This window comes from Fictibacillus sp. b24 (genome assembly GCF_030348825.1).
Classification (GTDB): Bacteria; Bacillota; Bacilli; order Bacillales; family Fictibacillaceae; genus Fictibacillus.
In genome coordinates this window covers 2823542-2879571 of record NZ_JAUCES010000005.1, presented here as the reverse complement: position 1 = coordinate 2879571, position 56030 = coordinate 2823542, and the positions used below count along the sequence as shown (strand labels likewise).

Here is a 56030-nt window from a genome sequence, read left to right as displayed (position 1 = left end):
CTTTAACGAGGGAACAAATTTTAGATACAACCGAACAAGTTCTTCGTCGCTTCGGACTGGATAAAACGTCAGTCGTTGATGTAGCTCGTGCGCTCGGTGTGAGTCATGGGACATTGTATCGTCATTTTGCAAGCAAGGCTGCGCTAAAAGAAGCGGTTGCTGAACGCTGGCTACATGAAGTGTCCACACCACTCGGGAAAATGGTTGATGAAGAAGGCTCGGCGTTCGATAAAGTGAGAAGCTGGATCGAAAGACTCATTCATATCAAGCAGTCGAAGGCGAAGGAAGATCCGGAATTGTTTGCGATGTATAACGCGCTTGCTGAGGAATCCGTTGAGGCCATCACCGCACATATTCACGAACTGATCGCTCAATTAACAAAGATTGTTGAAGAGGGTATTCAGGGTGGCGAGTTTCAAAAGCGTAATGCTCATGAACAGGCTGCAGCTCTTTTTTTTGCTACGGCTCGGTTTCATCACCCAGCGCTTGCAAAAGAATGGACATCACCGCATATTAAGCAAGAATTTGAACATGTGTGGAGTTTGATTATGTCAGGTCTAGTAAAGGAATCATAAAAAGAGGCTGCTTCAAAGGAGGATTTACCTTTTGAGCGGCCTTTTTTCATAGAAATGAGCTTTCTTTACTTTTTATTTAAACGTCGAATCCATTCACCAATAAATGAGATTTTCGCATTCTTTGACTTTAACGGCCTCAGTGAACGACCTGAAAGATACATCTTGATGTTTTTCCATAAAACTAAACCTTGCTCCGAGCGACTTTCAGCAACATTCGAATTCCCTGCAATCGTGATACATTTCCCCACGCCAAACAGAAAAGGAAATTCAGTATTCTGCAGCGTATCCTCAACGACCATTAAGCCTTGGTTATCAACAGGTACTAATGCTTGCTTAAAAAGAGAAACCTTCATTTCAATATCAAAAGAAATCACATCGAAACGGTAAATTTCACCAGAAAAGCTCAACAGCATTTTCTGTAAAGGATCAAATGAGATAATCGTATCTTCTATAAAAGTTACGTTAGCTTTTTGACATAATGCGGTGACATCCGTTCGATTATTTTCGTCAGCTATCATTGTGATCTCGATATCTGTAAATTTCTCTTTTTGTAAATGCTGAAGAACCGACAAATGCACTTCTCCAGCTCCAATTAATAATAATTTAGTCAAAACAAAACACTCCTGAATGAATGATGGTGTGTCTATCATATCGATTTTTCATAACAATGGCTAATCAAAATTGTAGGGGGTCTGTCCCCGGGACAGACCCCCTACAATTTAATTCACACTTACAAACGCTTCTGTGGTTTCTTCAATTCCTTGTTTTAAGATAGAAATCATTTCACTAAGCTCTTCTTTGGAGCTTGCAAGCGGGGGCATAAAGACAACAACATCACCAAGTGGCCTTGTTAACATGCCAAGTTGCCGCATCCGTAAAGTTGACTTATAGCCGATGCGTTCTTGCCATGGAAAAGGTTCTTTCGTCTGTTTATCCATCACGAGCTCAATGCCGCACATTAACCCCAGCTGGCGGACATCACCAACATGTTTTAATTCCTCAATATTTTGCAGTTCATACGCTATATATGCCATTTTTTCTTGCACTTTATCTATCAAGTTTTCCTGTTCGTATATTTTTAGATTGGCAAGTGCTGCCGCGCAGCCAAGCTGGTTTCCTGTGTACGAATGGCCGTGGAAAAAGGTTTTAAACTCTTCGTATTCCCCATAAAAAGCATCATAAATTTCTTCAGTTGCCATGGTCGCAGCAATCGGTAAATATCCCCCGGTTATTCCTTTTGCAATTGTCATCAGATCTGGTTGAACATCCTCGTGTTCAATTGCAAACATTTTACCCGTTCGGCCAAAGCCAGTTGCGACTTCATCTACAATCAAAAGAATATTAAACTTTCGGCAAAGCTTTTCGACACCCTTCAAATAGCCAGGTGGCATAATATTCATTCCTCCTGCTCCTTGAATAAGAGCTTCTACCGTTATGGCCGCGATCTCTTCATTGTGCTTCTCAAATATTTTGTGCAGCTCATCCAAAGCTTCATCACGAATAACATCTAAATGCTCACTCTCATGACGATAAACAAGAGGAAAAGGTGCCTTAATGGATTCGAACATAAGAGAACCGTACACGCGGTGATAAAGATCTACAGCTCCTACAGAAATAGCACCGACTGTGTCTCCGTGATATCCGTTGGTTAACGTTACAAATTTTCGCTTAGAGGTATAACCTTTGTTATGCCAATATTGATAAGCCATCTTGATTGCGATCTCAACAGATTCAGCACCGCTATCCGAATAAAAGGTACGTGTTAAGTTACTAGGTGTAATCTCTACCAATTTTTTTGCCAGTTCAATGGCTGGAACATTCGAAGCTCCGAGCAGGGTAGAGTGCGCGATTGAATCAAGCTGCTTTTTGATTGCCTCATCAATCTCCTTTTTGCGGTGACCATGTATATTCAGCCAAAGCGATGAGTAGCCGTCCAAGTATTCATTTCCATAAATGTCTCTTAGTCTAACCCCTTCACCACTCTCGATAATTAGGGGATCTCGTTCGTAATCTGTCATTTGTGTAAAAGGCAGCCATAAATGTTTTTTGCTGTTCTCTAAAAGGGTCTGCTGGTTCATCGTATTAGATTCTCCTTTTTAAGTAATGGTGCAAATAGTGATTGTGTCGTGCTTGGTTCTTGAAAAGCAATCTTTAAATCATGCAGAGGTGGTACGATGCCGAGTACTGGTACACCAGTTAATCGCTGGATCACGTGGATGTTATCTTTTTCAATCGTTTCGTCTTCGCTATGTATGCTGTTTAAAATGACACCTTCAATTGGTATGTCAGCTGCCTGCAAAGCCTTAATGGATAACACAGTATGATTAATCGTGCCGAGACCCGCACGGCCAACGAGTATCACAGGAAGTTGCAGATCTTTCATCAGGTCAATCATGCAATAATCATCCTGAATCGGAACGATCACTCCTCCTGCGCCTTCAACCAACACCATCTCGTGATCTCTTCTGAGAGAGGCAACGTGCCTTTGTATGCTTCCGAGATCGAATTTTACATTCTCTTCTTCTGCGGCAAGGTGTGGAGAGCTCGCCTTCTTTAAAACATATGTACATGCTTGCGCCAGATTGAGCTGCGGCAGAGCTCTTTTATACATCTGGACATCGGGCGAAACGAGCGCTCCATTTTCCAAAACACCACCGCTTTGGATCGGCTTATATGGAAAAACATCTACGCCTTTATTTTTAAAATAAGAGACCATCAAACTCGTAACAACCGTTTTTCCAACGTCAGTATCTGTTCCTGTAATAAAATAACCAGCCATTGTTAACCACCTCTAAATTATATGTAAACCTAATTTACATTTAAGTTAACATATGCGAAAATGTTATTCAACGAACTTTTTATTCATTTTTTAGGAGGTAACCTTATGAAAACGAAGAATATGATGATCTGTGCTCTGTTTGCAGCGCTCATGGCGGTTGGGGCAAACGTGTCTCCTTTTCTAACGATCGGGGGAGTTCCAGTAACGTTACAGTTGTTGTTTGCTATATTAGCAGGTGGAATTTTAGGCAGCCGATTAGGTGCAGTCTCAATGGTAACGTATATGTTAATTGGTCTTGTGGGTGCCCCTGTCTTTGCACAGTTTAAAGGAGGACCTGCTCAGCTTTTAAGTCCCACATTTGGTTTTATTCTATCGTTCATTGCCGTCGCCTATGTAACGGGCAAGCTAGTAGGTGACAAAGTGCATGCGTCAAAAACTTCTTACTTAACAGCGGCTTTACTCAGCTTATTTTTAAATTACATGATCGGAACGAACCTAATGTTTGCAGCTTTCAAGTATTGGGCGGAAACACCTGATGGATTTAGTTATCTTGTAGCGTGGGGGTGGATGGCAGCTTATCTTCCGATTGATATTGGAGTGGCGATTTTATCATTTGCTCTAATACCCAAACTGAAAGTAGCGCTTAAAGGAACGTTTCGTGTTGAAAAAGCAGCGTAAAAACGGGAGGCTCACTTGAGAAAGAAATTTCTTGAGTGCTGGCCTCTTTTTATTACGTAACAATTTTCTAGTTTTTATATAAAAACCACTGTTTACTCTTTTAGTATCTAAATTTGCGTATTAAAATGGATAAAACAACACAGAGAAATGAAGGAGTTAATAGGGATGGAAATCATAGAATTGTACAATGTTGATGAGAGTATAGACGAGCTTTCTGATCTTTTAATAAATGTAGTTGGTGAAGGAGCTTCCATCGGGTTTTTGCCGCCTCTTACAAAAGCGGATGCTGACTCATTTTGGGAAAGCTGTGTTAAACCTGACGTGTTCTTGTGGATTGCAAAAGTTGATGAGAAGATTGCTGCAACCCTCCAGCTTCACTTATGCACAAAACCAAACGGAACACATCGTGCGGAAATTGCTAAGCTTATGACACATCCTTCGTTCAGACAAAAAGGAATGGCAAAACAGCTCATGCTGCATGCGGAAAAAAGAGCGAAACAAGAAGGACGATCGCTGCTGATTTTAGACACAAGAGAAGGGGACCCCTCTAATTTTCTTTATCAGTCCCTTGGCTATAAGGAAGCTGGACGTATCCCGAGTTTTGCACAGAATGCAGAAGGCGGCATAGATACAACGGTCTTGTACTATAAAATGATTTAAGAGGACTGATGCCATAGTCCTTTTATTCAGGTTGACAATATACCCCATAGGGTATAATATAAGTCTTAGAAGTTAATCATGCATAGGAAGGTGAAAACAATGGAATACCTTAATTATATTCTTTTTGCTCTTATACTATTGTTTATTGTACAGCGCTTTATGCCGACTAAAGGTGTGAAAAACATCTCGACGCAAGAATTAAAAAAAGAACTAAAAGACAAGAAAAAACAGTTTATTGATGTCCGTACCCAAGGAGAGTTTAACGGTTACCACATTCCTGGATTTAAAAACATTCCGCTTCACCAGCTTTCTAAAAAAACGGATAAGCTATCAAAAGATAAAGAAGTGATTGTGATCTGTCAAAGCGGCATGCGAAGCCAAAAAGCAAGTAAGGTTCTTTTGAAATCAGGATTTACAAAAGTAACGAACGTAAAAGGAGGAGTCAGTGCCTGGAATTAAAAAGGAGGAAATGATGTTGAAGCAGTTTTCAGTAAAAGAAGTAGAAACAAAGTTAAATGAAGGACAAGCGTTAAATATCATCGACGTACGTGAAGTGGATGAAGTGAAAGAAAGAAAAATTCCTGGTGTTACACATATTCCACTCGGATTATTGGAATTCCGTTTGCACGAGTTAAACAAGTCAAAGGAATATGTTATGGTGTGCCGTTCGGGTGGAAGAAGCGGACGTGCGTGCCAGCTTCTTGATAGCCATGGATTTAAAGTAATCAATATGGCAGGCGGAATGGATTCATATGAAGGAAAGACTGAATAATTTTTTTACGGCGCATACCCAGAGTGGTATGCGCTTTTTTTAGCAAACACTGGGCTATTTCATATGAACTTAGGGTATACAAGTAATTAAAAATGTTGATGCATGTTACCTGAGGAGGATACGGATATGAAGTGGCGCGGCAGACGTGGAAGTACGAACGTGGAAGATCGAAGAGGAATGGGCGGAAAAGGTCTTGCTGTTGGAGGCGGCCTTGGCGGTTTGATTATCGTTTTGATTGTAACGCTGTTGGGCGGAAATCCCGGCGATCTGATCGGAGGCATGGGTGAGCAAGAGCAATCAGCTCCTTACGAGGAAACAGAAAAAGAGAAAGAAGATGCAGAGTTTGTTTCTGTTGTTTTAGCCGATACGGAAGACGTATGGACGGAGATTTTTCAGGATCAAGGGTTGACTTACAAAGAACCGAAGCTCGTTTTGTATTCAGGAAGTGTTCAGTCTGCATGCGGAACAGCGGGTTCGTCAGTCGGTCCGTTCTATTGTCCAGGTGATCAGAAGCTGTACATAGATTTGAGTTTTTATCAGGAACTTCAGGACAAGTTCGATGCACCTGGCGATTTTGCCATGGCATATGTGATTGCGCATGAAGTGGGGCACCACGTTCAAACGCTTTTAGGGAAAACAGAAGAGATTAACAAACTCCGCTCCAAGTTAAGTGAGACCGAGTACAACAAGTATCAAGTGAAGTTTGAGCTCCAAGCCGATTATTATGCGGGAGTTTGGGCGAAGCATGCTCAGGATATGAACGTATTGGAAAAAGGCGATCTGGAGGAAGCACTCAACGCCGCGAGTGGAGTTGGTGATGACACCCTTCAGAAAAAATCGCAAGGATATGTCGTGCCAGAGAGCTTCACCCACGGAACATCCGAACAGCGGCAGCGTTGGTTTTACAAAGGATTCGAGAACGGAACGATAAAAGGTGGAGACACATTTAAGGCAAAGGAGCTATAAATAACGTTTTGACCGGCTTTAAAGGATGATTTTGTCCTTTGAGGCTGGCTTTTTTTGTTATGATGTGCGGATGAGGAGCGTAAAATGACTTGTTTGCTCCATCTTAAGTGGGAGGAGAACTTGTTTTGGAAGTTGTGTAAGCTTGAGAGAAACAAAAACGGGATGTGTCCTTTTAAAAAGGACACACTCACCACAAATAAAATTAATTTCACGTTAATTCACTTTTATTCACGTTAACAAGCAATATATTCACGTTATTTTAAATAATTTCACGTTAGCAGCCATAATTTCACGTTAGCAAGATTCTCGCCTACAATGATGTTTAAAATTAACAAATATGACATATTAATGTTACAAATTTATGAAAAAACCACATTCTTCCTTTTCAACCATTTCTACTCATTTACAATTGGTTTGAGAGAAGAGGAAGTGATAGTTATAGACCGCCAGTTATTTATCTCTATGGTCATAGTAGTAGTTTTGTTTGAAAGTTTATTTATTGCTCTATTTATTATGTATAGAAAAGGTAGGATCGATAGAAATCCGTTTATCTTACTTTTCCAAAAAGAATGGAACATCCTTTTCCATGCGTTCTTTAGATGGAGATTAAAAAATAGAGTTGCAACCCAAAAACTTGTTTATCCTTATCATAAAAACACCAGCTATTTTTACCTATTCTTAGCGTTAATCCACGAACAAATTATCGAGATGATCGTGTTTCATATTTACCTCAAAAAAGAAGAACCTGAAATCGCACTCATCATGCTTCTCTTACATATTTACAGTGTGATTTACATGCTTGGCGATTATAACTTATTGAGAAATACGCCGTTTCGAATAATCAAGGAACAAGTTGTGATGAGAATAGGTGCGAGACGATCTCTCCAATTTGATGTGAACGAAATTGATTACATACAGACTGCCTCGATCAAATATAACAAAAGCGGGGGCATCATCAATGAAAAGAAAGTCTTTCATGCGACGGCTTTTCCTAGAATCCTAACGATTATTTTTGGAATAAGTGATGAATTGAAATACGAAATTGTGTTTAAGAAACCTATACATGCCCGTGGTTATTTTGGACAAAAACAAGAGATTAACAAAGCGCTGATCTATATGGATAAAGCAGGGGAGTTCGTTGGCGAACTTCAAAAAAGGATGGAAATCACCGTTAATACAACAAAATCTGTTTAGACGGGTCTATCTAGACTTGAAGTCAGCAAAAAGATAAAACTTCCACCTTCACTTATGTATAATGAAGGTAAATCTAGCTTGAGGAGTGATGACAAAATGAATGTAGCTCTACTCAGTAAGTGGCACGTGCATGCGGTTGATTATGCACGCGAGGCGACGGAAAATGAAGCGATATCTATCAAAACAGTGTGGGACGAGAACGAAGAGCGCGGAACACAGTGGGCGGAAGAGTTAGGTGTTTCTTATGAAGCTGATCTAAATAAAGTGCTCGATGATCCAAACATTGATGGCGTAATCGTGACAACAGCAACGAACCGCCACAAGGACGTAATCATCGCTGCGGCGAACCACGGCAAACATATTTTTACGGAAAAAGTACTCGCCTTCACGGTAAAAGAGTGCGAAGAAATTATAGAAGCGGTGGAAAAAAACAACGTACAGCTTATGGTGAACCTTCCTAGGCTGACAGAAAGCTTTTATCTTTACGCACAAGAAGCTGTGGACAAAGGATTGCTCGGAGACATTACATATATCAGATGCCGTGTGGCGCATAACGGATCGGTGCCATCTGAAGAGAACCCAAAAGGATGGCTTCCACAGCATTTTTATAACAAAGAAGAGTGTGGCGGAGGAGCGTTGATCGACCTTGGCGCGCATCCGATCTACTTAACAAACCGTTTAGGCGGAAAAGTAAAAGCGGTAAGCGGAAAATTGAACGAATTCTATAACCTTGGAGTGGATGACAACGCTGTCGTGATGGTCGAGTACGAATCAGGTGCGATGGGTGTGATTGAGACCGGATTCTTATCATTCGGAAGTCCGCAGCAGCTCGAACTGTACGGAACAGAAGGAACATTGATGGTGGAATGGCAAGATGTACGTATTAAGAGTAAACATCTTGGCAATGATGAGTGGTTGACACCAGATCTGCCGAATCCGATATCATCAAGCATGGAGCAGTGGGTTCAGGCCATTGAAACTGGTAAGAAGCCTGCCATTACAACGGATGATATCGTACATTTGACCGCGATTAATGAAGCAGCGGCAATCTCAAGTTCAGAAGGTCGCAGGGTTCAGCTTTCAGAACTCGGCTTAAAACAAGAAATTTAAAAAGTAATAAAAGGAATTGACCCTCTTGGTGCAGAATGTTTGTTCGTACACATTTCTGTGCAGGAGGTTTTTTTCGTGGACCAAAAAACAATTTTATTGATACAAATGTCCGCCAATCACAATGAACCGAACTGGTTTGTACCGATTGATCGCGCGCTTGACGGATTAACGGCTGAACAGGCAAAAGGAAAATCAGGTGACAGCAACTCCATATGGGAAATCGTCAACCACTTAATCTTTTGGAACGAACGCTATTTGCAACGTTTTCAAGGAAAGACAGTAACTCGAAAAATTGAAAGCAATGATGAAACATTTCGAAATGAAAACAAAGAAAATTGGGATGCAGCAAAAAATGAGCTGTTTGCTGTTTTAACTCATTGGACGGAGGCGCTGAAAGAAGCGGATGAGGAAATCTTTGAGCGCTCAGCTCATGAAGACCGACATGACCCGTGGTACTCAGTGCTCGCGAACATCAACATCCACAATGCTTACCATATCGGACAAATCGTAGAAATCAGAAAATCGCAAGGAAACTGGGATCCAGAAAAAGGTGTACATTAAAAGGAGGAACTGTTCATGACAGACTTAAAGTTCGTGTATGTGACCTACATAGAGGCGCATCCTGAAAAAGTGTGGGAAGCTCTGACAAATGGAGATCTTTCGGAACAATACTTTTTCGGAAGCAGGGTGGAGTCGGAATGGAAAGAAGGTTCGCGTATCACTTATTCCCGCGGCAGCAAAGTGACCGATTGGGGAGAAATCATAAAGTGTGATCCGCAAAAAGAACTTTCTTTTACGTGGAACAACAAATGGGACGAGGAAGAGCGTAAAACCCCGACCGTCGCGACTTTCACTCTAAAAGAGATGAACGGAACAGTTAGATTGACTCTTCGTCATGAAAATTTGATGGAAGCGGATATCGTAGAGGAAGAAGACACGTTTGTAGGATTCAACAACGGCTGGCCCGCAATCTTAAGTAACCTGAAAACATTACTGGAAACAGGCCGCACGCTTCCGCCGGTGATTGCTTGAAGTTAATATGTTGTAAATAAAATAAGGAAGGTGTCCGATTATACTGGACACCTTTTTATCTTCTATGTCGTAAACCATTCACCTTTGAGTGCCGCAATATATCGTTCCGCAGAGCGCTGAACAACAAGATCCGCATCACTTTTCACATGTCGGTTAAACGCGTTATATAATTCCTTGAACTGCAGAGATCCCACTTTATTGGCCATTCGTTCAACTGTGCTAGCAGGAAGTGGGATGATATTTGGATAGCTATACATGAAGCTCACCCATTTTCGGTCGGGTACTACTTGAATGACATCGCCAGTCAACAAAATACCAGCAGCCCCGCCATTTTCCCAATGAAGCACGCAGCCGCCTTTATAATGTCCTCCTAATCGATGAATCACAAGTCCAGAGGCTAGCGTTTTTTCTTCTCCACTCCAATAAATAATCCGGTCGCTTTCCTGTTGCACCCATTCCTTATCGTCTTCATGTATGTAGATCGGACAATCAAACGCCTCTGCCCAACGTACTTGAGTGGAGTAATAGTGCGGGTGAGATAATGCAATTGCGTCAATTCCACCATTTGCATTTATTCTTTCTATCGTTTCCTGATCAAGATACGGAATACAATCCCATAAAAGTCTAAACCCTTTTTCCTCAATAAAAAAAGCCGACTGGCTAATACCGAATTCTGGTTCTGTTTTTATGCTAAACAGGCCGTCCTGCTCATTCTCCATTTTATTTCGATACTTGCCTGATTGGATCATGTCGTCTAACGTCGTCCACTCTTGTCCATTTGGGTTTATGTATTGTCGTTCTTCTTTACAAATTACACACTCCTCTAATGGTGAATTGGATGCAGCATATTGTGTTCCACATGTTGTACATAGAAATTCTTTCATCATGTTGTCCTCCTCCATCAAGTCTCTCGTTTTTAGTCTAGCAGACAACATATGGAAAGTATTGTTAAACGACTTTGACAGTCCATTCGTCTCAGTTTTAAAAAAATGAGGGAAGGGAATAGAGAAACAAACCTAAAAGGAGGTGGCTAGCATGTCTGTTTATGACCAGATCAACTCTTGCTGCAGCAGGATTGAGAAAGCAGACACGAAGGAAGATGTACTACGCGAAGTAGATAAGCTGGACAACTACGCCTCTTATCTAAACGCAGATAAAGCACAACGACTTCATATTTATTGTGATAACATTCGTAAACTAAATGTAGATGTGAAAACTGAAACCGTTAACCAAGCCGGGTTTATCCGAAATTTATTTGCATAGCATGAAAAATCCCTCGTGATCAAATCATGAGGGATTTCTGCGTCCAGTAATCAATCGTATCTCGTTTCCTGAATAGCAGCTTGTGTTTCGTGCAGATGTCTTAAATATTCTTTTGCATGATGAAGTTGTTTTTTTTCTTCTTCAGACATTCCTTCTCCTGCATCATGAACAGATTGTTGAGCCGTTTCGAGCCATACCTTCGCAGTTTGAAAACATGATGGTGTTTGGTTCGCTTGCGCTTCTATCATTGCTTCATCCGCACGTTTTACATGGTCAAGAGCTTCTTGGATTTTAGGGCTGAACTGGTGATCCATTGGTCTGAACTCCTTTTAATGAATTGATTTTATGGTCTGATTAGACGTGCTTCCGAATAAGATGAAGACAGGCATGAGTTGTCCATCATATTTGTGGAGGTCGTCTATGTTTCTTTTTATAAAGTACGTGCTATTAGGATTATCACTCGCTGCTCCAATCGGTCCAGTAAATGCTGCACAGATGGACCGCGGTATCAAATATGGATTTTGGCAAGCGTGGATGGTAGGGCTCGGAGCTACAGTGGCAGATGCCATCTATATGCTTTTGGTCTACATGGGACTTGTGAGCTACATCAATACGCCGTTCATCAAAACCTTTCTATGGCTCTTCGGCAGTTTCGTCCTTCTCTACACAGGAATAGAGACCTTCAAAAAAGCAGCAGCAGAAAAAAATAGCAGTGATAAAGACTACACGGTACATAACAGCAGAAGTTTTATGGCCGGTTTTCTTATGTCGCTCACCAATCCTCTTACCATCTTATTTTGGTTAGGGATTTACGGTTCTATACTTGCAGAAACGGCAGCTAAATATAGTATGGAAAGCTTGATGTTATATAGTGCAGCGATTTTTTCAGGGATTTTATTGTGGGATTTTACGATGGCTGTCGTATCAAGCGGTTTCCGTAAGATGCTTGCTGACCGCATTTTAGATGGGATCTCGAAGCTCTCAGGATTATCACTCATAGGCTTTGGCTGTTATTTTGGCTATAAAGGGATTGCGTTTTTGTTGTCTTGAGGTTTCCCCTGGAATCATTGATGCGAGGGGTTAGGGTATAGGGCTAGGCGAGATTTGTCGGTTTTTATCGACTCGCCGATATATGAGCCAAACTCGCCGGAATATAGCGTAAACTCGCTGGAATATAGCCAAAACTCGCGGGATTAAGTACAAAATTTCTTGAATTATTTGCTTGATACCCCACCCAGTATAAGTAGATTTCATTCAAAAGTGGTTCACAACACCGATAACATGTGTTTGCACTCTTAAATTTAGTTCCTTTCACGCCAATCAACCTGCCAATAGATGTAAGTTCATGAGTCTTTTCATTTAACATGAATATTCACCAATTTAAGTTAAACAATAATACCTGTAAAGCAGGAGGGTATTATTGTGGAAAAATCCAATTGTAATGGACCTGTTCAGCCTAAAATGGATAAATCAGAAGCAAAGAACATGGCGTGGTGGCAGCTCTCACTCGTTGGAGTCGGCTGCACAATAGGGACAGGGTACTTTCTTGGGTCAACGATCGGGATTCAGCTAACTGGGCCCTCTATCGTTTTCTCCTTTTTATTAGCTGCGATCGGTACATACATCGTGTTCCAACTGCTCGCGAAGATGACGGCGGCAGATCCTCAAAAAGGTTCATTTTGCTATTATGCTTCCCAATCATACGGAAGATGGGCAGGCTTTAGCTGCGGATGGAACTATTGGGTATCCAACATTTTGATCATGGGAAGCCAGCTAACTGCACTCTCTATCCTTTCTCAGTTCTGGTTTCCGCACATTCCACTTTGGATTTTTGCCGCTTTTTATGCCGTACTCGCCATTGTTGTCGTGTTGGCTGGAACAAAAAAGTTTGACCAAGTGGAAAATCTGCTTGCTGTGATAAAAGTAGCAGCAATCGTTATGTTCATTGTTTTAGCAATCGCAGGTCTCATTGGACTAGTGGATGGTAAGAACTATGATCTCGCCTTACCAGATACGTTTGACGGTTATTTTACAGGAGGCTTGAAAGGCTTCTGGTCGTCACTTATCTATGCCTTTTACGCGTTTGGCGGAATTGAAGTGATTGGCATGATGGCGATGCAGCTCAAAAAAACGGAAGATGCCACAAAAGCAGGAATGATCATGCTTTTGATACTGACGATTATATATGTTCTATCAATGGGACTCGCTGTAACGACTGTTGCGATGGAAGTGTTTGATCATAAGGAAAGTCCTTTTGTAACGGCGATGGAACGGTATCATCTCGGTTTTTTTCCCCATGTTTTTAACGGAGCGATAATTGTTGCGGGATTCTCTGCAATGGCGGCGGCACTATTCGGGGTTACCAACCTATTGATGACGTTAGCGGAAGATGGGGATGCGCCGAAACTATTTGCGAAAACCATCAAATTTAAAAAATTGCCTCTGCCTGCCATGTCTCTTGCCGCAGCAGGACTTTTAGCAAGTATCATTACCGCACTTTTATTGCCTGGAAGGATCTATGAATACATTACAACAGCTGCCGGCATCCTGCTTTTATTTAACTGGCTTTTTATTATCATCTCGTCCATGAAAATTTTGAAGCAGTCGTTATGGACGAAACTTTTCTCGATTGTTGCAATCGTGCTAATATTTTTAGCAGTTACCGGCACTTGGTTCGAGCACACCATTCGGCCGGGGCTGTACGTAAGTGTCGGAATCGCTATACTGATCGGGATCATTTCAATCATCATTCAAAAAAAGCACAGCACACAACAAGAAACTTGAGGCTATCGACAAGATAGTCTTTTTTTGTGGAGGGATTTTGAATAAAAAGACGAAGGTGTAGGCTAGGAATCGAAAGGGGAGTATGAAAAAATGGCAACTTCTGATCAAAAAGTAACCACATTTCTTTTGTTTCAAGGACAAGCTGAGGAAGCAATGAACGTATACACGTCGCTGTTCGCTGATTCAGAGATCAAAAATATTCTTTATCAAGAAGATGGAACGGTGCTGCACGCGACCTTTAGCATTAAAGGGCAAAACTTGATGTGTATAGACAGCGGGATAAAACACGAGTTCACATTTACTCCTGCCATTTCTTTGTTCGTAAAGTGTGACACTTTGGATGAAATACATCATCTTTTCGAATCGTTATCGAACGGTGGAGCAGTGCTTATGCCTTTAGGGGAGCTTCCAGGAATGGAAAAGTTCGCATGGGTGCAGGATTCATTCGGGGTTTCGTGGCAGTTGAGCCTGCCGTCTCGCGACAATTGATGAAAGAAGAAGAGCCGTTCTCTTTTGGAGAGCGGCTTTCTCGTTAACCAACGCAGATGAAGTTACGAATCTGTGAAAACCCATAGCGCACGCGTTGGCGTCGGCCATACAACCAGATATAGCCTGTTACAGAATTACGACGGATCTCAACGGGGAAGAACCAGAAGTCACGGCCGAATTGACCAGGCTGTCTGAGCCCTAAAAGTCCCCAGTTTCCTAAACAACCGCAAAGTCTCGCTCTGATCTGTTGAGGGGGCATTGATTGAGCGAAGTACGGCTGAGGTATTTGATATTGAGCAGCAAATTGCTGTGGCGGAGGAGAAAATGGACCTTCATCATCTTCACCAATCTGACGCTCCACGTACTGAGACTCCTCGATTGAATGTTGGTGGTTATAAGGATGATTATTCATGAGAAGAATTGCCTCCTTTCTAAAAACAGTTTGTTCGATATATGCATATGTTGGACGTACCTTATGAGTAGCTTGTTCGTTGTACAAAATAGTGAAATTGTTAAGAAATAGGCTTTTTACGGAAGATTAACAGACATGAAAGGATGTTTCTGCTGCGTTAAATGAAGTAAAGGAATTCATCTCCTTTTGTTGAATTTTATTTGTGTGGATTTAATTTCACCAAAATAAAAAGCAGGATGGATTTCAATGATTAAATATCCGATTCTAAAGAAAAATGCAGTGATAGGCGTAACCGCACCATCTTCTGGTGTGCCGCCATTTTTACATAACATGTTTAAGCAAGCATGCGAGCGTATGGAGCAAAGAGGGTATGAGGTGGTTTGCGGAGATACCGTGTGGATGCAATCAAAGGCCAAATCAGCACCTGCAAAATTTCGCGCAGCTGAGCTGAACAAAATGTTAAGTAATGATGAGATCGACGTAATCATCCCTCCATGGGGCGGTGAACTGCTGATTGAAATCATGGAGCATGTAGATTTCACGAACATTCGGGACAAATGGATTCTCGGCTATTCTGATACGAGTGTTCTGATGCTCGCCATTACATTAAAAACAGGACTCGCAACTGCCAACGGAACAAACTTCGTGGATGTAAGAGGCGAGTATTCGGATGACACTACTGCCATGTGGGAAAAGGTGTTGAGAACAAAAGTGGGAGAGTCAGTGCTGCAGCAGTCCTCAGAGAAGTATCAGGAAAAATGGCAGCACGATGCACCGACATCGTGTGTGTTTCATCTCACTGAGAAAACCCACTGGAAGACAGCATCTGGTGAAAAAGAGAAAGTTGAAGGACGACTGCTCGGAGGCTGTATCGATGTGATTCGGCATCTGATCGGAACGCCGTTTGGTAATGTGGCTCAGTTTAGAAAACAGTTTTTGAATGAAGATGAACCCATTCTGTGGTACCTTGAAAATTGTGAGATGAACACGACCGATTTAAGAAGAACACTCGTTCATATGAAGTTAGCCGGCTGGTTTGAGAACTGTTCAGGTATTTTGTTCGGCAGAAGTGAAGCCAACGAGCCTATTGGGGATTACACAGTAGAAGACGTGTATCAAGATATGGCTGATGATCTGGGAGTTCCTATCATTTACGATGTCGATTGCGGCCATCAGCCACCACAGATCACGTTTGTTAACGGGGCGTATGCTGAAGTGGAAGTTGAGAATGGTCGTGGGACTGTTTTGCAGCATTTTAAGGCGTAAATGAATTGATTTTTGGTATAAAGTGAAGTTGACTCTCATTTCAGGGTCAACTTTTTACTTTTATATAGCTTTTTTAGTTATCTCAATAGAGTAGATTTGAAGACACACTCTATAATTCCAAGGTAATTCGATTTTTTTCCAAGGTAATTCATTTTATATCCGCGGTAAATGCTGTTAATTCCGCACATAAATTTATTTATCCGTTTTTCGACAAATGTGAGTCTTACTTATAAGGTTAAAGTTAAAGAATCAACTTATCCTCAGAAACAAAAAAAGCTGACACAACATGAAGTTTGCGTCAGCTTTACATAAAACTATAAATCAATCACCATTCAGCATATTGAACACGCCTTTAGCGATACTGCCTTCATCACTTGATCCTCCGCGGTGTGGTGCGGCTGCGAACACGCGGCTCGCCAGACGGCTGAACGGAAGGGACTGAATCCATACTGTTCCCGGTCCTTGTAATGTGGCAAAGAATAATCCTTCACCGCCGAATAATGCTGTTTTTACGCCTTTTACCATCTCGATGTTGTAATTCACACCGCTCGTCATGGCAACTAAACAGCCTGTATCAACACGCAGCACTTCTCCAGGAGCAAGTTCTTTCTTATGAATCGTTCCGCCTGCATGAACGAACGCCATGCCATCGCCTTCAAGTTTCTGCATGATAAAGCCTTCGCCACCGAAGAACCCGGCACCTAACTTACGCTGAAACTCGATTCCAACAGATACGCCTTTTGCAGCGGCTAAGAACGCATCCTTCTGACAGATCACTTTACCGCCAAGTTCGCTCAAGTCCATCGGAATGATTTTACCAGGATAAGGAGAAGCGAAGGAAACGTGCTTTTTCCCGTGATCTTCATTCGTGAATGTTGTCATAAATAGACTTTCACCCGTCAGCACACGTTTACCAGCACTGAACAGTTTTCCCATCAAACCGCTACCGCCGCCAGATGAGCCGTCACCGAAAATGGTTTCCATCTCAATGCCATCTTCCATCATCATGAGTGCGCCAGCTTCAGCGATCACCGTTTCTTTCGGATCAAGCTCCACCTCAACAAACTGCATGTCATCACCATAAATTTTATAATCGATTTCGTGATTATTCATGTTCATTTCCCCCAATAGTAATATTTGTAAAAGCACTGAGCTTATCAATCCAAATTGAATTACGATTCACATATAAAATAAGTTTCAACTATTCTTCAACTTTTTTACCATTCTGAAGAAGTCCATATCATGAAACGATAAAAAAGGTAAACACCTAAATAAGAGCCTGCTAACAAGAAGAATGGATTCAACAGAACGCCGTGAATGTTTGTCATGAAAACGGTGTTGTCGTGAAGGATCTGCTGAATGCTGATTGCTGCTAGGTTTCCGAATGTTAGCGCAGCGAAAAGAGCACATATATTAAATATCGAACGGCTTTTTGGCCAAGCGTATTGCAGCCAAAACATTCCGATTGGGACGATCAGACTTCCAATAATAATTAAAAACTTCACAAGAAATCACCTCACTACTATTTTGCACACAATAGGAGGTGATTAAGCACAACCGTTTATTTTAACAGCTTATTTAAAATAACTTTTTCTAGCAACTTCCACGGCAAAATAACTTTCAGAAACAGACTTAACCTTACACCTTTACCGATTGTATATCGCAATTTGGGTGTTTTTGAGGAAGTTGCTATCCTCGTCACAAGCTTTGCCACATCAAGCGGATCGCCATGACTGCCTTTGCCTGTTTCAATATCTTCTAATAGGGCTTCCATATAAAAGTGATAAGGAGAGTCAGAGTTAATGGTCATGTTGTCGATCGACGACCAGATGTTCGTTTGATAAGAACCTGGTTCAACAAGAACAACATCAATACCGAACGGCCTGAGCTCCAGACGCAGGCTCTCGCTGTATCCTTCCAGTGCGTGCTTAGAAGCGGTATACGGCGACAGTCCTGGAAAGCCGAACTTGCCAGAGATGCTGCTCATGTTGATGATACGGCCGCGGCGATTTTTCCGCATGATGGGAAGAACGTTTTGAGTGACCGCAATCACACCAAAAACATTCGTCTCAAACTGCAAACGGTACTCATCTGCGGTTAACTCTTCTGAAAAACCGCCAAGTGCGAACCCCGCGTTGTTCACGAGCACATCAATGCTATGAAACTTTTTTATGTAAGTAGTAAATGTGGAGACCGATTCAGCTGATGTAACATCAAGCGGATGAAGGTGGATCTGGTCTGCCACATTATGACTATCCGCTAGTTTTAATAGATTCTCTGCACGATCCAAATTCCGCATCGTGCTGACCACATCAAAACCGGCTTTCGCAAGTTCTACAGCACAAAGCATGCCGAACCCGCTGGAAGTGCCGGTTACAATTGCTGTTTTTCTTTTCATGATAATCTCCTAATCTTTTCAAAAAGTCCGTACACTATTAAACTTAAACAAACTTCACCTAGCATTCAACTATTTATAAGGTTTATGCGGACTTCGATCTCGATAGTGGTGGAAAACCCTTGCGAAGCCGGCATACGAACCAACCGCAGCAAAGCCGTAGCCAATCCCCATAACAATCCCTGTCCAAAGACTATGCGGATGCGCAATAAAAACAGAAATAATCAGTCCAAGCAGGCTGGCGATCGTTGGAATCCAAGCAGAGAGAGAGGGGAAGAAAACTTTAAGAATTTCAATCATAACAATGATGGCAGGCACAGCGATTAATGCATCCCAAAAGTTAGTATGGATGAACGGGAACTCCAAATAGACGCCTCCTTACCATTTTAGCCCTTTATATACTCTATACAAATAACCGGCAATCTTTCCTTCTATTTGTCCACAACGTGCTGGAAAAAATTATCTAATATTACAATGTGTAATTCTTCATACATTTCGCCAAAAATTGTTATTGCGCTGTAACTCCCTTACAATCTCTCTGTCATCTTCACCTGTTAGTATGGGACAGGTCAGATTAAATAAGGTACAGAAAAGGGGATGTTATTTTGAAAAAGGCAGCAGCAGGATTTGCGATTGCAGGGGTTATGGCGTTCAATCCAGTAGTGGGGGAAGCCGCACTCGGAGATCAGACACTCAAACCTGGGATGCAGCATTCAGATGTACAAGACCTACAACAAACATTAGATGATAAAGGATACTTTACTTATAGCAAAACAACCGATTATTATGGTGACTATACAACAGACGCAGTAAAAAAATTGCAAGCAGATAAAGGCATTACAGTAGATGGCATCGCTGGGGACGAAACGTTCAAAGCGCTCGGTGTTGATCAAAGCGGTGAACAAAGTGATTCGTCAATCGTAGAGGTAGCTAAGAAATATGAAGGCACACCATATAAGTGGGGTGGGGAATCACCTGACGGCTTTGATTGCAGCGGATACTTAAATTATATCTTTGACGAAGCAGAAAACATCGATCTACCTCGTACAGTTGATGAAATCTATGCAAAAGGAACAAAGGTGGATAAACCTGCAGTCGGCGACATCGTTTTCTTTGATCTAGAAGGCGACGGACCGAGCCATGCAGGAGTTTACATTGGAAACGATCAGTTCATGCACGCATCTTCATCAAAAGGTGTGACGTCAGCTGAACTCAGCAGCTCATACTGGTCAGAACATTATATTGGAGCAAAAAGTTACGAATAAATGATGGGAACACACCTATTTAAAAAAACACCTCGTTGTATGAGGTGTTTTTTTTGGTACTTAAAATTTCACGTACCTTAAGCGAGTATAATGGTAGAACACATCAAAAAAACAGTTCCCGAGAGAACTGTTTTTTCTAGTTTATTCGTCGTCAACTTCTCCAGAACGATTCTTTTGTTGTGGCAGTGTATTCCAAAAACTAGCATCTACTGTGTCGATTGAGTCATCAGCAATCGCACGTACAGCTGCATCTAGCGTGACGATTGTTTGCTTAATCAAATATCCGTTACTCTTTTGACCTAGCGCATAGTCTTCACGATAGTGATCAGACATTCCGCGCATTTCAAAAAGGAGAGTAGAGATATCGTATCGGACAGCAGCACCATTACGTCCAATGTTTGCGCCAGATCCGCCATCATATTTACCAATATGACCCCAGCCCGTGTTTTGGATGGCATTGAACACAACAGCACCAAGGCGTTTTGATTTTTCAACCACTTCAGGCTTCACGTTTGAATTCGTAGGATACAACATAGAACCAGACACAAGTTGCCCGTCCGTCTCACTCAACGTTCCTTGGTGGTGAAGATCAATCATGTAATCAATGTTATACTTCGCGAACACATTTTCATGAAGAACACGTGCTTCAGGCTCCATTTCACTAGTCGGTTTATCATGTTCGCGATTTAAGTCAATTTCATTCGCATTATAGCGTGTAAGGTGGCGGTCACCATCAGCTAAGTAATCTTCAAGGGAGAAATTCACATCTCCCATTGCGCCATCCGCGTTCAACATGGGGATAACCAATACGTTCACATTGTCCAACACGCTTTTTGTTTTATTCGTACCAAGGTGTTTCATAAATTCCAAAGCGCCTTCAGTTGTCAGTTGTTCGTTCCCATGCTGTTGTGTCAAAAATAAGATGGTTGGGTTACTTGGATTTGATATGTACTTTGCCATGTAAATGTCTCGACCTTTTACGGTTTGGCCGATTACTTCAAGTTTCATAGCATCTTGTTTTGCATCTAGTGTTTTTAAAGTATCAACAAGCTCTTCATACGTATGTAAGATAGAAGTTTGAATGGATCCATTTCCTGTTCCAGGACCATTCCCGACAGCATGTGCAGGTAAAGATAGCGTAGTTAGCGCGCCAAAAGCCATTAAACCAGACAAGGTAACAGACAAAACTTTCTTTTTCACTTTCAATGTGATACCTCCATATTTTGAATTTTTCAAAAAAGGGTTCTACTATTGTAGTGTACCGTATGCATAGTTTGTTTTTAATAGAGGGGACTACCCATTTTTAGTAAGGTGAATGGGGAGAAAGTTTTGGGAATTTGAGGAGGAAAGAAGGTAATAAGTAGGAGGTTTGCTTTTTTGAACATAAAAAAGAGGAGATTCATGATCTCCCCGCAACTTGGTGTTTCAACTGACTTTGAACTTCCCGAACTTCGCGCTTTTCCTTATAAACCCCGCCAAACTTAAATACAATCACTCCGCCTATGATTACGAGCACACCAACTAGCTGCTGAGTCGTAAACGGAATTTTTTCTAATCCGAACCAGCCCATTGAATCCCATAATAATGCCGATCCGAGCTGTGAAGTCAAAACGATGGAAATTGCAAATGTCGGACCGAGCAATCGCGTTCCTTGTACGAGACAAACAACAACTCCTACGCCGATCAATCCACTGAACCAAAACCATGTTTTCATATTGTGAAGAGCAAACAGTTCAGTTCCTTCAAAAACAAGCCCGAGCGTCATGGATGCGAGAAATCCTAGACCTAACACCAATGCAGTGGTCGACCACGTTCCTGCAAGATCGTTTACCCTTGTATTGAAAATATTTTGCAGACCAACGAGTAAGCCGGCAATAACCGCAAAGAATAATCCTGAAAGCATGATTAACACCCTCTCTATTCGTAAATATTTCTATGGTTGGCAAGCTTACTTAAGCCGTCCCGATCTTTTACAACGATAAAACCTTTGTGCCGTTCTACTAACTCTTCCGATGAAAGGTGCTGTATGACGCGGTTCAGATGCCGATAGCTTGTTCCAATCAAATTTGCAGCGTCCATTAAGTGACTCGTGCTGAGCTTTCCGCTATAAAGAGCATCTGACTCATCAAAACAAACAGATAACAGGTAGCTCGCAAAACGCACTTCAACCGGGTACAGCAAGTTAAAGCTCAATGAACTCGATTTCACGTAAAACTTCTCCGTAATCATTTTTAATAAAAACTTCAAAAGCGGTGTGTGATCGCTGGCAAATTTCTTAAGCCACCGGTGGTGAACAGCAATCATATGAACCTCGGAGACCGCTTCAACCGTGTTGATAAAATCCGTACCCTGCACGTATTCAATATCGCCAACAACATCAAGCGGCGTTTTAAAGGATAGAATAAGCGTTTTGCCCTCAGGTGAGGTGTTGAAGATTTTCAGCTTGCCTTTGACTAACAAAAACAAATTTTCATAAGGATCGCCCTGCGAACAGATCAGCTCACCACTATCATAGCGATGAAGTGTTAAATAGGGCAGAAGATCCTCATTAAGAATAGGAGCAATTTCGAATGTTTCGATGTAATGCTGAAGCAGATTAGGATCATGCAGCTCTTTCATTTATCACGTTCACCTCAAGTTTTACATACTAAAATTTCAATATCACGACTCCGACAATCATCATGGCGATTCCGATAAATTGCGGAAGTTTCATTTCTTTCTTTATCACACCGAACCAACCTTTGCCATCAATCAAAAAGGTGATAGCAAGCTGTGAGATTAATATTACAGCAATTGTCAACGTTACACCGATCGAATGGATGCCATAAATATTGCCGTAAATCACAACGGCCGCAAACGATCCGCCCGTTAAATAGATCGGACGCACTTGTTTAAAGTGTTTCCATTTTTGATCTTTTACGATCAACACAATCAAGAGAGCGGCGATGAAGCCAGTCAATTGCGTAATGGTAGCCGCTTGCCAGGAACCGATGTCTTGACTAATCCGTGCATTCGCAACACCTTGTAAAGTAATAAACGCACCGGCCAAGAACGCGAACAGAATTCCTTTCATGTCATCACTTCCCAACGTAAAATTCTATACTTATTAAAGAATAAGTGAAGAGTTGTTGGGAAGGACATATGTCCCAAATTAAAAATTATTTTATCAACCTGTTAAAAAGATGATAGTTTCATGATGAATTCATGCTTTTCCTTCCCACATTTCGTATTTTGCGTTAAAATAAAAAACTGCATGAAAATCTCTATGAAAGAGGTAAATACGATGAAACGATTACAAATGTTTTCAAACAAAAATAAAAATCAAGATTCTCACACGATCGACGAAATTAAAAACCGTGAAAGCTGGCTAAAGATTATCATCATTGGAGCATTCGCATTATTGCTTTTTTATAAAATCGCAACTGCACCATTTGTTTTCCGCTTTTCCGATTTTATATCTGTATTTTGCTCACTTTTCGCTATCGCAATATCACTCATCTATTTTAGCAAATTGAACAAGCTGGAGAAGATGATTGAGTCCCATATGTCTAAAACGGTTGTCGCTGCTGAGCCGCAACCCGTATCTGTAGAGGAAACAAAAACAGCTGAACCTGTTGAACAACTAGAGCTTTTTGAAGAAGAAAAAGTAGAGAAACCTGAAGTGGATGAGTTAGAAGAAGTGGTTGAGGAAGTAGAAGAACCAGAAGAAGAATCAATCTCAGAAGAAATCTGGGAAACACAGCGGATTAAAGAAGAAGAGCTTGCCAAGATTGAGATGGATAAAACGCAAATCTACAACGAGCTGTTCACACGAGCACAATTAAGCAATGAAGAGATGAAGTACTTCAACGAAAGAATCAGAGAAAAAGAAACCGAAACCTTCAATACGAAGCAAGAATTGAATCAATTTAAAGATCGCATCCAAAATGTGTTCAAGAAAACGCCGCAATTGTTTCAAAAACGAGATTCCAGAATCGAAGGAATCGTGCGTATGATGAACCCGATCACACTGAAAAATGCGTCACTCGAAGATTTGAACCAGCGTATGGATCAAGTGATCGACATCATCCCCGAAGAAACGCTTGAATCGTTAGTGAAAGACGGTTATCTTGATAATCAATATCATCTGACACGTTCTGGTTACCGTGAATTCATCCATGTTAGCAAAACATTTCAATAAATGAGTAAGGAAGGTGTGCCTTGAGTTGGAGGCACACCTTTTTAGTTTGTGTGAATCCGTTTGAAGTGTACAAAAGTAGGAAGTGTTCGACTGGGGCGAACACGGAACGAACCCTTCCGATTATATCCACGTTAATTTGAATATATCCACGTTAAATTTAATAATTCCACGTTAGGTGGTCATATATCCACATATTAAATTCAATAATTCCACATTAGCTGAAATTCTTCACCCCAATGCAGTTTACTGCGCAAAAAGATGATTTCCGATCTTTGTAACAGATGGTCTTGAGAAAATCCAAGTGTTTGTTGCTAATTCTGGATTGTAGTAATACACCGATCCATATGTTGGATCCCATCCTTGCATGGCATCCATCACAGCGTGATAGGCATAGCTGCTTGGCTGTAAATCGTATTGACCATCATGAACGGCTGTAAAGGCATTCGTCTGATGGATGACATCACCGATTTGGTTTGGAAATGCGGGATCGTCTAAACGATTTAAGATAACCGCAGCTACCGCAACTTTACCTATGTATGATTCACCTCGTGCCTCACCATGAACAACACGGGCCATCTGTTCTATGTCATTTAGCATCAAAAAGGTTGCAGGACCTGCTACTCCGTCAGAGGAAAGGTTCGTTTTGTACTGAAAATCTGCCACCGCTCGTTCTGTAATGGCACCGAAATAACCGGTCACTGGTCCGTAGAAAAAGCCCATTTTTTTTAGTTTTTCTTGCAGAGCCGAAACCTCATATCCTTGATTGCCATTTGTTAAAAGGCCGTGCGCATGGACGTTTGCGGGAACAAATAGAAAACTCGCTGCTACAAAAAAGAGTAAGCATTTGCTAAGTAAATAATTTCTCATCACTAACTCCTCTCACATCATGATTTCTACATATTATCAATAAAGGATGATTTATACATGAAGCACATGCTCTATTTTCCAATTGTCGCAATTCACCTCGAAAGTATGAAGTTATGACAATTTACGCTACAAAACTACCAACTATTTGAAAAGAGCGTTTCAATTAACAAAGATTGGGTAAATAACAAGTTTATTCGGACAAACATAGTGCCAGCTGTTTATGAGGCAGGGGGAATGGTTACATAATAGAAGTATGTACTTTTGTCACGGATAGAGAGGACGTCTTTTATGCTAACGAAAACAATGCTTAGTTTCATTTTTGTAATAGGATTTGCACTTGTACACTTAAGCTCGAAGTACATAAGTTTTATGGGCAAATCGCCGCGCAGCAAGTTTCTATCGTTCGCAGGAGGTGTTGCCGTTTCATATGTGTTTCTGCATTTGCTTCCCGATCTGAACCACTACCAGGAAAAAGTTGAACCATCGCTTGATAGAGGAATCGGTAAATATATTGAAGATCATATTTATATGATTGCGATGCTCGGACTAGCTCTTTTTTATGGACTTGAACGGATGGTGAAGAAATCTAAAAAGAAGCATAACAGCAGCTCCAACGCGGATGATGCTCCAGCTTCACTAGGGGTTTTCTGGATTCATACTGCGTCATTCTTTGTGTATAATGCAGTGATTGGTTATTTGCTCATAAGGGAAGAGTATGAAACAAAATGGGGAATGTTCTTCTTCTTTACAGCGCTGAGCATCCACTTTGTTGCGAACGACTGGGGTCTCAGAAAAGACCACAAACATACATACGACAAATACGGCAGAGTTCTTCTCACCATCGCGATTCTGTTAGGCTGGGGAATCGGTGTACTAACGGCAGTTCATGAGCTGATTCTATCAGTGCTTGTTGCTCTTCTTGCGGGAGGAATCATACTTAACGTTTTAAAAGAAGAGCTGCCTGAGGATCAGGAAAGCAGTTTTCTCGCGTTTTGCACAGGTTTAGCATGTTATTCCGTTTTGATGATGCTGGTCTAAAAATCTAGCTGTTCAATTTCTTAAATAAGACGTTGATTTTGGTAAGTTCAAACTTCTCTTTTTCTGTAAGAGGAGAAAGGGAAGAAATAAGTATCTCATCTTTTTTAGCAACCAACCGATGGGTTTCATGTAGACCTTTTTCGGTTAAAGATACGTAAACTTTTCTTCGATCTCGTTCTGTATAAGCACGACCAACTAATTCCGTTTTAACAAGCCGTTCAATTATTGTAGAGGTTGAGGCAGGACTAATATTTAACTTGTCGGCTAATTTTGTAATCGTTAACTTCTCGTTGTCTAACAAATATAATAAAACTTCTATTTGCTGACAATTAAGCTTTTCATTATCTAAAAATGTTTGTTTTACATTCTTTATATAAGTTAACAGTGGTATGATATCAAACTTTTCATTATTACTCATCTTCGTCTTGTCTCCTGCGTATGTTGTTGCTTTTTAATAAATGTATAGGGAAAATATATCACTATGTATAATTTTTGTAAAAGGTTTATCAAGTAAACGATAAAAAAGAGTGCTCTGTAACAAAGAGCACTCTTTTAGTTTTAAGTTTTTTCTATTGTTTGTTCACGATGTTTGATAAGAAGGAAAGAGACGCCGATTCCGATAACCGTGAGCACGAGCATCACTCCGTAAATGGCATGTACTCCTGACGCGACGATTTCTTGGAGCTGCGCTAATTGGCCGGTCGGCAGTTCACCTCCATGCTCAAAAGAAGCATTCAGATCAAGGTCTTGCCCTGCTTTTTCAGCTCTTGAAAGGGTGATCAAGTTAAAGATGGTTCCAAAAACCGCTGATCCGAGCGTCTGACTGAACGTGTTCGTGAACGTGTTGGAAGCTACAGCCACTCCTCGTTTATTGGACGGAACAGAAGCTTGAATGATTAACATGTAGATTGGAGTGATGAGCCCCATTCCAAGTCCTAAAACGCCTGAAGCCACATAGATCAAGAACGTTGGTGAATGTGCATCTAGTAAGTAGAAAATGAGTGAAGCGGCACTTACTACACTAATGCCAAGCGTAATAATCCAATTATCTCTCAAGCGACCGACAAGATTTCCAGCAACGAGTGAACCTAGCGTCCACATAACAGGAAGCGGCATCAGCACGAACCCTGCTTGTGTTGCTGTTTTACCCATCACCCCTTGACTCCAGATTGGCAAGTAAATGGTGATACATATAACAACTGCGCCAGAAATGAGCGTTAAAGAATTCACGATCAAAACACTTTTATTTGAAAAAAGGTTAAGCGGAATAAGCGGCTCGGGTGATTTTTTCTCGATAAAGACAAACCCAACATAAAAGAGGGCCGCAATAACGAAAAGCCCGATAATCATGGGGTTACCCCATTCTTGTGTCTGACTGCCTGTTAACAGCGCGTACAAAAAGGCAATCGTCGCAAGCGAAAAGGTGACAGCTCCCCAATAGTCAATGTACGGTTTTCCTTTTGAAAGATTCTCTTTATAATTTGCAGCCAGCATGAAGAAGGCCACAAGTCCGAACGGAATATTTAAGAAAAAGATATAACGCCACGACAACGTATCAACGAGGAACCCACCTGCTAACGGTCCGAGCACACCGGCAACGCCCCAAACGGCAGAAATCCAGCCTTGTGCTTTTGCTCGATCTTTCGCTTCAGAATATAGATCCCCGATAATGGTCATCGTAATCGGCATAACAGCACCAGCTCCGAGACCTTGAATCGCACGATAGAAGATAAGCTGCTCCATCGACATCGCAATTCCGCAAAGAGCGGATCCCACTAAAAATAAAATAATGCCGGCAAGAATTACTTTTTTCCGGCCAAACAAGTCAGCGAGCTTTCCGTAGATTGGAGTGGAAACGGCAGTGGCTAACATATAGACCGCATACACCCAGCTCACGAGCTCGATGCCAGACAAATCACTCGTAATTCGTGGAACGGCCGTACTCACAATCGTTCCTTCCATCGCAGCAAGAACGGTCACGAGCAATAAAGCGGTCATGATTTGTTTTCTCATAAAAGTCCTCCTCAGCAACAGACGCACATCATATAGTTCATAAAGTTAAATAATGAATGCAACCAAGAAAATAGTTTATCACGTAGATGGAGGATTAGCTATTTTTACGGACGTCTGTGACGTTATAGTGAATGGACAGATTACGGAGGAGATTGGACAGATTTTTAGATGAATTGGACAGATTATCAACTGAATCGGACAGATTACTCCTGCTTCCAACTTAGAATGCTGGATTTTTTTTCCCTATGTAGCAGTCAGACTGAAGGAAACTAGAATAAGAAGGGTGAACATGTTTAGTTATGTGTTTCATAAACATTCATTGAAAAGAGGTATTATTGTGAAAAAGCTAATAATCGGCAGTGTCTTCTTCATTTCCAGTATCGTATTGTTTGGCATGACACTCATATCAGCATCTATCTATTCACTTTACATAACAACACCAGACATCGATGGTTATATCGGAGGATATGATAGAAGTCTTGGTGTGTATGGAACGGCACTGAAAGAAGTGGGAATCATGCCACTGTTCATGAGTATGGTCTTGTTGATTGCCGGCATCTATCTTTTAGTTAAAGGGTGGCCAGCAAGGTCCGAATAGTGGTGAATGGGAAACACTCTATAAGCCTGCTGATCGTTCAAGTCAAATTGTTTTTCTACAACTGTTTTCCTGTATAAAGTAAAAAAACTAAATTATTCCAAAATATAGATTGAATTTCCTTTAGGGATAAATTAGAATAAATCGAATGCTTTTCTGTTCATTAAATTTGAATATAAAAGGTGAAGAGATGAACGAATTAAAAGTCAGAAGTATGCTGAAGCAGATTAAAAGTGATGACCCTGATAAGCGGTTTGAAGGGCTCGATCTTTTGTACGAGTTTAAAGAAGAAGAAAACGAAAAGATCCGTTTGGAGCTTTTATTAGAAATGATAGAAGCAGCGGCGCACAATTTTCCAAAATCGGTTGATAAGTGGGATAATCCATCGTTCTATTTAATCGATTTTGTTTGTGATTACCCAATGCCTGAAGTAATCGATCACTTAATTAAACATTTTGATTCCTTCTCACCAGCTGCACAAATAAGAGCCGTTGAACTCTTTTTATTAACAGAGGATGAAGAGATCTTTTTTGAAATAGAAGAAAAGCTTGCGAGATTGATAAACGAAGAGGAAGTTCATCTGCCTGTCGAGCAACTTGTGAACTTTCCTGTATTCGTTCGAAACATCTTGAACAAAACGATAAATCGCATCCACACGCCACATTACAAGTTCATGATGTATGACATGATTCATTCCGTTACCGAATCTGGAGTGGAGTGGGAATACAAAAAGGAGATTGTTCTGCCGATTCTTCTAACAGACTATGAAACAACGAGAAGGGAATACCTTTCTTACGATAAAGAATACTCAGCCAAGTTCGTATACACCGCTTGGAAAGAAGAGTACATTTCTATTCGTTTTCACATGGGGCTTCTTCTGCAGTTGATGAACTATTACTATACGCTTGAATGCGAAGAGTATTTAAGCGAAGCGGTACGTTTTAAAGATCCACTCATTGCTGAAAAAGCTGTGATTGTGAGTTTAATCAAACACGTGAAAGTAGAAGAAGAGGTGCTCCTTCAGTTAGCGGAGAACTTAGAGAGTGCGGAAGATTTCTATTGGGATTTGAAGGGTTCCAACAAAGAGAATCTTTACCCAATCAAAGATAAAAAACAGCCGATCATCGCCAAGTCGAAATTGTTTACTCATCTCGTTTACATGCAGGATGAGGAAGATGAGAGATTGTTAGGCAAGTTCCCTGAACACATCAATGTTCTGGATTCAATAGATACTGAGAACCAATACGGCCAGCCGGTACGGTATTATTTATTGAGTTTCAAAGAATCAGGTACAGACTATGTGGGCTGGGCAGGCGGCTTTTCATTGGAAGACGGAGATGACACGGCTCATGTTTGGGAAGGAACGTATACTGACTTTGTGGAGCTTGATGCCAAGTCGATCGAACAACACAAAGACGAATTTTTTGCGAAGCGCGAAGACACGAAGAAACAGCTTCATGATGAAATCCATTTTGAAAGCTCGCCAAAGCTATCAAAGGGAATGTGGTTCTTTTATGCGATCCTGTTGTCGGACTGGACAACGACTTTTATGGATGGCATTGACGATGGAATCTACTTTTCAATTGGATTTACGGTGATCGGTCTGATTTTAACCGTTCTTGAGTTTTGGAAGATTAAAAGAAGCAAGGTGCTGATTGTCGGACACGATCTTGTTGTGCAAAAAGGCAGCAAAACAAACGTGATTCAGATTCAGGATATTAAAAAAGTGAAGTACAACAAAAAAAGAATCTTTGTCTTCAATAAGAAAAATGAGGAACAGCTCGTCATCCCAATGAAATGGGTGGATTACGATCATTTTGCTTATGTGTTGATGGAACAAACGGAGCATCTGCGTGATCGTCCTTTTATAGAGGAATAGGTTTATACTTTGTTGCTCTTGATAGTGGTTGATTTCCGTTACAGATGCTCGCTTTCATGGGGGCAGGCGGTGAGCCAAACTAAAAAACTAACCGGCTACCCTTATTCCGGTTGGTTTTTCTTCATTTTATCCGTAATTCCATATGGGTCGTAGATCATCACAAAAGTAGAGAAGGGAATGTGATCGAACCTTACTTCTTCGACCACCGAAAACCCTAGATGCTTATAGATCCTTACATTTTTCATTGTTTCTGTTTGAAGCAAACAAAAGGTTTTTCTTTTCTTTGTTTCTTCTATAGCCGCCTTCATCATTTTTGTCATATGTCCCTTATGCCGGTGAGCGGGATCCACACAAACAGAGTCGACCAAAAGGAAGTTGTCGAATCGCATTTTATACTTTGCAAGAGTGCTGTTGGCGGGCTGCAAGCGGCTCGCTTTTCGCAAAAATTCAATCAGCGACAGATGGATCAAAAATTGAGGAATTCGAATCGCGCACGTAAACGCCGCATTTAGGAGCTTTCCAATCTTCGTTTTCTCCCCATGCTGTGATACACAAAAAAGACCCTCCACATGATCTGAAGTCACAAACAATCGGCCATTGGACTGAAGGACTTGGATGACGATCGGAAAGGTCATACTCAAGATTTTTCTTCTATTTTTCGGCTCGGAAAAGAAATAGACGAACATGGGATTATCAATAAAGGATTCGGTTAGAATCTCACTTGCTCGTTTTAGGTGTCTTTTTTGTAGCGGCAATAAGTAATCATACATGAAGTGATCTCCCTCCGATGCTGTAACCCAACTATATGCACAGAAAAGTTGTATATATTCTAAACTTATTAAAATGGAACTGGATATTTATATTGAAGTGAAACAAGAAGGTATGTTAAATTATTTGAATATTATAAAATCTGGAGGCTTATACTTTGACTCATTATGACGGCAAAACATTCGTCGCGGTGCAAAACTCTGCAAATGGAGAGGTGTCTTCTCAAACGGTCTTTTACTACAAACAAGAAGGAAATATCTTAACAGCTGCATATGGCGGCGGGGAAATTGTAAAAGGGACACTGATCGGGTTGGTAAACGACGATGGCAGCTTGCAGTTTAGGTACAATCACGTCAACAAAGCGAATGAAATTAAGGGAGGAGAATGTCATTCAACACCTGAATTGCTGTCTGACGGAAGAATCCGTTTGCATGAAAAGTGGAGATGGGCTGAAGGAAGCGAAGGAGAATCGGTGATAGAGGAAGTGAGATAACTCAGATGAAAAGATTTCGCTTTTGGAGTACAAAACAGAGAAAAGCAATACATATAGCAAGCTAATTTACATATGAATTAGCTTGCTTATTTTTGTTGCTATATCAATGTTTAATGGGTTTTTATGTTCGAATTAGCACCAAATTCACATAGCTTCTAGCAGGATGTCACGCTGCGATTTGGTATGGAATTCACTTAAAAGACTTACCAGTTTTGGTGGAAAAGGATTAGACGACGGCTAAATCAAATATATAATTAGATTAAAAGTATGCTGTGACGTAGTATGTTGGTAAAAAAGGATAATTACATATTAATAACCAATTGTTGATGAGCAAAGTAAAGAAGAATAGTGATAAAAATGAAATCAGACCGAGTAGACATTCAATAGGGACAAATTATTATTGTAGGGTGATAAGTCGATGATAGGAATAAGTATAGCAACGAAGTGGGAATATGAAGCGGCATTGGGATATTTCGGCATAAAAGATAATGAACGTTTCGGTTATCCTTATGGCGAGTATTTCATAAGAACAATTAATGATTCCGAACTTGTTTTTTATAGTACAGGTGTAAGAAAAGTAAATGGTGTGGGTGGTAATCAGTATATGATTTCTAAATTTAATTTAACTAAAGTAATCGTTGCTGGAACATGTGCAGGAATAGATGATAAGTTCAGTAATTTGGATATTTTTGTACCCCATAAAGCTGTTCAATATGATTGCACAGTAAAAGAAATCGAGCCTCTTGTTAAACAATCTTTTATAGTTGATATTGATTTATCAAAATATGGAAATGGATTTTATACCGGAACAATCGGCACATCTGATAAAGCAGTAGTTATGTGGAAGGACTATTTAGAACTAAAAGAAAACGAAATAACAATAGCCGATACAGAAGCGGGTGCAATTGCTTATATCTGTAAGAAGAATGAAGTTGAGTGTATTATTATTAAAGGAATATCTGATTTTCCAACAGATGAAAGAAACTCTGATAAATTCGAATCAAACATTGAACAAATTAATGTTTATTTAGAAAACACACCCAAAGTTATGAACAAAATATTTGGCGAATATTTAAAAAGATTTATTTAAAAAATGTTATTGATATAAAAGGGTACGATTACAGAATGAAGCTCTGTCCAATTGCAATCAATAAAAATGCTAAAAGCACTGCGATTGAACTGCAGTGCTTTTTCGTTTGCTAATTTATATGCGATTATAACTTTTTGTACTCCAAAGAGAACCCGTTAGACTATGATGCTATTTCTCTTTTTATTATATTCTTTAGTTCACTGACGCTCAGAATCTTTTTCATAGGCAATAACGATAAGATTTTTGTTCGACTGACCACGTAATTTCTCTTCAAAATATTGCAGCTCACTAACCAGATCTTCTGATAGATTGGCCGCAGCATATTCTTTATTTTGATCCATGCTTATCAACTCTCCTTTTTACCACTATTCTTGCCAGGAGTGTTATGAAATAATCGAAAAGCAAGGATCGAATGATAAAAAAGAAGGAGAAACCATTTATATGAAAAGAGTAGATGTTACATATGTACTTCTCTTTGATGAGACAGGTGAAAAGGTCTTACTGGTAAAGAATAAAGGAAAAGGTGCTTCATACTACACACTTCCTGGAGGTGCAGTCGAACCTGGAGAAACCCTTGAGGAAGGCGCTAAACGTGAGGTAAGAGAAGAAACAGGTTTAGAAGTAGAACTTCAAGGTATCTTTTCTGTGAATGAAGCTTTTTTTGAAGATAGAGGACATCACGCTATTTTCTTTGTATTTAAAGGTAATATCATTGGTGGAGAAATTGGAATCTCTTTTCCAGAGGAAATTGAAGAAATCACTTGGATGGATGCTGAAACAGCAGAACAATATGTTCATTTACGAAGTGATGTGAAAGGATTAATAAAAAACGCAACTTCAGTACCTTATATCCTTCGATAAATCTCATGAAATAAAAGGTGACACATGGACAAACCGATGCAATCCCATTTCGAAAATCTAAACTCACCCGACAGAAACGTTCAATACGAAGCGTACAACCAAATCATTGCGGCTACTGAAAAACCGGTCGATTGGGCTTACGAAGTCTGGGATCAGTTGAAAGATGATCTTGATGATCCTGACAATCACCGCAGATCAAGGGCGGCACAATTTCTCGCGCATTTAGCAATTAGCGATCCTGAGAAAAAAATACTGAACGATTTTCCTGCCATTTGGAATGTAACCTATGATAAAAAGTTTGTGACCGCTCGCCATAGCTTGCAATCAATATGGAGAATCGCCCTTGCTGGCAGTGAACAAAAAGAGATGGCAGTTAATCATCTGGTCGATCGCTTTCATGCTTGTGAAGAAGAAAAGAACTTCACGTTGATTCGAAACGATATCCTTCAAGCCTTACGAAACTTGTTTAACGGAATACAAGAAGATGATATAAAACAAACAGCTTTGAATTTAATCGAAACGGTAACAGACGCTAAATACAAAAAGAAGTATCTAGCGATTTGGAAATAAATGAAGAACGCAATAAACTATGAAAAAAGTCCCGGATTCACTTATGATCATTTGAACCAATCAACCTATTTCACAACCTTACCAATTTCTTTACACTTTATCTTATTATCGATTTAAAGTATAAAAAGGAGTGGACAGGTTGAAAGGGAGCAAAATTTTGTATGGGGTTTTATCGTTAGTATTGATTGGTTTTCTGGCGTTTTCTTTACACGATTCTAGTCATCCAGAAACGATTCAAGCGAAAGAAACGAACGCACTAAAGGGACAATACCATCTTGATGAGGTTATTAAAATCTATGTGCCATCGACATACGATGTAGATCAACCGATCGATAACACGCCTTACGTGAATCAGTCACTGGAGACGTTCTCTAAAATGTTTGGTGGGGCAACGGCGGTCGAAGGAACAGGAGCATGGGTGTCGGAGGACGATCAGCTTGTAAAAGAAAAAGTTACGATCGTTTATAGCTTTGCTGAGAATCTAGATAAGAAAAGCATCAATGCTGTGGTCGCGTACGCAAAATCTTTGAAAGAAGACATGAAACAATCAGCGATATCTTTAGAAGTAGACGGAAAGATGTATTTTATCGAATAGAAAAACGCTGCAAGGGTCTGACCCCTCTGCAGCGTTTTATTTTTTCATTCCCAGTTGCTGATAATAATATTTGCCAACATGATTGACCTGAGCATTGAAGTCATTTCTTCCGTTTTCTTTAAAAGAAGGACCACAGCTCGAAGACGTCACCTGAATGACGGAGTACTTAATATCTTCACCGTTTTTACCATTAAAGGCACCGTTCGAGCCAAGACTGATACATTGGTCATTGATCTCTTTACGTTTGCCGTTCTCATCCACGTAATAATACTTATCATTCACAACACCGTAGATCATATCTTTTGTGGACGTGAAATAAACACCGTACTGACTAATCTCCGTATTTTCTAACTCTTTCAACGTCTTTTCCTTTACGGGAATCACTGTATAGCCATCTTCCTTTTTTAACGCAGGCTCGTCGGGCATATTGTAAAACGTAAAGATGGATCCTTCAAAGCCCTCAGGAATCAGGAAAATGTTTTTTGTTGTTTCTTGTTTGTTGAACCCGCAGCCTGCTAAAAACAGTATGGACACAACGAAAATCATATATTTTTTCAAGGCTTTCACTCTTTCAATGAATTTCTTTTATTGTATCATTCTATCCAAAAATACAATAACAAGTAGCCCCAGTACACAGAATTGTTAAGGGTTATACAAAAAATACCAAAAGTCAATTTGTATTGTATAATAGAGATACAGAAATTTACAATCAGGAGGCGAAATCATGACCACATTATTATCGAGTCAAGTACAATATACAGAAACTGAGTTATTGAAAATTTTAAATGACATCAAAAGTGGACAAAAAAAGTGGGGCGAAGAAAATAAAAAGGCGATTGTGGATGCGATGATCACTCACATTGGTTCCCCAACCAGTGATTTAAGAGAGCTGGTGTACCGATCTTTTTGCGAGTCAATCATAGAAAATCAACTGGATCATGAGGTATTAAAAGAACTTATGGATTATAGCTTAAGTAATCTATTACATAAAGGGATCGGCGAGAATGGAACGGATTCAGTCTTCACAAGAGCGTTTACGACCCTATTAATTGATGTCATCATCTACAAAGACAATGAAGCAGATTTTCTGCCTCAAGAAACTGTAACGAAAGCAAAAGATGCGGTTATTCAATATATTCACTTGGAAGAAGATTTACGTGGATACGTTCCTGTAAAAGGCTGGGCTCATAGTGTAGCGCATGTTGCTGACACGTGTGGTGAGCTGCTGAAAAGTGACAAGGTGTCTCAGAAGGATTATTTTAAAATCATAGAACCCCTTCTGAAAAAGTATTGCAATGCGCAAACGGTGTTTGTGCATGGAGAAGATGATCGCGTGGTAATGCCGGTTCTAGCGATGTTGAACAAAGGAGTCGGGGGAGAAGAATTAGAGGCATTCATTGCAGAGATTCCAGCCAATCTAAAAGCACAAAAAGAAGAGTTAGCACCTGAAGTGTATTGGTATGTGATGGCTAACTGCAAATCTTTCTTGAAGAGTCTTTATTTAGGCGTTTCTGCCGATGAGAAGTATGGTTCTTTGGCAGAAGCTATAAGAAACAGTTTGTCAGAGATGTAAAAACAAGAGGCTGACTCAAATTATGAGTATAAGCCTCTTTTATGTACACGCTCGAAGCACAGTTTAAAGATATGTCCACACTGGAAATACGATTGAAATTATTTACGAGGTAATTCCATTTTTATACGAGGTAAAGTTTAATAATTCCGTAGATAACACCTATAATTACGCACATAAAAATTTTATCCGATTTTCGACAAACTCGCCGCTGATCAACTCACACCAAATCCCAATGCTCCTTTCCCCATACATGCATCTGTTTCAAAATCGGCATTAACGTTGCACCTAACTCAGTCATCGAGTATTCCACTTTTGGTGGCACGGTGTTATAAGCTTTTCGAGAGATAAAACCATCTTCTTCAAGTTCTTTCAGCTGCTCTGTGAGCACTTTATGTGTGACACCAGGCAACAAACTCCGCAATTCGTTATAGCGCAGCGTACCGTCTTCACCTAAATGCCAAAGAATTACGGTCTTCCATTTACCGCCGATCTTCTGCAGGGTATATTCAATGGAACATTTTAATTTGCCATCTTTATTTAAAGGTGTATTCAAATTTAATCCGTCCTAACTTACCTCCAGGATAGTATGTCACTTAAAAGTGCGTTCTTACATACGAGAGGTGTGTCTGGGTATAATGATTCCTGTAATCAACAAAAACAAGGAGGAATACAAATATGCCAATCTATCCTAGAACATTCTCTCATATCGGGCTGTCTGTGCCAAACTTAGAGGACGCCATCAAATTTTACAAAGAGGTCTTTGGATGGTACGTCATCATGGAGCCTTCTGATGTAGAAAATGATGATACGCCGATCGGACAAATGTGCCGTGATGTATTCGGGAACGACTGGGAAACATTCCGAATTGCTCACTTAGCAACAGGTGACAAGATTGGAATCGAGTTGTTTGAGTTCCCGCACAATGAGAAGCCAGAAAACAACTTCGAATACTGGAAAACGGGATTATTCCACTTTTGTATCCAAGATCCTGATATTGAAGGGATCGTCGAAAAAATTAAAGAGTATGGCGGAAAGCAGCGCATGCCGATCCGCGAATACTATCCTAACGATAAACCTTACAAGATGGTGTATGTAGAAGATCCGTTCGGCAACATCTTTGAGATTTACACACATAGCTATGAGCTTACTTACTCACAAGGAGCTTATTAAATAAGGAGAAACGGCTGACATTAAGTTCAGCCGTTTTTTTCATTGCACAGACTTTCAACAAAAAGAAAAGACTTAAATTTAACGCAGCACTTCTATAAGCTATTAAATAAGACGATTGGAACGGAGGGAATAGCTGATGAAGAATTTTAAAGTAGAACTGCCAAAGATTCATCCAGGATTCAAAGAGGCAAAGTTTCGCGATATTTATCAAGACGAAGATCCATACCTTTTGGAAAGCTCCCTGAACGGTGACTTTATTGAAAATGAGGACGTTGAAAAATTAGCCCTGTCAAAGGTGACGTTTAACAATGTGACGATGATGGATTCTAGCTTTTACAGAGTGGACATGACGGACGTCGTTTTCGAAAACTGTGATCTTTCCAATACGAGCTTTAAAGAAGGCATTCTGTTCAGAGTGTTATTTAAAGATTGTAAGTTGATGGGGATGGATTTAGAAGAAGCCAACCTAAGGAATGTGACCTTTGAAAACTGCAAGTTGGACATGAGTGGTTTTGTGGATGCAGATCTAAAGCCCGTTATATTTGAAAACTCGTCGCTCAAAAGTGCGAACTTTTATGGGACGAAATTAAGTAAAGTGAAGTTTAACCAGTGTAATCTAGACGATGCTGATTTTACAGAAACAGAGTTGACCGGTATTGATATTAGCACGTGTAAGTTAGAGAACATCAACGTAGACATCAAAAGTTTGAAAGGCTGCATCGTATCCCGTGAGCAAGCCATAGGATTTTCAACACTTCTAGGTCTAAAAGTAAGAGAAGAATAATGACATAGTAGGAATAAAAACACTTTATTTCACATGGGAAATAAAGTGTTTTTTTATCTCCACCTAAAATGGATAAATATGTTAAAATTATTAAAAAGCGAACATACGAGGAGTGATGGAATGAAGGAGAACTTACTGGCTGGCTGGATTGCTGCATGGTTTGCCCTAGTAGGTCAGTTAGTGTTTTTTACCATAGTCGCAACTTATACGGGTGAATGGCGCTATGTGATGTGGAGTTTCATAGTGAGTATGGCAGCAGGAGTACCGAGTATGATACACGTATGGCAGGCTCAAAAAAAAGCAAATTTAAAAAGCTAACATAAAGATTCGGTAATGCTTAGAGATTTTTCTCTAGGCATTTTTTGTTTGTTCATCACCAGCATCTTTTAAACAAAATTAACCCAAATGCTTTTGTGTATTTCTTACTATAAATTGTTCATTCCAACCCGTATACGCGCGTATTTTAAAATTGAATCGTTCTAAAGACCTATAAAATTAACCCGATAGCTACTCCTCTCTAATACTACTAAGATAAAAATATATTAATATTTAGAATAATCAAACGAGATGAGAAAGAGGTTAGAATTATGGTCGTCACCAAGCTTGCAAAAAAGTCAGTCGTCCTTGCCCTGTCAACAGGATTACTTTTATCACCTCTCAGTTCCAATTCTTCTAAGACCGTTAATGCAACGTCCTGGAAAGCAGAAGACATTTTATCATCGTTAACTGCAGAACAAAGACAAGCCCTAAAGCAATTAGAACTGAATAACCAAAGAGGACTTCAAGGGTTTCAAGACAGCGAACTGAATTCGGAAGAGGAAATCTCCGTTATCGTAGAATTTCATTCAAAACCTAGTCATGTTGCTGTTTTAGAAGCAAAAATGAAAGGAAAGTCACTCAAAAAAGAAACTGCTCAAGCACAAGTGGATCAAGAGCATAAAAATTTTAAAGAAGATGTAGAGAAGCATTTAACGATTAAAGGGAAAAAGAACGCACCGAGAATTACTAGAACGTATAAATCAGCATATAATGGCGCAGCGATTACACTGCCTGCAAACCAAGTAGAAGACTTGCTCAAATCAAAATCAGTAAAAGCTGTTTATAAAAACATTACATATACGGTGGACCCCGTTCAAAAACAAGAACTGCCAAGCGATGTAGAGAGGGAAATCACAACGTCTGTTGAAAGTCTTCCATACCTAAAAGTGGACAAGCTTCATGAAGAAGGGATTACGGGGGAAGGCATAAAAGTTGGGGTTCTCGATACAGGAGTAGATTACAATCACCCTGATTTAGAAGACGCGTACAAAGGCGGATATGACTTTGTAGATAACGACGCTGATCCGATGGAAGCAACGTACAAAGATTGGGAAACTTCTAAGAAACCGGAGTATAACGGCAGCAATTCTTACTATACGTCACACGGTACACATGTATCTGGAACGATTGTCGGACAGAACGAGAATGATAGTGAAGTTTCAGTAGAAGGTGTGGCACCAGATGCTGATCTATACGCCTACCGTGTTCTCGGCCCTTACGGAAGCGGAGCATCTGAAGGTGTTATTGCTGGAATCGATAAGGCTGTTCAAGATGGAATGGATGTAATAAACCTTTCTCTTGGAGCCGCTGTAAACGACCCTTACTATCCAACAAGTACAGCACTTAATTATGCGGTACTAAACGGTGTAACAGCAGTCGTTTCAGCAGGGAACAGCGGACCGAACGGGTATACACTTGGGTCACCAGGTACGGCAGCGCTAGCTTTAACCGTTGGGGCAAGTGACGTACCTGTCTCACAAACTACTTTTACAGGGAAAGCAGGCAGCTGGTCTACAGATCTTGTTAGCATGGCGCGCAGCTTCTCTAGTACATTTGCTAGTTTAGAAGGAACGACACTTGAACTAGTAGACGTAGGACTTGGGAATAAAGCAGACTATATCAATAAAAATGTGCAAGGCAAGATTGCATTCGTAAAGCGTGGGGACTTCAGCCTTAACGATAAGGTAAAGTTTGCGAAAGAGAACGGTGCAAAAGCAGTTATACTGTACAACAACGTTGATGGTCATATTGGCTTTAACTTAGGTGAATCAACGGATTATGTACCAGCGTTCTCTATGACCAAGAAAGCGGGAGAAGAACTAAAAGCAGCTATAGGGAACGGAAGTCAATTCACGTTCAGCAACTTGAAAGAAAGCTTCACAGAAGGTGATAAACTGGCAGATTTCAGTTCAAGAGGCCCCGTTAACGGAAACTTTGAAATGAAGCCAGAAATCGTAGCGCCGGGAGTGAGTGTGCTATCCACGTTCCCGTCTTACATGGTAAACCATCAAACACCAGAAAACTATAAATATGCGTATGCCCGCTTAAACGGAACGTCTATGGCATCTCCATTTGCGGCTGGTGTTGCGGCATTATTACTAGGGGAAAACCCAGATCTTGAGCCAACAGAAATCAAAACCATTCTCATGAACTCAAGTGACGAGATGAATGAAGATTACAGTGTATTTGAAGTAGGTGCTGGACGAATTGATCCTTACCAAGCGCTTCACAGCGAAACCAAGATTACAGTGCAAGATGAAACGTTGGTTCCGAACGGGGATAACTTAGTTACGATTAAGAATCAGACGGGAGGACTTAGCTTTGATAAACAAGTCGTAGCTGAGAACGCTTCTGTAAAAGTAAAGAAAACAATCAAGTTCACAAACCAAAGCGACAAGAAAAAGACGTTTGATGTACAAGTCGTTGATAACGTACAACCAGGAACAAATAGCTTAAAAGAAAACGGCGTAGAAGTAGAGGTAGAAAGCACGATTAAAGTAACACAAAATGCAGTTAAGAACGTGAACGTAGCTTTAACGCTTCCAGGTACAGCTGAAAAAGGACTTTATGAAGGCTATCTAATGATTACAAACAGCGAAGATCAAACAGAGAACTACCGTGTACCGTTCAGCTTTAAAAAATCGCAGCCTGGTTTTGATAAACTGGAGTTGCTGTCACATGCCCTAACACCAAGTTATTACAACCATGCCTTTGATGGATATCGAACAACGCAGTTGATGTCAATGTTCAATTTAGGTTCTCCTCTTGAAACACTGGATATCATCTTACAAGATGGTAAAACAAACGAGGATCTTGGACTAGTGGGTACGGTTAACATGACCGCAGCACTAACAGATCGCGATTACTTCCTGCAAACGTTCAACGGAAACTATTACAAATTTACAGGAAATAAGAAAAATCCGGTAGCAACTGAAGCAAGTATTGCAGAGCCAGGGCACTATAAATTAAAGTTCGTTTCAACGTTACCAAAAGGTAAACAGCAAACAAAGGTGGAAGACATCTTCGTTGATATTGAAACACCAAAAGTAAAAAGTTCTCTAGATGGAGATTCACCGTTCCTTGAATACAAACCAGGGCAAGCTACTTATCCGTTTGAAGTGGAAATAACAGATGACAATGTGGCAACTATGCAGCAAGACGTTGATCAATCATCCAACTTTGCTGTCTATACGTACGGATTTCCGTTGCCAAACGGTCCAATCCGACTGGACAAGAACGGAAAGTGGATCGATGAAGTAGCGATGAATGAAAACGCTAAGTCCCTTTCCTTTAACGTAATCGGATATGATGCAGCAGGGAACCAGGCAAACTGGAAGGAATACTTATTCGTAAAAGAAGGAACACCAGTAACCTACGCAAAACATAATGTAGAACGTGCCCGCTCTGGGGATGTCCTAAATGCTTCTCTTGTTATGGATAACTTAGAAGGTGTGAGAGAAATTACGTGGAACTTTGCCAACCCAGGCATTCAGCATGTTTACTTGCAAGAGGCAAAATTAACAAACGCTTTTAAAGATAAAGCAACAATTGAAGTAAATGGTGATAAGGTTAAAGTGAAGTTCAATGAAAATCTAAAATTTGATCGTTCCGAAGTAGTAGATGTAATAGTGAAAGTACAAGACGAGCTTTTCTATCCGATCGGCTACATTAATCCGACAGCGATTTTCGTAGATGAAAACGGTCAAACGATAAATTTACTAAACGCAGGAAAACGCTATTTGTTGAAGCCAACATTCAACCGTGTACAAGCGAACCTTGGACCAGAGGGGTATGTCGTGGAAGGCGGAAACTTTATTGGGAACCGTGACTGGACAAAGGTAGGGGCAAAGATCAGTGTATCAAATGGTGACTACCAACTAGACGCTTCAAATATGTTTAGCGGCAATGCACGGTTGAATATTGAACCACTGCCACTTAGCAACGAAAAGTATACATTTGAAGTCAATGTGCCAGGACACTTTATTACAAAACAAAATAATAAGTTTGGATTTGAATACAAAGGGGTCCTTTATGGGAAGTCAGAAACAATTAACATTCCTCTTGTAGCGGGTGACGTCAACCAAGACAACGTGATTGATGTGAAAGACGCGATTGCAATTCAAGACGCATGGGGCTCAAATAACCGCGCAGCGGACATTAACTTTGACGGCACGGTAAATGCAAAAGACATCGGTTTTGTTCAAAAAAATTACCTAAAGCAAAACACATCCGTTAACAATGCACCAACACCAGTTACAACGGTCGATGGCAAAACATTAGAAACTATTTTAAAAGAATTAGGACTGTAAAAAACGACAGCTCACGATCCTTTAGGTTCGTGAGTTGTTTTTTGTGATAAACTCCAAAACAAAAAGGGTTGAGTCTTTTGTTAGCGAATAATACAATTCAACAAATACGAGGAGCTGGTTACCTGTGTGTGGGATTTGAGTCAATACAAGCAAAATTTGAAGCGAGAGATCGCGATCTTCCGAAGCAACGGAACATCTTGATGAGAGCCATTGAACAAGATTTGTTCAACGATGAAAATGTGTTAGCCGTTTTTTACGGTGGTTCAATCGGTAACCAAAACACCGATCTCTATTCCGATATTGATCTGAGAATCGTTGTAAAAGATGAAGTGTTCGAGGAGTATCGATCACGCAAAAAAGAAAGAGCAAAGAAGTGGGGCACCGTCCTTTTCTATGAGGATTTCCCTTGGACAACGTATAGCGTTGCTCATTATGATAGCTTTATAAAAGTAGATACGTTTTATTATAAAAAGAGAGATCTTCAGCCATCCGTTTGGCTGCAACATATAAAAATCGTTCACGATCCGGAAACACTAGCAGAGCTGGTGAGGCAGAAATCTCTTCAGCTATCCTATTCACCAACAGCGGAAGAAGTTGAACTGTGGCGAACGAAATTCTTTGCCTACGTTCATGAAATCTATCGGCGCGTCATGAGAAACGAAATCTATTATGCGTTAAGTTGTTTGGATAACTTGCGCTTTTCTATGGCAACAGGCTGGTATATGGCTAAAGGCGCCCAACCGAACACGTTTGGGGACTGGGCAAAGATAGAAGGGAAGAGAAGTCAGCTTGCAGATTGGCAAATAAATCTTCTTCAACAATGGCACAGCAGCCGTGAAGAAATCTTCAGCGTTATGAAGAGCATAATCATAGAGTTTAAAAAAGTTCATAAAGAGTTATGTGAAATAGTCGACATAAAGTATGACCAACGTTGGGAAGAAACAATATTGGACTTGGTATTAAAATGAATTTTAATATAGGCGGTGAGTTTTATGGAATATGCAGGATCCTGGTTTCCACTCTTAGGTTTTTTCACATTTATTTTGCCGATTGGTATAGCTGTTTTTGTACTCGTGATGCTCTATCAAATTAACCATTCGTTAAAACGGATTGCAAATAAATTAGAAGAAAAATAGTGGTTGTGGTTACTAGACATACAGTCATATAAAGGGTTTAAAAACACTTGGGGGCTATTAAAACGTGAACATTCATTTTACAAAAGTCATTGAACCAACGGAAACGTTTGTAAAAGCATTAAACCGCTGGGAAAATGACCCTGCTATCGTTCCATTAACTCGGCCTCATAAAAACAAAGCTGAATTGGAAAGCAAAAGGCAAATTACATCGGAAGACTTAATGGCAAGATTAGAATTTCATAAAATTTATCTTATACTCATGGATGATCAATTGGTCGGTGAAATGAATTATATGGTGGATCCACCTCATCTTTTAAATCGCAAAGAGCAAGGGACAGCTTGGATTGGAATTACGATTGGAGAGCCAGAAGGCAGAGGGAAGGGTGTTGGTTATCGAGCACTAGGATACCTTGAAGATGAGATTAAGAAACAAGGACTGCGTCGCATTGAACTAGGTGTGTTTGAATATAATGACCAAGCACAAAGACTATACAAAAAGTTAGGTTATCAGGAAATTGGCCGTATTGAAGACTTTACATATTGGAAAGGGAGGATGTGGTCTGATATACGTATGGAGAAGTATTTATAAAGAAATAGTTTGAAGAGGGATCTCCTGTATTAGAGATCTCTTTTTCTATTTTTTGAAAAGGTGGGTTGTGTAATGTGTGACTCTTCTATATTACTTCTTAACCATCTTCTCCAACAATGAAACAGTGAAGAAGATTACTAGTGTTACACCAATTATGATGGCTGCTGAATTGGAAATGAAGTTGAAATCCAACTCATGTACGATCTTGGACTCTTCCCCATAATAATTCAAGTATTCCGTACTCTGACCCTGATAATCTAAAGTAAAGTAGGAAATGATTCCTCCAAAAATTAAGCCACATAAAACACATAACAAACCCTTTTTCATAAAGGACCACCTCATTTCTTTCTTTTTTGTATCTAGTGTACATACATATGTTATTATACCATTATATTCCATATTGTTTGTATGAAGTACACTAAGATGTATAAGGAGGTTTATATGAACGGTGGAGCTTTGTTTGGTCTTGTCTTGTTTTTTAGTCTCATTATCTTCAACTATTTACCTTATACGTTAAATGTAAAATATAAGACGCCGTATTGGCTATCACAGGCATCATTATTTGTTTTCTTGGTCCTATTGTCGCTTCAACAACGGGTTCTTTTTTATTAAGAGAGGCAAAGAGTGAGGGCAGTGATGGTTTCGGCGCTGGGATAGCTGGTGCCATAATAGCCTTAGTTATTATCGCTAATGGAGTTCTTTATATTATTGGGAGTATTGTTGCTGGAGTAGAAAGATATTTTAAACAAAGAATTAAAGAGAAAAAACAAACCAGCTGACACCACAGCTAGTTTATTTACTAACATCTATTTCTGTCTCATAATGTTCTGAAATCGTGAATTGATCATCTATCAAAATATAGGGATGCGTTTTCAACAAGATGGTTTTAAGGTGATCGGGCATTCTCTCTCCTTCATATGCGCAAATTAGAGGGAAGGATAGGAGATTCACTGCTTCGTCCACAATTCTCTCAAGATCCTCGATAAGATGAAGAGGGTCTTCCATTGTTGCCCATTCAACATGTGCCCATGATCGAAAAGAGAGATTATTATCTATGTAGGGCTGTACCGCTTTACAGAAGTACTCGTATATAGCAGGAGGATGATAACTGCCACTTGAATAATAAAAATCAAAGTTGTTAATATGATGAACAAATTTCATTTGGTCAGGCGTTAAACGGATGCTAAGTTCTTTATGCAATAGCCTATAGATTCGTTCATTTTCAATAACAATAACGTATTCGCCTAAAGAAATGCCATCTTGAATAAAGCCTACAATTTGTTCTAAATAATTCTTTAAGTCATCGTATGAATAAAGAACATGCACACTTTTTTGTTCTTCAAACAATTTTTTCATTTTATGTTTCAAATGATCACCCCTTCTTTCCTGTAGTTGTTTCTATTTTACTAGGTTTCTATGACTAAAGCTAAAAAAATATTTTAATAGTGAATTTTTAAAAAATAAACTGATGGTAGCTATGAAGGACTTAAATATTTTTTTAAAGGTACATTTTTATAGTAACACCCATTATTCTTATTATTTCATGTGTTTTGCCTAGTTTTCTTTTAGGCAGTAAAGAGTAAGGGTAATTGAGCACATAGTTTGATTGAGTTAACTGGTTTATTTTGGAATAATTGATATTGGGCGTGATCGGAAAAAAGTTAATTACGAGTGAGGGGAATAAAAAATGACAGGTAAAGTAATAGGATTTGAGTTAAGCAGTCAGGAACCTGAAAAAGCTGTAGAATTTTACTCTAAAGTATTTGGTTGGGAGTTTGATGGTCCTCAATGGGATTATTGGGCGATGAATAATGGTAAAGGGGAAAGCAGCGGAATAAGTGGGGGAATAGGAAAAGGTCCTTATGATCATCCTCATGGAACACGTATTCAGATTGAAGTAGATGTGATTGAGGAAGCCATTTCTAAAGCAAAAGAAAATGGGGCATTGGTCGTTAGGGACAAGATGGAATTTGATGAGTTTTACCTTGCTTATTTAGTGGACCCTACAGGAATTGGTTTTGGTCTTGTACAAAAGAAATAAGAAAGGATGAGGTTTCTTGTTTCAAAAAGTTATGAGTGAAATGCAAGTAAAGAATGTAGGAGAGATAAAATTAATAGGCTACAGAGTAATTTGTGCTGGTGAGAAGTATATAGAAGAAATTCCGAATGCTGCAGAGTTATTGAAGCAGAGAACAAATGAAATAAAAAATGTATTGAATGCTGGTCAACAAATAGGAGCATTCATTGTAGATGCACCGTCTCCTAAAGAGGATGGGTATTGGATTTGTGTTCAAGTCAGTCAATATGAAACCATACCAGAAAATATGGTTGCTTTAACAATACCTCCGCAGAGATACGCTACTATTTCTCACAAAGGACCAAATGTGCAAATAAGAAATTCATATGAACACTTACATACATGGATAGCAGAACAAGGATATACACGTACAGATGAAAGCTGGAACTTGGAAATTTATCAAATAGATAATAATCCTGAGAATCCGCTTGATGTTCGAGTTGAGTTATATGATTCCATTTTGTAACCCGAAACATTACCAAGACACTTAAGACAAACGCCCAGGAATATGGGGCGTTTGTTTTGTGTTAACTTGATTTTCTCACGCTGTTATTTGTAACTGCACTTTCCTTTCGAACAAAGGAATGTTTAAGGAAATACAACCCTGGCAGGACGATAGTCACCCCAATGAATAAGTAAGCCACTTTCGTACTGATTCCTAGAAAAGGGGAAGATGCGAACAGAATTCCCAGTGGCATCGTGATACGTAAAAAAAGCAAACGAACTGAACTTAGTTGTGATAAACGTTCTCGCGGTGCTTCGCGCTGAAAGATCGCGGCACTTTGTGCATTGAATAAAGGAAACAATATACCCCCAATCAATTCACAGCCCCAAGCTAAAGGGATAGAGGGCACAAAGTACAAAAGTACGAAAGAGAAGCCCCCGCCTACTAACCCGATATACATCGTTATTGCGTTTTTAGGTAACTTTGTCAGCAGAACCATACCAAGCGCATATCCAACAGGAAACGCCCCAGCAAAAATAGCGTATTCCCACGGTTGCCCACTTAACTCTTCACTGATAAACGGCACGTTCAAAACCAATGTTGCTCCTACTGCAAATTGTACAGTTGATGAAAGTAGAGTGAGTCTGAATAACTGTGGAAATTGAAAGAAAGTACTGTAACCAGCCTTCATCTCATTCCACCAAAACTTTTTAGACCAGGTGGCAACTTTTGTTTTGCTCAATTGTGGAATACGAGAAAGTGACAGATAGCTAAGCAAGAACATGGAACTCGATAATCCGTAGATAACATGTAGAGGACTGACTAATAGAAGCAGGGAAGTAACACCAGGTGATATAAAGCTCATTAGTCGAAGGGTTCCATCTAATAAGCTATTCGCTGCAACAAGCTCTTTCTCTTTACAAAGATCTGGCAATAGGGAGAAAGAAAGACTAGCATAAATCGGCTGCAGCAATCCTAACATACATTGCAGGATGACTAATCCTGCTATCGTGACTAGATCAGAGCCGCTAAGGTAACCGATTAAAGGCAGAAGATAAGCAGCCGAACGAATCAGCTGTATATTTTTTAGCATTTTTTCTTTTATGACATGATTTAAAAAGGGAGAGCTAATTCCTTGAAGGATCAATGAAGGCAGAAAGTAAACGAGCCAGAGCGCTCCCATCCATTCTTTAGAGCCTGTTAGCTCATACAATAATAGCCCGTTTACAATTCCACCAGCAGCTCCTCCGAACTCGGAGATAATTTCTCCGACCCAGAGGGCTTTGAAGGATTTTGTGTATTTTGTTAGATTCATAGTTGTTCACCGAGATATTGGTTAAGTCGCTTAGAGAATGATTGAATGTTTGCGTTATTGGCGGAATAGATGCCTTTTTCAACCTTCACAAATTTAGCGGCTTTTAAGAGTGACAGCTGATGATGCAGCGTTGTTTTTGAAACGTTGAACTGCACAGTTAATTCTTGCAGCGACAAAGGTCCTCTTATAAGCTGGTACAATAACTTTAATCGCAGTTCATCACCCAATGCTTTATGACCATGAACAAGCTCTTGAGGCGGAGTACCCGGTTCAAGCAGTGCTTCTTCATTTAAAGGGTAAAAGAGCAGCTTTGTATCAGACGTTCGTTGTTCCAAAATCCAAGGACGGTACGAGACGTGTGGAATGAGTTTTATCTGCCAAATTGAAGGTTCAGGCAGATACTTCGCGCCACCCGTAATGCGTTCGATCTCTTTTACCGGTTTGCCCGCATCTATGTAACCAGGCTGTTTCTTTTCAAATGCAAGAGCCTGCATCCACTTTTCCCACTCCACCTGTTGCCTGATCCACTCGTACCACTCAGACATCGTCTCAACAAATAATTCAATAATTTCGCAACGCTTCTTTTTGCCAAGCGTTTGGACATAACCCTCTAAATATTCATGATTCTCAAAAAGAGACGCATAGTGAAAAAAGCTATCCGTATTTTCATAGTTTCTTGCTGTTTCCTTTCGCGATGTCTCGTGAAAACGATCCTTATAAGGTAATAGCGTTTCGTAAAACACTTCAGGCTCCAACTCAGAAACGGCATTCGAAAAATCTTGAACAGTAGATGCGGACAGATGATTCTGCATCACGAGCAGCCCGTACCATAAATTTGTTTGTTCCATTTCTTTTAAGTTGTTTACTAATGTTGTAGTCATAGAGGATTTATTGTCTGCCCATTTTTCATCTGATTCAAAAGTGTGGCGTAACTTGGAATGGGTGTAGCCGGCAATGCCTAAAGCAATCTCCCAAACAGGAGAGAACTCGATTGATATAGAAACTTTTTCTTGCGGGAGCGGCGAATAAATGTTTTTCATGGTTACCTCCATGTGTAGTAGTTAAGATTATTCTAAAATAAACGAATGTTAAATTCAATATATTTTGAATTTTAATACATTGTATATATTCCATTACTTTGAAATAATTGAAATTGTATACATAAAGATTAAGCAACGTAAAACGTGGATCACTGCGCGATTGTGTAACAAATATAAGATCACGTACCGTAAATTTACTTACATAAAAAAAAATCATTTTACGCATCACAAAAATTTAAATCCTTTTAAAATACATTTCGTCTTACTGATTGAGGTGATAAATATGCCTGAAGATGAACAGCTGGTGAAAGAGGTAGTAGCCGGCAGTCAAGCGGCGATGGAAGTCTTAACACGAAAATACTATAAGCAAATCTTCGCCTATGTTTACCGTAAAGTAGGAAACAGGGAAACGGCCTATGACTTAACACAGGAAATTTTTATAAAAGTGTTTCAGCGAATTCAGTCGTATACGAATAAGGGCAAGTTTTCTAGCTGGTTATACACTCTAGCCGTCAACCATTGCAGGGACTATTGGAGAAGTGCGGATTATCGCCAGACATCAAAGCAAACAGAACTAAATGAAACCCTCGTTTGTGAACAAAATAATGTACCTTACATATTTGAACGGAAAGAAACGAGAGAACAGGTGAAGTCAGCGGTTAACAGCCTGCCTGAATATCAAAGAGAAGTGCTGATCCTAAAGTATTTTCATCATATGAAGATCAAAGAGATTGCTGATGTGACAGAAACGAATGTTTCCACGGTTAAATCCAGATTGCATCAAGGATTAGGGAAATTAGCAAAACTATTAAAGCGAGGTGTTGAAGATGAGAAACAGAAATCCACACCAACCATCAGATAGCGAAATGGATAACGAAATTGAGTTTCTCGAGCTGGAATTAGAAGACGTACTGGATGAATATGATGTTGAGTTTCCAACAGAAGATGAAATCATGATGACAATCAATGCGATTAGGCCATACGTTCCCGTAAAAGAAAACAAATGGAGCTCTGCGCTACAGAGCGTGGTTGACATTACAAAACATGCTTACAAAGAAGTCTTTTATATGAGTTCATTATTCTGGATCGCTAACGGACTATTATTTCTGGTTGCTTTATCAGGGGTTTTGTTAAGTGAGATTAACCCCTATGTCATGATGATGACGCTTGCCCCAATTCCTACAATTACGGGATTAATTGAGGTAATCAAAAGCAGGAATGAAGGCATGGCCGAGCTCGAAATGTCATACAAGCACAGCTTTCAAGAGATCCTTCTTTCAAAAATGTTAGTTGTGGGAAGCTTCAATCTTGGACTCAATGTATTACTTACAATAAGCCTTGAGCTGCTTAGCCACGAACTGATGGTTTCAAAGCTGATGTTATATTGGCTGACTCCGTTTACATGTGTTACAGCTCTATCGTTATTGCTCGTGACAAGGTTCAGAAAAATCTATGCCGTAACGGTCGGAATTGTGATTTGGTTAGGTGCTAGCACGCTGCTCGCTCAACCGCTAATGATCAAAAGAATGGAAAGTGCACCAGTCGAAATATTCGTCGCTTTAATCGCAGTGGCAGCAATCGTTGGACTGTTCCAAGCCGCCAACATTTATAAAAGGGGTGTAACATTTGAAATTAACCATCAATAAATTGACCAAAAGCTTTGGCGATAAAAAAGCTCTGAATGAAATCAACTTGGAACTGACAACAGGTGTATACGGAATACTCGGTGCCAATGGGTCGGGGAAAACAACGCTGATGCGCATACTGGCGAACGTGATGAAACCGAGTTCAGGTCAAATCTATTTGGACGGGCAAGACATCACAATTATGGATGGGAAGTATCGTGATCTGATCGGCTATTTGCCGCAGCATGTCGGCTTTTATAAAAACTTTTCAGCAGAGAAATTTTTGAAATATGTAGCGGCTTTAAAAGGACTGCCAAAAGAGGAAACAAACGAAAAAGTGGAAGAAGTATTGGAGTTAGTTGGCTTAGCTAATCATCACCGTGAAAAAATTGGAGGATTTTCAGGAGGGATGAAGCAGCGTATTGGAATTGCACAGGCGCTGCTCAACGATCCTAAAATCTTAATTGTCGATGAACCAACAGCGGGTCTTGATCCAAAAGAACGAATCCGGTTTAGAAATCTATTATCGAAAATCTCTGCCAATCGAATTGTCATCTTATCCACTCACATCGTTTCAGATATCGAATTTATCGCGAAAGAAGTTCTGATCTTAAAAGAAGGTCAGGTTGTGAAAAAAGAAACACCTCAAAGATTATTAAAGGGTATTGAGGACAAGGTGTGGACGCTCCTGATTGACGATGAAAAAGAAGTAACGAAATATCAAGCTGACTATCGAGTGGGTAACATAGCGCGAATCGATAATAAGTACCAGCTCAGAATTCTTAGTGATCATCAGCCAGAAGACGATGCCGTTCATGATGTTCCGAATCTAGAGGATTTGTATTTATACTACTTTGATGAGGAGGAAACAGCATGAGGCAGCTGTTGAAATTTGAACTCTACAAAATTTTTAAGCAGCGAACCATTTATCTGACTTTTTTTCTTCTCCTCTTATTTACAACGGGTTTTACTTACAATTACACGCCCGGCTGGGAAAAAGACATGTATCGAGAGTGGGAAGGCCAGTTAACGGCAGAAAAGGTGGAACTCGCTGATAAACAAAACACAAAGTTTAATGAGATGGTGGAAAAAAGGATAGAAGAAGGTAAAGAGACTCTAAATGGTGAGTTTGTGAATGAAAGGGAACATACTCAGGGCGTTATTTATGAAATGATTGCATTCATAAAAGGGTCAGAAAGGCAGATGGAAAACAGATATCAAGAGATTGAGCAAAAACAGGATTACAATACTGAGCTTGAAAAATCTATGATTCAAAAAGTAGATGTGTCTAACTTTGCTTATAATAGAGGACCCACAAAGATTATTGAATACACAAGTCTATACTCTATTCTCATAACCGGCTGCATGCTGCTTATCGGACTTTCTGCTACCTATACTAAAGAATACAGTTCAGGTGTGGATCAATATATTCTAAGTTCGAGTAAAGGCCGAAGCAGCTTACTTTGGTCTAAAGTTCTCACTGGGTTTATTTATACGGCATCCGTTGTCATCGCCTGGGAGATCTTTAACCTAACCTGGAATGGAATTCAGTATGGATTTTCAGGATGGTCAACGCCTATACAAAATATATTTGAGTATTATTTTTCGCCATACAGCTTTACGATGTTAGAATATCATCTGATTCAATTAAGTTTTCATCTACTGGCAGCCTTAAGTTTTGCTCTATGCATCATTTTGGTTTCATCGTTCTGTAAAAACGCATTAACTTCCTTCTTTATTAATGGTGCTATCTTGGCCGTACCTTTCATGATTGTAGGCGGAATGACCTTGCCGAACTGGATCGAGTACCTGTTCAGCTTCTCGTTTTTCTATATCATGCAGGTTGAGTTTTTCTTTGCTCACTTTCATACGATTAATCTGTTCGGACTGCCATTGCTATATCCTATAGTTGCACTTATTTGGCTGGCAGTTTTATCGTTCGCATTTGTTTTTGCAGCGAAAAGAATGATTCAGCAAAAAGAAGTAACTCTGTAATAAAGATATAAGTCGATTCCCTTGTGTGAAACTGCACGAAGGATTTCAAATGAAAAACCAAACCGCTCTGGTTTGGTTTTTGTTATTTTATTAATCATTTCCGAAAAAAGCTGTTAATAAAGAACCTCTTTCAAAAAATTCTCCAATGTGGTCATTTCCGTGATTCTTTTGTTACAGGCCTGACTATCCACGCATAAATAGTTTCCGATTGCTTTATAGTAATCAGGTGAAGCGTTCGCTGGTTTCGATTTTGTTATCGCTGAAAATAACGCAACGTCTCCAATACCATTGCATAAAAAGCAGATCCCTTTATTTGCTGGGGTGAATCGACCTTGTATGCCTACTAATTGTCCGTTCAGATAATAAACGAGGAACAATTTATTTGTTGCGATATCAACCCAGCCAAGGTAACTAATCAGGCGAAAATCAATTACATCGATATTCGGCATTTTTAACTTTTTATTTTTAGGGAAAAGTTTGTTAATCTGTTTTCCTGAAACGGGTGTGAATTCTTTTAAATAAGGTTCCAAAGAATTTAGGTAGTGTTGGGAGTCTTCGGTTTTACGTAAGTTTAGCACCTTATCTACCACTTCTTTTTGAGATTCTGAAATCCCTGGAAAAGCTTCTAGAATTTTAGATTGAACACTCGCCTCAACGGCTTCTATTACTTTCGGGTCAGCCCCATTGCTGCAGGCATGCTGCAACTGTCCGATTTGTTTTTTTATGAGGTTATATTGATGGTTTCTAATGAATGGTGAATTCACTGCATTCAGCTCCTTATTTTTAATAAAAAGAGAATAAGGTGCAAAGCCATTCTTAGAAACGAATACTCATGTTCGGGCGAAAAACTTACTTAAACAGTACGCCCATACAAAGGATCGCCCCTATTAGGCTTTGCATGAGCAGCGTCTGATTCCGGCAAAATGATTTGCCATTTCTACCAGCCTCCATTCACCACCATTATAAAAAAATGAACATCTTGTATGCAATCAATTAAATTCCTGAATGTTAAAAAATCACATAATTCAGTTTAAGCAGATTGATTTACAACATGATTGAAAAGGAGTAAGGTCTTAACTAATCTTTAGTTAGTAAAAAGGAGTGTGCAAGAATATGAACACTAATTTTTCCAATATATATATCAATGGTGAATGGAGAAAAGGAAGAAGCGCCAGCAAGATGGTAAACGCCAATCCGTTTACTGGAGAAGAACTCGTTACGATTCAAGCCGCAACGAAGGAAGATTTAGACGGAGCGTATGAAGCAGCTAGAATTGCGCAATTAGAATGGGCGAACGAGCTTCCTCAAAACAAACGCGCTGTATTAGAAAAAGTTGTTGAAGTGATGCAGGAGAATGAAGAGTTCATTTTAGACTGGATCATTAAAGAATCAGGCAGCACGTATATGAAGGCTATTTCAGAGTTCCGAGCTTCACTCAATATATTGAAAGAAGCGACGACGTATCCGTATCGTATGGAAGGTTTGATCATGCCTTCGCAAACAGCAGGTAAGGAAAATCGAGTATATCGAAATCCGCTAGGGGTGATTGGAATCATCAGCCCATGGAATTTCCCGTTCCATTTGGCGATCCGGTCCATTGCACCTGCCATTGCGACAGGAAATGCAGTCGTTATTAAACCAGCGACAGATACACCTGTTACAGGAGGACTCATATTTGCAAGTATCTTTGAAGCAGCTGGTCTTCCAAAAGGACTTATTAATGTTATTGTTGGACGGGGCTCAGAAATTGGTGATGAAATCGTAACTCACCCGACACCGCGTCTTATCTCGTTTACAGGGTCTACAGAAGTTGGCCGCCATATTGGTGAACTTGCTGGTAAGAACCTGAAAAAGACTGCACTTGAATTAGGAGGCAACAACGTGTTTATCGCGTTAAAAGATGCCGATATCAATCAAGCTGTAGATTCAGCGCTTTTCGGTAAATTTTATCACCAAGGACAGATTTGTATGGCGATCAACCGGATCTTTGTCCACAAAGAAATTTACGATGAGTTTGCAGAAACCTTTATAAAGCGCGCTAAGAATCTTAAATATGGCGACCCGTCTCGAAAAGACACAAACGTTGGTCCGCTGATCAATCGTGAACAAGTAGATCGAATATTAAAAGATGTAGAGGCAAGCGTTGAGCAAGGTGCGAAAGTCGCTTTAGGGGGAAGTGCAGAAGGAAATGTTCTGGAGCCGACTGTTCTAACGGACGTGAACAACGAGATGCCTCTTGCGAAAAATGAAATCTTTGGACCTGTCGCTGTACTCATTCCGTTTGAAAAGGATGAAGACGTGATTCAAATGGCGAATGCGTATCCGTACGGTCTTAGCGGAGCCGTACATTCAACGAATATTGAACACGCGACAAACATCGCGCATGATATTCACACAGGTATGATCCACGTGAACGATCAGTCAGTAAATGACGAACCACATATGCCGTTTGGCGGAGAAAAAGATTCTGGACTTGGCCGTTTTAACGGTGAGTGGGTGTTAGAAGAATTCACCACACTCAAATGGCTGTCTGTTCAGCGTTCACCAAGAAACTATGGACCGTTTATCAGTCAATTAAAATAAAGAGCGAGCAAAAAGCATTTCGGATTCGGAATGCTTTTTCTCTTCCTAATCCAAAACTTTCAGCAACAATAATTTGAACGTTTCATGATAAAATCGTATCAAGTCAGATTTATAAAAGGTGAACAAACATGCTTATAAATGATAAAGCCCGTGAAGATTTGTACAATGAAGTGGATGGCTTATCGGATGAAATCCTGAACAAAAAGCCTTCCGATCACGAATGGTCGATCAAGCAAATCCTTGAACATTTATATTTAATGGAAGGTGGAATCGGGAAAACGATCGCGCATCAACTAAAAAATGGGGAAGCTGTGAATGCCAGCTCAAAGCGCATCGAAGCAACGATTAATCGTGAAATTAAGGTTGATGCACCTGAATTCGCGGTGCCGAGTGATGAATTTGCGACATTAGAGGAATTGAAACATTCTTTGGCTGCCACACATCAAAAACTAAGGGAGATCGACAATACGACCGATGAAAA

68 protein-coding genes (2 of these 68 running past the window's edge) are annotated in these 56030 nt (G+C 40.1%); 42 read left to right on the top strand and 26 right to left on the bottom strand.

Annotated elements, in window-relative coordinates; translation table 11 throughout:
* A protein-coding gene (locus tag QUF49_RS15065; RefSeq protein WP_289496465.1) for a TetR family transcriptional regulator crosses the window boundary here: on the top strand, nt 1-575 show its 3' portion. Its footprint begins 10 nt before the window's first position; the window shows 575 of its 585 coding nt (coding positions 11-585); the start codon falls outside the window, past its left edge; its stop codon occupies nt 573-575.
* A gap of 65 nt (nt 576-640) precedes the next feature.
* On the opposite strand, the gene QUF49_RS15060 is transcribed toward QUF49_RS15065, so the two are convergent.
* From QUF49_RS15060 to bioD, 3 genes are all read right to left on the bottom strand, one after another.
* Nucleotides 641-1186 (bottom strand): hypothetical protein, encoded by a 546-nt coding sequence (locus tag QUF49_RS15060; RefSeq protein ID WP_289496464.1) that lies wholly within the window; start codon nt 1184-1186, stop codon nt 641-643.
* Between the two features lie 108 nt (nt 1187-1294).
* Complete coding sequence (gene bioA / locus QUF49_RS15055) at nt 1295-2653, bottom strand: adenosylmethionine--8-amino-7-oxononanoate transaminase (RefSeq protein WP_289496463.1); 1359 nt, start codon at nt 2651-2653, stop codon at nt 1295-1297.
* The gene (gene bioD, locus QUF49_RS15050) at nt 2650-3354 is read right to left on the bottom strand and encodes a dethiobiotin synthase (protein WP_289496462.1); all 705 of its coding nucleotides are present in this window, start codon (nt 3352-3354) and stop codon (nt 2650-2652) included. The genes bioA and bioD overlap by 4 nt, the downstream gene beginning before the upstream one ends.
* A gap of 105 nt (nt 3355-3459) precedes the next feature.
* Between bioD and QUF49_RS15045 the strand changes: the two genes are divergently transcribed.
* The 9 genes from QUF49_RS15045 to QUF49_RS15005 all read left to right on the top strand — a co-directional run bounded on the left by QUF49_RS15045 (nt 3460) and on the right by QUF49_RS15005 (nt 9766).
* Nucleotides 3460-4032 carry a biotin transporter BioY gene (locus QUF49_RS15045; RefSeq protein ID WP_289496461.1) on the top strand — a complete coding sequence of 191 codons (573 nt, stop codon included), beginning with the start codon at nt 3460-3462 and terminating at the stop codon, nt 4030-4032.
* A gap of 165 nt (nt 4033-4197) precedes the next feature.
* Entirely contained in the window at nt 4198-4692 is a 495-nt protein-coding gene (locus tag QUF49_RS15040) for a GNAT family N-acetyltransferase (protein ID WP_289496460.1), read from the top strand.
* A gap of 99 nt (nt 4693-4791) precedes the next feature.
* Entirely contained in the window at nt 4792-5151 is a 360-nt protein-coding gene (locus tag QUF49_RS15035) for a rhodanese-like domain-containing protein (protein ID WP_289496459.1), read from the top strand.
* A gap of 16 nt (nt 5152-5167) precedes the next feature.
* Nucleotides 5168-5464 carry a rhodanese-like domain-containing protein gene (locus QUF49_RS15030; RefSeq protein ID WP_289497672.1) on the top strand — a complete coding sequence of 99 codons (297 nt, stop codon included), beginning with the start codon at nt 5168-5170 and terminating at the stop codon, nt 5462-5464.
* Nucleotides 5465-5590: 126 nt separating this feature from the next.
* Nucleotides 5591-6430, top strand: a complete 840-nt coding sequence (gene ypfJ, locus QUF49_RS15025; RefSeq protein ID WP_289496458.1) for a KPN_02809 family neutral zinc metallopeptidase — start codon at nt 5591-5593, stop codon at nt 6428-6430.
* Between the two features lie 414 nt (nt 6431-6844).
* Nucleotides 6845-7624 carry a hypothetical protein gene (locus QUF49_RS15020; RefSeq protein ID WP_289496457.1) on the top strand — a complete coding sequence of 260 codons (780 nt, stop codon included), beginning with the start codon at nt 6845-6847 and terminating at the stop codon, nt 7622-7624.
* Between the two features lie 96 nt (nt 7625-7720).
* Nucleotides 7721-8734, top strand: coding sequence for a Gfo/Idh/MocA family protein (locus QUF49_RS15015; protein ID WP_289496456.1), 1014 nt, complete (start codon nt 7721-7723; stop codon nt 8732-8734).
* Nucleotides 8735-8809: 75 nt separating this feature from the next.
* Nucleotides 8810-9295 (top strand): DinB family protein, encoded by a 486-nt coding sequence (locus QUF49_RS15010; protein WP_289496455.1) that lies wholly within the window; start codon nt 8810-8812, stop codon nt 9293-9295.
* Nucleotides 9296-9310: 15 nt separating this feature from the next.
* Nucleotides 9311-9766 carry an SRPBCC family protein gene (locus tag QUF49_RS15005; protein ID WP_289496454.1) on the top strand — a complete coding sequence of 152 codons (456 nt, stop codon included), beginning with the start codon at nt 9311-9313 and terminating at the stop codon, nt 9764-9766.
* Between the two features lie 62 nt (nt 9767-9828).
* On the opposite strand, the gene QUF49_RS15000 is transcribed toward QUF49_RS15005, so the two are convergent.
* Nucleotides 9829-10653, bottom strand: a complete 825-nt coding sequence (locus QUF49_RS15000; protein ID WP_289496453.1) for a hypothetical protein — start codon at nt 10651-10653, stop codon at nt 9829-9831.
* A 148-nt stretch (nt 10654-10801) separates the two neighbouring features.
* Here QUF49_RS15000 and QUF49_RS14995 point away from each other — a divergent pair, with 148 nt between their 5' ends.
* Complete coding sequence (locus QUF49_RS14995) at nt 10802-11029, top strand: hypothetical protein (RefSeq protein WP_289496452.1); 228 nt, start codon at nt 10802-10804, stop codon at nt 11027-11029.
* 50 nt (nt 11030-11079) lie between these two features.
* Here the strand turns inward: QUF49_RS14995 and QUF49_RS14990 are convergent, their stop codons facing one another.
* On the bottom strand, nt 11080-11343 hold the full coding sequence (locus tag QUF49_RS14990; RefSeq protein WP_289496451.1) for a hypothetical protein: 264 nt from the start codon (nt 11341-11343) through the stop codon (nt 11080-11082).
* 106 nt (nt 11344-11449) lie between these two features.
* Here QUF49_RS14990 and QUF49_RS14985 point away from each other — a divergent pair, with 106 nt between their 5' ends.
* The 3 genes from QUF49_RS14985 to QUF49_RS14975 all read left to right on the top strand — a co-directional run bounded on the left by QUF49_RS14985 (nt 11450) and on the right by QUF49_RS14975 (nt 14302).
* On the top strand, nt 11450-12079 hold the full coding sequence (locus tag QUF49_RS14985) for a LysE family translocator (protein WP_289496450.1): 630 nt from the start codon (nt 11450-11452) through the stop codon (nt 12077-12079).
* A gap of 411 nt (nt 12080-12490) precedes the next feature.
* On the top strand, nt 12491-13813 hold the full coding sequence (locus QUF49_RS14980) for an amino acid permease (protein WP_289497671.1): 1323 nt from the start codon (nt 12491-12493) through the stop codon (nt 13811-13813).
* A gap of 90 nt (nt 13814-13903) precedes the next feature.
* Entirely contained in the window at nt 13904-14302 is a 399-nt protein-coding gene (locus QUF49_RS14975; protein WP_289496449.1) for a VOC family protein, read from the top strand.
* Between the two features lie 43 nt (nt 14303-14345).
* On the opposite strand, the gene QUF49_RS14970 is transcribed toward QUF49_RS14975, so the two are convergent.
* Nucleotides 14346-14801 carry a hypothetical protein gene (locus tag QUF49_RS14970; RefSeq protein WP_289496448.1) on the bottom strand — a complete coding sequence of 152 codons (456 nt, stop codon included), beginning with the start codon at nt 14799-14801 and terminating at the stop codon, nt 14346-14348.
* 159 nt (nt 14802-14960) lie between these two features.
* Here QUF49_RS14970 and QUF49_RS14965 point away from each other — a divergent pair, with 159 nt between their 5' ends.
* Nucleotides 14961-15980, top strand: coding sequence for a S66 family peptidase (locus QUF49_RS14965; RefSeq protein WP_289496447.1), 1020 nt, complete (start codon nt 14961-14963; stop codon nt 15978-15980).
* A gap of 321 nt (nt 15981-16301) precedes the next feature.
* Here the strand turns inward: QUF49_RS14965 and QUF49_RS14960 are convergent, their stop codons facing one another.
* From QUF49_RS14960 to QUF49_RS14945, 4 genes are all read right to left on the bottom strand, one after another.
* Entirely contained in the window at nt 16302-17093 is a 792-nt protein-coding gene (locus QUF49_RS14960; protein WP_289496446.1) for a TIGR00266 family protein, read from the bottom strand.
* 104 nt (nt 17094-17197) lie between these two features.
* Entirely contained in the window at nt 17198-17485 is a 288-nt protein-coding gene (locus QUF49_RS14955; protein ID WP_289496445.1) for a transposase, read from the bottom strand.
* Between the two features lie 56 nt (nt 17486-17541).
* Entirely contained in the window at nt 17542-18378 is an 837-nt protein-coding gene (locus tag QUF49_RS14950; RefSeq protein WP_289496443.1) for an oxidoreductase, read from the bottom strand.
* A 69-nt stretch (nt 18379-18447) separates the two neighbouring features.
* The gene (locus QUF49_RS14945; RefSeq protein ID WP_289496442.1) at nt 18448-18741 is read right to left on the bottom strand and encodes a hypothetical protein; all 294 of its coding nucleotides are present in this window, start codon (nt 18739-18741) and stop codon (nt 18448-18450) included.
* A gap of 239 nt (nt 18742-18980) precedes the next feature.
* Between QUF49_RS14945 and QUF49_RS14940 the strand changes: the two genes are divergently transcribed.
* Nucleotides 18981-19640 carry a C40 family peptidase gene (locus QUF49_RS14940; protein ID WP_289496441.1) on the top strand — a complete coding sequence of 220 codons (660 nt, stop codon included), beginning with the start codon at nt 18981-18983 and terminating at the stop codon, nt 19638-19640.
* Nucleotides 19641-19781: 141 nt separating this feature from the next.
* Here the strand turns inward: QUF49_RS14940 and QUF49_RS14935 are convergent, their stop codons facing one another.
* The 4 genes from QUF49_RS14935 to QUF49_RS14920 form a co-directional block, all read right to left on the bottom strand.
* Nucleotides 19782-20840: a M14 family zinc carboxypeptidase gene (locus QUF49_RS14935; protein ID WP_289497670.1), complete on the bottom strand. Its 1059-nt coding sequence runs from the start codon at nt 20838-20840 to the stop codon at nt 19782-19784.
* Between the two features lie 199 nt (nt 20841-21039).
* A complete protein-coding gene (locus QUF49_RS14930; RefSeq protein ID WP_289496440.1) occupies nt 21040-21543 on the bottom strand; it encodes a DMT family transporter in 504 nt (167 codons plus the stop codon).
* Between the two features lie 14 nt (nt 21544-21557).
* Complete coding sequence (locus QUF49_RS14925; protein WP_289496439.1) at nt 21558-22259, bottom strand: Crp/Fnr family transcriptional regulator; 702 nt, start codon at nt 22257-22259, stop codon at nt 21558-21560.
* A 28-nt stretch (nt 22260-22287) separates the two neighbouring features.
* Nucleotides 22288-22713, bottom strand: a complete 426-nt coding sequence (locus QUF49_RS14920) for a DMT family transporter (RefSeq protein WP_289496438.1) — start codon at nt 22711-22713, stop codon at nt 22288-22290.
* A 192-nt stretch (nt 22714-22905) separates the two neighbouring features.
* On the opposite strand from QUF49_RS14920, the gene QUF49_RS14915 reads away from it, so the two are divergent.
* Nucleotides 22906-23820, top strand: coding sequence for a hypothetical protein (locus QUF49_RS14915; protein ID WP_289496437.1), 915 nt, complete (start codon nt 22906-22908; stop codon nt 23818-23820).
* Nucleotides 23821-24063: 243 nt separating this feature from the next.
* Here the strand turns inward: QUF49_RS14915 and QUF49_RS14910 are convergent, their stop codons facing one another.
* The gene (locus QUF49_RS14910) at nt 24064-24687 is read right to left on the bottom strand and encodes a cell wall hydrolase (protein WP_289496436.1); all 624 of its coding nucleotides are present in this window, start codon (nt 24685-24687) and stop codon (nt 24064-24066) included.
* Nucleotides 24688-24975: 288 nt separating this feature from the next.
* On the opposite strand from QUF49_RS14910, the gene QUF49_RS14905 reads away from it, so the two are divergent.
* Nucleotides 24976-25725, top strand: a complete 750-nt coding sequence (locus QUF49_RS14905; RefSeq protein ID WP_289496435.1) for a hypothetical protein — start codon at nt 24976-24978, stop codon at nt 25723-25725.
* A gap of 4 nt (nt 25726-25729) precedes the next feature.
* On the opposite strand, the gene QUF49_RS14900 is transcribed toward QUF49_RS14905, so the two are convergent.
* Together QUF49_RS14900 and QUF49_RS14895 are read right to left on the bottom strand one after the other, a co-directional pair.
* A complete protein-coding gene (locus tag QUF49_RS14900) occupies nt 25730-26143 on the bottom strand; it encodes a MarR family winged helix-turn-helix transcriptional regulator (RefSeq protein WP_289496434.1) in 414 nt (137 codons plus the stop codon).
* Nucleotides 26144-26283: 140 nt separating this feature from the next.
* On the bottom strand, nt 26284-27738 hold the full coding sequence (locus QUF49_RS14895; RefSeq protein WP_289496433.1) for an MDR family MFS transporter: 1455 nt from the start codon (nt 27736-27738) through the stop codon (nt 26284-26286).
* A 337-nt stretch (nt 27739-28075) separates the two neighbouring features.
* On the opposite strand from QUF49_RS14895, the gene QUF49_RS14890 reads away from it, so the two are divergent.
* A complete protein-coding gene (locus QUF49_RS14890) occupies nt 28076-28336 on the top strand; it encodes a phosphatase (protein ID WP_289496432.1) in 261 nt (86 codons plus the stop codon).
* A gap of 187 nt (nt 28337-28523) precedes the next feature.
* Nucleotides 28524-30212, top strand: coding sequence for a hypothetical protein (locus QUF49_RS14885; protein ID WP_289496431.1), 1689 nt, complete (start codon nt 28524-28526; stop codon nt 30210-30212).
* Between the two features lie 101 nt (nt 30213-30313).
* Here the strand turns inward: QUF49_RS14885 and QUF49_RS14880 are convergent, their stop codons facing one another.
* On the bottom strand, nt 30314-30982 hold the full coding sequence (locus QUF49_RS14880; RefSeq protein ID WP_289496430.1) for a GNAT family N-acetyltransferase: 669 nt from the start codon (nt 30980-30982) through the stop codon (nt 30314-30316).
* Between the two features lie 155 nt (nt 30983-31137).
* On the opposite strand from QUF49_RS14880, the gene QUF49_RS14875 reads away from it, so the two are divergent.
* Both QUF49_RS14875 and QUF49_RS14870 read left to right on the top strand, forming a co-directional pair.
* A complete protein-coding gene (locus QUF49_RS14875) occupies nt 31138-31473 on the top strand; it encodes a n-acetylglutamate synthase (protein ID WP_289496429.1) in 336 nt (111 codons plus the stop codon).
* Nucleotides 31474-31891: 418 nt separating this feature from the next.
* Nucleotides 31892-32563, top strand: a complete 672-nt coding sequence (locus QUF49_RS14870) for a permease (protein ID WP_289496428.1) — start codon at nt 31892-31894, stop codon at nt 32561-32563.
* Between the two features lie 197 nt (nt 32564-32760).
* Here the strand turns inward: QUF49_RS14870 and QUF49_RS14865 are convergent, their stop codons facing one another.
* Complete coding sequence (locus QUF49_RS14865) at nt 32761-32904, bottom strand: hypothetical protein (protein ID WP_289496427.1); 144 nt, start codon at nt 32902-32904, stop codon at nt 32761-32763.
* Between the two features lie 100 nt (nt 32905-33004).
* Between QUF49_RS14865 and QUF49_RS14860 the strand changes: the two genes are divergently transcribed.
* The 3 genes from QUF49_RS14860 to QUF49_RS14850 all read left to right on the top strand — a co-directional run bounded on the left by QUF49_RS14860 (nt 33005) and on the right by QUF49_RS14850 (nt 34589).
* Nucleotides 33005-33424: an NUDIX hydrolase gene (locus tag QUF49_RS14860; RefSeq protein WP_289496426.1), complete on the top strand. Its 420-nt coding sequence runs from the start codon at nt 33005-33007 to the stop codon at nt 33422-33424.
* A 24-nt stretch (nt 33425-33448) separates the two neighbouring features.
* A complete protein-coding gene (locus QUF49_RS14855; protein WP_289496425.1) occupies nt 33449-33994 on the top strand; it encodes a hypothetical protein in 546 nt (181 codons plus the stop codon).
* Nucleotides 33995-34133: 139 nt separating this feature from the next.
* A complete protein-coding gene (locus QUF49_RS14850) occupies nt 34134-34589 on the top strand; it encodes a DUF3574 domain-containing protein (protein WP_289496424.1) in 456 nt (151 codons plus the stop codon).
* A gap of 36 nt (nt 34590-34625) precedes the next feature.
* Here the strand turns inward: QUF49_RS14850 and QUF49_RS14845 are convergent, their stop codons facing one another.
* Nucleotides 34626-35156 (bottom strand): DUF6843 domain-containing protein, encoded by a 531-nt coding sequence (locus QUF49_RS14845; RefSeq protein WP_289496423.1) that lies wholly within the window; start codon nt 35154-35156, stop codon nt 34626-34628.
* Nucleotides 35157-35313: 157 nt separating this feature from the next.
* Here QUF49_RS14845 and QUF49_RS14840 point away from each other — a divergent pair, with 157 nt between their 5' ends.
* Nucleotides 35314-36162, top strand: coding sequence for a DUF2785 domain-containing protein (locus QUF49_RS14840; protein WP_289496422.1), 849 nt, complete (start codon nt 35314-35316; stop codon nt 36160-36162).
* A gap of 217 nt (nt 36163-36379) precedes the next feature.
* Here QUF49_RS14840 and QUF49_RS14835 read toward each other — a convergent pair whose 3' ends face one another.
* Nucleotides 36380-36715, bottom strand: coding sequence for a winged helix-turn-helix transcriptional regulator (locus QUF49_RS14835; protein ID WP_289496421.1), 336 nt, complete (start codon nt 36713-36715; stop codon nt 36380-36382).
* A 122-nt stretch (nt 36716-36837) separates the two neighbouring features.
* On the opposite strand from QUF49_RS14835, the gene QUF49_RS14830 reads away from it, so the two are divergent.
* The 7 genes from QUF49_RS14830 (at nt 36838) to QUF49_RS14800 (ending at nt 44469) form a co-directional block, all read left to right on the top strand.
* Nucleotides 36838-37332: a lactoylglutathione lyase family protein gene (locus QUF49_RS14830; RefSeq protein ID WP_289496420.1), complete on the top strand. Its 495-nt coding sequence runs from the start codon at nt 36838-36840 to the stop codon at nt 37330-37332.
* 136 nt (nt 37333-37468) lie between these two features.
* The gene (locus QUF49_RS14825; RefSeq protein WP_289496419.1) at nt 37469-38116 is read left to right on the top strand and encodes a pentapeptide repeat-containing protein; all 648 of its coding nucleotides are present in this window, start codon (nt 37469-37471) and stop codon (nt 38114-38116) included.
* 120 nt (nt 38117-38236) lie between these two features.
* The gene (locus QUF49_RS14820) at nt 38237-38434 is read left to right on the top strand and encodes a hypothetical protein (protein ID WP_289496418.1); all 198 of its coding nucleotides are present in this window, start codon (nt 38237-38239) and stop codon (nt 38432-38434) included.
* 269 nt (nt 38435-38703) lie between these two features.
* Nucleotides 38704-42744, top strand: a complete 4041-nt coding sequence (locus tag QUF49_RS14815; RefSeq protein WP_289496417.1) for a S8 family serine peptidase — start codon at nt 38704-38706, stop codon at nt 42742-42744.
* A gap of 128 nt (nt 42745-42872) precedes the next feature.
* Nucleotides 42873-43712, top strand: coding sequence for an aminoglycoside 6-adenylyltransferase (locus tag QUF49_RS14810; RefSeq protein WP_289496416.1), 840 nt, complete (start codon nt 42873-42875; stop codon nt 43710-43712).
* Nucleotides 43713-43736: 24 nt separating this feature from the next.
* Complete coding sequence (locus tag QUF49_RS14805; RefSeq protein WP_289496415.1) at nt 43737-43880, top strand: hypothetical protein; 144 nt, start codon at nt 43737-43739, stop codon at nt 43878-43880.
* 64 nt (nt 43881-43944) lie between these two features.
* On the top strand, nt 43945-44469 hold the full coding sequence (locus QUF49_RS14800; protein WP_289496414.1) for a GNAT family N-acetyltransferase: 525 nt from the start codon (nt 43945-43947) through the stop codon (nt 44467-44469).
* A 90-nt stretch (nt 44470-44559) separates the two neighbouring features.
* On the opposite strand, the gene QUF49_RS14795 is transcribed toward QUF49_RS14800, so the two are convergent.
* Nucleotides 44560-44796, bottom strand: a complete 237-nt coding sequence (locus QUF49_RS14795) for a hypothetical protein (RefSeq protein WP_289496413.1) — start codon at nt 44794-44796, stop codon at nt 44560-44562.
* A gap of 212 nt (nt 44797-45008) precedes the next feature.
* Here QUF49_RS14795 and QUF49_RS14790 point away from each other — a divergent pair, with 212 nt between their 5' ends.
* On the top strand, nt 45009-45248 hold the full coding sequence (locus QUF49_RS14790) for a hypothetical protein (protein WP_289496412.1): 240 nt from the start codon (nt 45009-45011) through the stop codon (nt 45246-45248).
* A 13-nt stretch (nt 45249-45261) separates the two neighbouring features.
* Here the strand turns inward: QUF49_RS14790 and QUF49_RS14785 are convergent, their stop codons facing one another.
* Nucleotides 45262-45837 (bottom strand): MEDS domain-containing protein, encoded by a 576-nt coding sequence (locus tag QUF49_RS14785; RefSeq protein WP_289496411.1) that lies wholly within the window; start codon nt 45835-45837, stop codon nt 45262-45264.
* 319 nt (nt 45838-46156) lie between these two features.
* Between QUF49_RS14785 and QUF49_RS14780 the strand changes: the two genes are divergently transcribed.
* The gene (locus QUF49_RS14780; protein ID WP_289496410.1) at nt 46157-46510 is read left to right on the top strand and encodes a VOC family protein; all 354 of its coding nucleotides are present in this window, start codon (nt 46157-46159) and stop codon (nt 46508-46510) included.
* Between the two features lie 31 nt (nt 46511-46541).
* Nucleotides 46542-47012, top strand: coding sequence for a GyrI-like domain-containing protein (locus QUF49_RS14775; RefSeq protein WP_289496409.1), 471 nt, complete (start codon nt 46542-46544; stop codon nt 47010-47012).
* A gap of 61 nt (nt 47013-47073) precedes the next feature.
* Here QUF49_RS14775 and QUF49_RS14770 read toward each other — a convergent pair whose 3' ends face one another.
* Nucleotides 47074-48306, bottom strand: coding sequence for an MFS transporter (locus QUF49_RS14770; RefSeq protein WP_289496408.1), 1233 nt, complete (start codon nt 48304-48306; stop codon nt 47074-47076).
* Nucleotides 48303-49346: an ArsR/SmtB family transcription factor gene (locus tag QUF49_RS14765; RefSeq protein WP_289496407.1), complete on the bottom strand. Its 1044-nt coding sequence runs from the start codon at nt 49344-49346 to the stop codon at nt 48303-48305. Before QUF49_RS14765 ends, QUF49_RS14770 begins: the two co-directional genes overlap by 4 nt.
* A 283-nt stretch (nt 49347-49629) precedes the next feature.
* Here QUF49_RS14765 and QUF49_RS14760 point away from each other — a divergent pair, with 283 nt between their 5' ends.
* The 4 genes from QUF49_RS14760 to QUF49_RS14745 are packed head-to-tail and all read left to right on the top strand — an operon-like array spanning nt 49630 to nt 52966.
* On the top strand, nt 49630-50208 hold the full coding sequence (locus tag QUF49_RS14760) for an RNA polymerase sigma factor (RefSeq protein ID WP_289496406.1): 579 nt from the start codon (nt 49630-49632) through the stop codon (nt 50206-50208).
* A complete protein-coding gene (locus QUF49_RS14755; protein WP_289496405.1) occupies nt 50174-50992 on the top strand; it encodes a hypothetical protein in 819 nt (272 codons plus the stop codon). Before QUF49_RS14760 ends, QUF49_RS14755 begins: the two co-directional genes overlap by 35 nt.
* Nucleotides 50973-51848, top strand: coding sequence for an ABC transporter ATP-binding protein (locus QUF49_RS14750; protein ID WP_289496404.1), 876 nt, complete (start codon nt 50973-50975; stop codon nt 51846-51848). Before QUF49_RS14755 ends, QUF49_RS14750 begins: the two co-directional genes overlap by 20 nt.
* Nucleotides 51845-52966, top strand: coding sequence for a hypothetical protein (locus QUF49_RS14745; RefSeq protein ID WP_289496403.1), 1122 nt, complete (start codon nt 51845-51847; stop codon nt 52964-52966). The genes QUF49_RS14750 and QUF49_RS14745 overlap by 4 nt, the downstream gene beginning before the upstream one ends.
* Before the next feature lie 113 nt (nt 52967-53079).
* Here QUF49_RS14745 and QUF49_RS14740 read toward each other — a convergent pair whose 3' ends face one another.
* Nucleotides 53080-53730, bottom strand: coding sequence for a FusB/FusC family EF-G-binding protein (locus QUF49_RS14740; RefSeq protein ID WP_289496402.1), 651 nt, complete (start codon nt 53728-53730; stop codon nt 53080-53082).
* 349 nt (nt 53731-54079) lie between these two features.
* Here QUF49_RS14740 and QUF49_RS14735 point away from each other — a divergent pair, with 349 nt between their 5' ends.
* Together QUF49_RS14735 and QUF49_RS14730 are read left to right on the top strand one after the other, a co-directional pair.
* Nucleotides 54080-55549, top strand: a complete 1470-nt coding sequence (locus tag QUF49_RS14735) for an aldehyde dehydrogenase family protein (protein WP_289496401.1) — start codon at nt 54080-54082, stop codon at nt 55547-55549.
* A 128-nt stretch (nt 55550-55677) separates the two neighbouring features.
* On the top strand, nt 55678-56030 hold the 5' portion of the coding sequence (locus QUF49_RS14730; RefSeq protein ID WP_289496400.1) for a DinB family protein. The gene runs 142 nt beyond the window's last position; only the first 353 of its 495 coding nucleotides appear in the window; the start codon lies at nt 55678-55680; its stop codon lies off the right edge, out of view.

Coding starts and splice junctions, on each gene's coding strand:
- QUF49_RS14880 (WP_289496430.1), bottom strand. CDS start 30,982: ATGTATGATTACTTATTGCCGCTACAAAAAAGACACCTAAAACGAGCA.
- QUF49_RS14870 (WP_289496428.1), top strand. CDS start 31,892: ATGATAGGAATAAGTATAGCAACGAAGTGGGAATATGAAGCGGCATTG.
- QUF49_RS14975 (WP_289496449.1), top strand. CDS start 13,904: ATGGCAACTTCTGATCAAAAAGTAACCACATTTCTTTTGTTTCAAGGA.
- QUF49_RS14995 (WP_289496452.1), top strand. CDS start 10,802: ATGTCTGTTTATGACCAGATCAACTCTTGCTGCAGCAGGATTGAGAAA.
- QUF49_RS14930 (WP_289496440.1), bottom strand. CDS start 21,543: ATGCTTTCAGGATTATTCTTTGCGGTTATTGCCGGCTTACTCGTTGGT.
- QUF49_RS14780 (WP_289496410.1), top strand. CDS start 46,157: ATGACAGGTAAAGTAATAGGATTTGAGTTAAGCAGTCAGGAACCTGAA.
- QUF49_RS14770 (WP_289496408.1), bottom strand. CDS start 48,306: ATGAATCTAACAAAATACACAAAATCCTTCAAAGCCCTCTGGGTCGGA.
- QUF49_RS15040 (WP_289496460.1), top strand. CDS start 4,198: ATGGAAATCATAGAATTGTACAATGTTGATGAGAGTATAGACGAGCTT.
- QUF49_RS14775 (WP_289496409.1), top strand. CDS start 46,542: ATGAGTGAAATGCAAGTAAAGAATGTAGGAGAGATAAAATTAATAGGC.
- QUF49_RS14900 (WP_289496434.1), bottom strand. CDS start 26,143: ATGAGTAATAATGAAAAGTTTGATATCATACCACTGTTAACTTATATA.
- QUF49_RS15000 (WP_289496453.1), bottom strand. CDS start 10,653: ATGATGAAAGAATTTCTATGTACAACATGTGGAACACAATATGCTGCA.
- QUF49_RS14885 (WP_289496431.1), top strand. CDS start 28,524: ATGAACGAATTAAAAGTCAGAAGTATGCTGAAGCAGATTAAAAGTGAT.
- QUF49_RS14830 (WP_289496420.1), top strand. CDS start 36,838: ATGCCAATCTATCCTAGAACATTCTCTCATATCGGGCTGTCTGTGCCA.
- QUF49_RS14760 (WP_289496406.1), top strand. CDS start 49,630: ATGCCTGAAGATGAACAGCTGGTGAAAGAGGTAGTAGCCGGCAGTCAA.
- QUF49_RS14985 (WP_289496450.1), top strand. CDS start 11,450: ATGTTTCTTTTTATAAAGTACGTGCTATTAGGATTATCACTCGCTGCT.
- QUF49_RS14755 (WP_289496405.1), top strand. CDS start 50,174: ATGAGAAACAGAAATCCACACCAACCATCAGATAGCGAAATGGATAAC.
- QUF49_RS14905 (WP_289496435.1), top strand. CDS start 24,976: ATGCTAACGAAAACAATGCTTAGTTTCATTTTTGTAATAGGATTTGCA.
- QUF49_RS14895 (WP_289496433.1), bottom strand. CDS start 27,738: ATGAGAAAACAAATCATGACCGCTTTATTGCTCGTGACCGTTCTTGCT.
- QUF49_RS14745 (WP_289496403.1), top strand. CDS start 51,845: ATGAGGCAGCTGTTGAAATTTGAACTCTACAAAATTTTTAAGCAGCGA.
- QUF49_RS14765 (WP_289496407.1), bottom strand. CDS start 49,346: ATGAAAAACATTTATTCGCCGCTCCCGCAAGAAAAAGTTTCTATATCA.
- QUF49_RS14855 (WP_289496425.1), top strand. CDS start 33,449: ATGGACAAACCGATGCAATCCCATTTCGAAAATCTAAACTCACCCGAC.
- QUF49_RS14840 (WP_289496422.1), top strand. CDS start 35,314: ATGACCACATTATTATCGAGTCAAGTACAATATACAGAAACTGAGTTA.
- QUF49_RS14735 (WP_289496401.1), top strand. CDS start 54,080: ATGAACACTAATTTTTCCAATATATATATCAATGGTGAATGGAGAAAA.
- QUF49_RS14960 (WP_289496446.1), bottom strand. CDS start 17,093: ATGAATAATCACGAAATCGATTATAAAATTTATGGTGATGACATGCAG.
- QUF49_RS14865 (WP_289496427.1), bottom strand. CDS start 32,904: ATGGATCAAAATAAAGAATATGCTGCGGCCAATCTATCAGAAGATCTG.
- QUF49_RS14915 (WP_289496437.1), top strand. CDS start 22,906: ATGAAAGAGGTAAATACGATGAAACGATTACAAATGTTTTCAAACAAA.
- QUF49_RS14815 (WP_289496417.1), top strand. CDS start 38,704: ATGGTCGTCACCAAGCTTGCAAAAAAGTCAGTCGTCCTTGCCCTGTCA.
- QUF49_RS15035 (WP_289496459.1), top strand. CDS start 4,792: ATGGAATACCTTAATTATATTCTTTTTGCTCTTATACTATTGTTTATT.
- QUF49_RS14825 (WP_289496419.1), top strand. CDS start 37,469: ATGAAGAATTTTAAAGTAGAACTGCCAAAGATTCATCCAGGATTCAAA.
- bioA (WP_289496463.1), bottom strand. CDS start 2,653: ATGAACCAGCAGACCCTTTTAGAGAACAGCAAAAAACATTTATGGCTG.
- QUF49_RS14965 (WP_289496447.1), top strand. CDS start 14,961: ATGATTAAATATCCGATTCTAAAGAAAAATGCAGTGATAGGCGTAACC.
- QUF49_RS15005 (WP_289496454.1), top strand. CDS start 9,311: ATGACAGACTTAAAGTTCGTGTATGTGACCTACATAGAGGCGCATCCT.
- QUF49_RS14920 (WP_289496438.1), bottom strand. CDS start 22,713: ATGAAAGGAATTCTGTTCGCGTTCTTGGCCGGTGCGTTTATTACTTTA.
- QUF49_RS14795 (WP_289496413.1), bottom strand. CDS start 44,796: ATGAAAAAGGGTTTGTTATGTGTTTTATGTGGCTTAATTTTTGGAGGA.
- QUF49_RS15045 (WP_289496461.1), top strand. CDS start 3,460: ATGAAAACGAAGAATATGATGATCTGTGCTCTGTTTGCAGCGCTCATG.
- QUF49_RS14990 (WP_289496451.1), bottom strand. CDS start 11,343: ATGGATCACCAGTTCAGCCCTAAAATCCAAGAAGCTCTTGACCATGTA.
- QUF49_RS14950 (WP_289496443.1), bottom strand. CDS start 18,378: ATGAAAAGAAAAACAGCAATTGTAACCGGCACTTCCAGCGGGTTCGGC.
- QUF49_RS14805 (WP_289496415.1), top strand. CDS start 43,737: ATGGAATATGCAGGATCCTGGTTTCCACTCTTAGGTTTTTTCACATTT.
- ypfJ (WP_289496458.1), top strand. CDS start 5,591: ATGAAGTGGCGCGGCAGACGTGGAAGTACGAACGTGGAAGATCGAAGA.
- bioD (WP_289496462.1), bottom strand. CDS start 3,354: ATGGCTGGTTATTTTATTACAGGAACAGATACTGACGTTGGAAAAACG.
- QUF49_RS14860 (WP_289496426.1), top strand. CDS start 33,005: ATGAAAAGAGTAGATGTTACATATGTACTTCTCTTTGATGAGACAGGT.
- QUF49_RS14980 (WP_289497671.1), top strand. CDS start 12,491: ATGGATAAATCAGAAGCAAAGAACATGGCGTGGTGGCAGCTCTCACTC.
- QUF49_RS14925 (WP_289496439.1), bottom strand. CDS start 22,259: ATGAAAGAGCTGCATGATCCTAATCTGCTTCAGCATTACATCGAAACA.
- QUF49_RS15015 (WP_289496456.1), top strand. CDS start 7,721: ATGAATGTAGCTCTACTCAGTAAGTGGCACGTGCATGCGGTTGATTAT.
- QUF49_RS14910 (WP_289496436.1), bottom strand. CDS start 24,687: ATGAGAAATTATTTACTTAGCAAATGCTTACTCTTTTTTGTAGCAGCG.
- QUF49_RS14820 (WP_289496418.1), top strand. CDS start 38,237: ATGAAGGAGAACTTACTGGCTGGCTGGATTGCTGCATGGTTTGCCCTA.